Here is a 48,550-nt window from a genome sequence, read left to right on the forward strand (position 1 = left end):
ATCCGCAGACAGGGGTCCAAAGCCCGTTAATGGGACAATATTTATATACGCTTGCTTTGTTTTTCCTTTTGGCCGTCAATGGACATCACTTATTGTTAGATGGTGTTTTTTATAGTTATCGTCTCGTTCCGATTGATCAACTTTGGTTGCCTTTTGGCCATGAAAACGTTGTTGAATATATAATCAAAACATTTCAAGCTATGTTTGTTGTCGCTTTTCAAATGTCGATCCCCATTGTCGGTTGTTTATTTCTAGTTGATGTTGCGCTAGGAATTGTGGCGCGAACAGTTCCTCAACTCAACATTTTTGTTGTTGGGTTGCCAATAAAAATTCTCGTTAGTTTCATCATTTTCCTCGTTGTTTTTTCCAGTTTATTCGCAGTGACAAAACAGTTATTTGAATTGGTGCTTCTTTCGATGCGCGGAATGATGGAACTTTTAGGGGGAACGTAAATGACTTGGCTCTCATTAGATTTACAGTTTTTCTCAGGGGAAAAGACAGAAAAAGCGACGCCAAGAAAGCGACAAGAAGTTCGGAAAAAAGGGCAAGTGGCCAAAAGCGCCGATCTTAATGCTGCCTTTTTAATGCTCGTTGTGTTTTTAGTATTACTTTTTTCGGGACAAGTTTGGCAAACTACTTTTTCTAATATTTTTCGCCAATCCTTTCAACATTATTTCTTTGTTGATTTAACCGTTGACTCTGTGCAAGCGATATTTGTCGGGATTATTCGACAACTGTTGGCGATTGTTGGTCCCGTTTTTTTAGCAGCCATCGCCGCGGCTATTTTCGCTAATTTTTTGCAGATTGGCTTTCTCTTTACGACTGAGCCGTTACAAATGAAATTAAGTAAACTCGATCCAATTCAAGGATTTAAACGTATTTTTTCATTGCGCTCGGTCGTTGAATTGCTAAAGTCCATTTTAAAAATTTTATTCGTCGGTCTTGTGACATTCTCTGTTTTATGGTTTCGTTTAGATGAAATTTTATTGTTATCTCATAAATCGGTTCAATCGATTTTTCTTACTCTTGGTGATTTGACGATCAAGATGGGATTATATGCCTCCGTCTCTCTTTTATTTCTTGCATTACTAGATTATTTGTATCAACGCTTTGATTTTGAAAAAAATATTCGCATGTCCAAACAAGATATTAAAGATGAGTATAAAAAAACCGAAGGAGATCCGCTCATTAAATCGCGCATTAAACAAAAGCAACGAGAAATGGCGATGCGGCGAATGATGCAAGAAGTACCAAAAGCCGATGTGGTCATTACCAATCCGACCCATTTTGCCGTTGCGTTAAAATATGATGAGCAGCAAATGGATGCACCGATGGTCGTGGCAAAAGGTGTTGATTATATTGCCCAAAAAATAAAAGAAATTGCGAAAGAACACGATATTGTCGTTGTCGAAAATCGTCCTTTAGCTCGTGCGTTATATGAGCAAACAGAAATAGGCATGGTAATTCCAGAACAATTTTTTAAAGCGGTTGCTGAAATTTTGGCCTATGTGTATCGATTAAAGAAAAAAATTTAATTTGATTGTTTGAACAGGAGAGAAAGTTTATGTCTGCAAGAGATTTGTCTGTGTTAGTTAGCGTAGTATTCATCGTTGCGATGCTGATCATTCCACTGCCATCTTGGCTGCTTAGTGTCCTCATTATATTGAATATTTCTCTTGCGCTATTAGTTCTCCTTACATCGATGAATGTGCGTGAGCCGCTGCAATTTTCGATTTTCCCTTCGCTTCTTCTTTTGTTAACGTTATTCCGTCTCGGTTTGAACGTTTCCACGACTCGCTCGATTTTAAGTAAAGGAGAAGCGGGTGGAGTCGTCGAAACGTTTGGAACGTTTGTCGTTGGCGGAAATGTTGTCGTTGGTTTTGTTGTGTTTTTAATTTTAATCATTATCCAGTTTGTTGTGATTACAAAGGGTGCTGAACGTGTTTCGGAAGTAGCAGCCCGCTTTACGTTAGATGCGATGCCAGGGAAACAAATGAGCATCGATGCTGATTTGAATGCGGGAATCATTTCTGAACAGCAGGCTCGTGAACGCCGCGAAAAAGTGGCGAGAGAGGCCGATTTTTACGGCGCGATGGATGGAGCGAGCAAATTTGTGAAAGGGGATGCGATTGCAGGAATTATCATTGTCGTCATTAATATGCTTTTTGGAATGGTGATCGGAGTCGTTCAGCATGGATTAGATGTGGGTGAAGCGGCACAACGATATACGCTTCTTACGGTCGGAGACGGCATTGTAAGCCAAATTCCAGCTTTATTAATCTCGACAGCGACAGGGATTGTGGTCACTCGTGCTGCTTCGGATGAAAATTTAGGCGCCGACATTATGCAGCAATTGTTTGCGTACCCAAAAATGTTATATGTAACAGCAGGAACGATTTTTTTACTTGGCCTATTTACGCCGATCAATGACTTGCTAACGATTCCAGTTGCATCCCTATTGGCTCTTGGAGGATACAATTTAAGTAAGCTATCGAAAAAAGAAGAAATGAGTCAAGAGGTAGCGGAAGAAGAAGTTGAAATGGATCAAATGAAAAGTCCAGAAAGCGTCGTTAGTTTACTGAGCGTTGATCCAATTGAATTTGAATTTGGATATGGTCTCATTCCGCTTGCGGATGCCAATCAAGGCGGGGATTTATTAGATCGAATCGTTATGATTCGTCGTCAGCTTGCTCTTGAACTAGGGATCGTTATTCCGGTTGTGCGCATTCGTGACAACATTCAGCTTCAGCCAAACGAGTATCGTTTAAAAATAAAAGGAAACGAAGTCGCAAGAGGTGAATTGCTGCTTGATCATTATTTAGCGATGAGCCCAGGCATGGATGACGATTCGATTGAAGGAATTGACACGATTGAGCCAGCATTTGGTCTTCCAGCAAAATGGATTACAGAGGAAATGAAAGAAAAAGCCGAAATGCTTGGCTATACAGTTGTTGATCCGCCATCTGTTGTTTCAACGCATATTACAGAATTGTTGAAAGCTCATGCGCATGAATTATTAGGTCGTCAAGAGACAAAGCAGCTCATCGATCATTTAAAAGAGACTTATCCAATTTTAGTCGAAGAGGTCACACCGAATCCTTTATCCATTGGAGATGTTCAAAAAGTATTGGCGAAATTGTTAAAAGAAAAAGTATCGATTCGCAATTTACCTGTTATTTTTGAAACGCTTGCGGATTTTGGACGAATGACAACAGACACGGATTTATTAACGGAATATGTACGACAAGCGCTTGCAAGACAAATTACAAACCAGTATGTTGTCAATGGTGAAACGCTGAAAGTCATTACGTTATCAGGAAAGGTCGAAAAAGCGATTGCGGAAGGAGTGCAACAAACAGAGCACGGAAATTATTTAGCGCTCGATCCAACGATATCACAAGCGATTATTGAAGCCATTGCTTCTCAAATTGAACAATTTTCATTTCAAGATCAAGCGCCAATTTTACTTTGTTCCCCAGCTGTACGCATGTATGTAAGACAGTTGACAGAGCGCTATTTTCCAAATGTTCCGGTTTTATCCTATAATGAACTTGAGACGAATGTCGAAGTTCAAAGCGTTGGGGTGGTGGATATTGAATGAAAGTGAAGAAATTTGTCGCATCATCCATGCCTGAAGCAATGAAAATGATCCGCGCAGAACTTGGAAATGATGCCGTCATTTTAAACTCAAAAGTTGTTCATAAAAAAGGATTTCTTGGCTTATTCTCACGAAAAAATATTGAAGTGATTGCAGCCGTTGATTCAAAGCCGGAGTTAAATGTACGAAAAATCAAGGAAAAAAGAAAAGAAGAAAAGCCGCAGGTTGAGCGAGTACAAGATGATCGACTGTTAAAAGAAATTAACGAGTTAAAGACGATCATGCAAAAGTTATCCGTAGGTGTCGCAACAAATTTTGAGCATTATCCAGAACCTTTAAGAGAAATGAACGCATTGCTAATGGAACAAGAAATTTCTGATGAAATTCGCCAGCAATTGATGTCCGCTCTTTTAGAGCGTTGGTATCTCGAGCGGGCAACAGCATCGAAAGAAGAAGTGAAGCGATGGCTTCATGAGGAAATGGTTAACAAGCTAAGCCCTTTCTCGTTCGGGGGCATTTCGTTCCAAAAAAAATTTGTTAATGTGGTCGGCCCAACAGGGGTAGGAAAAACGACAACGTTGGCAAAGATGGCGGCTGAATGCGTGATTAAGCATCAGAAAAAAGTTGCTTTTATTACGACGGATACGTATCGAATTGCTGCGATTGATCAGTTAAAAACATATGCGAAAATTTTAGATGTACCGCTTGAAGTTTGCTATAACCTCGACGATTTTCGCAAAGCAAAAGAGAAGTTTGCAAGCTATGATATTGTCTTCATTGATACAGCTGGAAGAAATTTTCGCAATCCGAAATACGTAAAAGATTTGCAGGAACTGATCGATTTTAATCAAGAAATGGAAACGTTTCTCGTTCTTTCTTTAACAGCTAAACTATGCGATATGAAAGAGATTTATCAACAATTTTCATTGATTCACATCGATAAATTTATTTTTACAAAAGTAGATGAAACAAGCCGACATGGAGCGATGGTGAATTTAATGATGGATTGCCAAATCGGTGCAGCCTATTTAACACACGGACAAAATGTTCCAGATGATATTATCGAAGCGTCACCAACGATAATTGCAAATACAATTATTGGGGTCGAGCAACGATGAGGGATCAAGCTGAAAGCTTACGCTTACGTTTAAAAAAACTGCAAGAAAAAACAGAAACAAAAGCGATTGCTGTGATCAGCGGAAAAGGCGGGGTTGGTAAATCCAACTTTTCGCTCAATTTTGCTCTGACATTGTCTAAACAAGGACGAAACGTTCTATTATTTGACATGGATATCGGTATGGGAAATATTGATATTTTACTTGGGCAATCTTCATCGTACTCCATTATTGATATGTTTCGTACGAATGTAACGATCCACGATATTATTAAAAAAGGCCCGGAAAATTTATCGTTTATTGCAGGCGGTACAGGATTAACAGAAATTTTTAATATGGACAAAGAAAAAGTGCAGTATTTTATTGAACAGCTACAACTTGTTTCACAAAGTTATGATTATATTATTTTTGATATGGGAGCTGGAATTTCAGAAGATCGGTTGCAGCTGTTAATGGCTGTAGATGAAATTTTTATTATTACGACGCCAGAACCGACAGCGATCACGGATGCTTATGCGACGATGAAATATATTCATTTGTTAGAAAAAAACATTCCATTCTATCTCCTTGTGAATCGAACACATTCGGAGAAAGAAGGAAACGAAACGTTAAGCCGTTTAAAAAATGCTGCAAAGAAATTTTTGGGGAAAGATGTGAAAATTTTAGGGGTATTACCTGAAGATCGAGCCGTTTCGACAGCGGTCATCCGTCAAATTCCTTTTGTTTTATTTGATCCGACAGCAAAAGCGAGCAAAGCGATGCTTCAAGTGGTTGAACGTTACATAACGAATCAAGTTGATGCAGAATGGAAAGAGCGTTCGTTCAACTTTTTTACAAAACTGCGGCAATACTTTCTAGAAAGGTAGGTTGTCATCGGTGAATAAAGCCAAAGTGTTGGTTGTTGATGACTCTGCTTTCATGAGAAAGCTGATTAGCGATTTTCTGTCTGAAGATCCCCGTTTAGAAGTCATCGGCACAGCAAGAAACGGACAGGAAGCGCTTCGAAAAATTGAAGAATTGAAGCCCGATGTAGTGACATTGGATGTCGAAATGCCAATTATGGACGGACTTGAAACGCTCAAGCATATTATGCAACAACATCCTCTTCCTGTCGTTATGATTTCAAGTACAACGAGGGAAGGTGCAGAGAACACCATTCTGGCGCTTCAATATGGAGCGGTTGACTTTATTGCGAAACCTTCAGGAGCAATTTCGCTAGATTTGTATAAAATTAAGGATCAAATTGTCGAGAAAGTATTGCTCGCTAGTCACGCAAATTTACAATGCATGAAAAGAAAGTCAAAAATTCCTATACCGCCACAAAAGCAATATAGTAAAATAGAGTCAAATGAGCCGATAAAAACAAACACGACGAAGAAAAAAATTGTTTGTATTGGCACGTCAACGGGTGGTCCGCGGGCGTTACAACATGTGTTATCGAAATTACCAGAAACGATCAACGCTCCGATTTTAATTGTGCAACATATGCCGAAAGGTTTTACAAAATCGCTAGCCTCTCGTTTAGATTCAATTTGCCGTATTCGCGTCAAAGAAGCGGAAGATGGCGAGCTCATTCAAAAAGGAACAGCTTACATTGCTCCGGGTGGACAGCATTTGCAAGTGAAAAAAATCGGAATGTCCTTGGCCGTTCACCTTGATGAATCTCCTGCTCGCAACGGACATCGTCCATCTGTTGATGTCATGTTCGAATCGCTTTGCACGCTAGCGGACTACGAAAAAATCGCTGTCATTATGACGGGAATGGGCTCAGATGGTACAGAAGGACTAAAACAATTAAAAGCATCAGGAAATACAAAAGTAATTGCTGAATCAGCTGAGTCATCTGTTGTGTTTGGAATGCCGAAATCAGCGATCGCTGCCAATGTAACAGATGAGGTTGTTCATTTAGATAAAATTGCTGATGCGATTATGAAATATGTAGATGCTTAAGGGGGGTAGGAACGATGGATATGAGTCAATATCTCGAAGTATTCATTGATGAAAGTAAGGAACATTTGCAGACGATTAACGAGCAATTGCTTGAATTGGAAAAAAATCCGGAAGATTTGTCTATTGTGAATGAGATCTTTCGCTCTGCTCATACATTAAAAGGAATGTCTGCGACGATGGGATTTGAAGATTTAGCAAACTTGACCCATCAAATGGAAAATGTTTTAGATGGGATTCGGAACCAAAAAATTTCGGTTACGCCAGAGCTGTTAGATGTTGTTTTTCGTGCAGTTGATGATCTCGAAGCGATGGTTCATTCGATTGCGGAAGGCGGAGACGGAAAGCGCGATGTAACAGAAGTTGTTCAGCAGTTAAGACAAATCGAAAAAGGTGAACCTGTTACACCATCGTCCAAGAGCGATGACAAGAAACCAACTTTGTTGCAACAAACGTACGATGAATTTGAATATACCGTTTTACAACAATCAAAAGAGCAAGGATTTAACAGCTATGAAATTCGTGTCAAGCTCCGCGCAGACTGTTTGTTAAAAGCGGCACGTGTGTTTATGATTTTTGAAGTGCTTGAGCAGGTCGGAGAAATTATTAAATCTTCTCCAACGGTGGAAATGCTAGAAGCAGAGCAATTCGATCAAGAGTTTATCGTTACAGTTGTTTCAAAAGAAACAAAAGAAGATTTGTATAAACGGATTATGAAAGTTTCTGAAGTAGAAGAAGTAGTTATTGAACCTGTTCAATTTTCGAAAGCGGCTCCAGCTGCTGAAGAAAAAGAAAAATTGAAAACAGAAGAACTGAAAACAGAAAAACCAAAACAAACACAAGCGCAAACGCAACAAGCTGAGAAAAGCGGTTCTTCATCGTCGAAAGGAAATGTAAGCAATAAAACGATCCGCGTAAACATCGAACGTTTAGATATATTGATGAATTTATTTGAAGAGCTAGTGATTGACCGAGGAAGATTGGAACAAATTTCACGAGAACTAAACAATCCAGAGCTCCATGAAACGGTTGAACGAATGTCACGCATTTCGGGCGATTTGCAAAATATTATTTTAAATATGCGCATGGTTCCGATTGAAACGGTTTTTAACCGCTTTCCGCGCATGGTGCGGCAACTCGCACGTGATTTAGGCAAAAAAATCAACCTTGAAATCATCGGAGCAGAAACAGAGTTAGATCGTACGGTGATCGATGAAATTGGTGACCCGCTTGTTCATCTATTGCGCAACGCGATTGATCATGGCATTGAAACACCGGATGTACGCAGAGCAAAAGGAAAGCCTGAAGAAGGAACTGTTAAATTAAAAGCATACCATAGCGGCAACCATGTTTTTATTGAGATTGAAGATGATGGTGCAGGAATTAGCCGCGAGAAGGTTCTTAAAAAGGCCATTAGTAAAGGAATTATTTCTGAACAAAATGCAGCAAGCTTAACAGACAAACAAGTGTATGAACTAATATTTGCTTCCGGTTTTTCAACGGCTGAAAAAGTTTCTGATATATCCGGTCGAGGCGTAGGGTTAGATGTTGTAAAAAATACAATTGAATCGCTTGGAGGTTCTGTCACAGTTGATTCACAAGAAGGCGTTGGCTCGATTTTCTCTATTCAGCTGCCATTAACATTATCGATTATATCGGTTATGCTTGTTGAAATTCAAAAGGAAAAATATGCAATTCCACTTTCTTCTATTATTGAAACTGCGATTGTGAAAAAAGAAGATATCTTACATGCCCATAATCAAAAGGTAATTGATTTCCGCGGAAAAGTCGTTCCGTTGCTTTTCCTAAAGGATATTTTCGAAGTGCCTGTATCCAAAGAAGATGATGACTTTTTATCCGTTGTGATTGTGCGCAAAGGTGAAAAAATGGCGGGACTTGTCGTTGACTCGTTTATTGGTCAGCAGGAAGTCGTTTTAAAATCGCTTGGAAACTATTTAACATCCGTTTTTGCGATTTCAGGAGCAACGATTTTAGGAGACGGGCAAGTGGCGCTTATTATCGATTGCAACGCGCTAATCAAATAGCGGGAGCGAGAACTTTCAAGCAGTGAAATGGAGGGATCAATGTGGCAGAACTGAAAGTGATTGTCTTTCAATTAAAAGATAAGGAATACGCCATTCCTGTCCAGCAAGTTCGGTCGATCGAAAAAATTCAGCATATTACACGCGTTCCACGCGTTCCGAAGTTTGTAAAAGGGGTTATTAATTTACGAGGAGTCGTTACGCCCATTATTGATTTGCGGACGCGCTTTGGAATTGAGGAAACTGCGTTTTCTGACAACACTCGTGTGATTATTGTGGCGTTAGGTGAAATTGAGGTTGGATTGATTGTGGATGCAGCAAACGATGTCATTGATATTTCAACGGATGCAATTGAACCAACTCCAGAGGTTGTTGATTCGGTTGCGGTAGATTATATCAATGGAGTTGTGAAAATAGGGAAGCGGCTGTTGATTTTATTGAATTTAGAAAAAGTGTTAGAAACAACGAAAGTATAGGAAGGTCGTTCGCATATGTCATATTTCGATCGCATGAACGCTGTTCATATAGACATATTAAAGGAGATTGGAAATATCGGAGCGGGGCATGCCGCAACTGCGCTCTCAAAACTATTAAACAAAAAAATTGAAATGACCATCCCAGATGTGCGGATTATTTCTTTTGACGAAATGATGGATATTGTGGGCGGTGCTGATCATGTCGTTGCGGCTGTCTTTTTGCGCATTGAAGGAGACGCTCCAGGAAACATGTTTTTTGTTTTATCGCTTCCACAAGCGGAGCGGTTTATTCAACAAATGACGGGGGATGCACAATTTAAATTGACAAGCGAGTGCTCAGAGCTGTCATTATCAGCTCTTCAAGAACTAGGAAATATTCTTGCCGGATCCTATCTATCGTCTTTATCCGATTTTACAAAATTAAATTTGTATCCCTCTGTTCCTGAGCTAAGTATTGATATGATTGGAGCCATTTTAAGTTACGGGTTGATTGAAGTTTCACGTGTCGGCGATTGCGTGATTGTGATTGACACGGCTATCCATGAAGAACAGCAACCGGATGATCGTGTCAACGGGCACTTTTTCTTACTCCTTGATCCGGATTCATTCAATATTATTTTTCGAGCTTTAGGTGTGGAGTCAAATGAGTGAAGTGGCTCATGTTGTAAAAATCGGAATCGCTGACATGAATGTTGTCAAAGCACCGAATCTTATTCGTACGTGTGGATTAGGCTCGTGCGTCGGTGTCGTGGTTTATGATTTAGGTAGAGAAATTGCGGGTATGGCACATGTGATGCTGCCTGATTCATCCTTATCGAAAGTCGATGAAGTCAACGTAGCAAAATACGCTGATACCGCAGTTGGTGCACTCATTCAGCGCGTCATTAGGGCAGGGGGAAGAACGAATTTTTTAAAAGCAAAATTAGCAGGCGGTGCACAAATGTTTCAATTTCGCTCAGCGAGTACAGATATTATGCGAATTGGTCCGCGGAATGTCGAAGCGGTGCATGAGCAATTGCGTCGTTTCAATGTTCCGATTGTAGCTGAAGACGTTGGTGGTAACAGCGGGCGAACGATTGAATTTAATCCAAAAACAGGGATGTTACTCATTCGAACGGTTAATCAAGGAGTTCGTGAGATTTAATGGTAGGTACATGGAAATTTAACTTATTGTTTGCCTTTTTTGGATTTTTGATTACGTTTTCTTTTTCGCTTTTACAAAATGGTTTATGGACAACCATGATGCGCTCGATGATTGCTTTTTTTTCCTTCTTTCTCATTGCTTATCTTTTTCGATGGATGTTTTCATTTATTCAAAAAGATCACCAAAAAGAAAAAGTTCAAGAAAAAGTTCGAATAGAGGAATCCAATAATGTGGCTGAAATCGAACATTTATTTGAAGATCTTTCCGAAGAAGAACAACGAAAGGTTGTCGAATATGTTCGGCATCTGTTAAAAAGCGATGGGGAATGAAAGAATCAAAACTCAATTAACGAGCGTATTTTTCCTATCATTTCATTTTGTATAATAAAAAATGTAAAAGCCGTGTTTGCTGAGTGACGAGGAGGGATGGCATGGCTCATATTTTTGCAAATGAAGAACAGCAATGTTGGCAAAAGTGGTTATATTCCCGTGATTCAGAAGCAGGGAATGAGCTTATTCAAAAGTATATGCCACTTGTCGACTATCATGTTCAACGCATTGCAGCATCCCTTCCGAAAAGCGTGAAAAAAGATGATTTAAAAAGCTTTGGATTGCTTGGGCTGTATGATGCTTTAGAGAAATTCGATCCTTCCCGTGATTTAAAATTTGACACGTATGCTTCGTTTCGAATCCGCGGTGCTATTTTAGATGGGTTGCGTAAAGAAGACTGGTTGCCGCGCAGCACGCGTGAAAAAGCGAAAAAAATTGAAGCTGCGATCGAAAGACTGGAACAAAAATATATGCGCTTTGTTACGGCGAAAGAAGTAGCAGACGAGTTAAATATGACCGAAGAAGAAGTCTATACCATCATGAATGAAGAGTTTTTTGCTAATGTTTTGTCTCTTGATGAACGACCGTTAGATGATGAAGAACAGGAACAAACTGCATTTGCGATTCGAGATGAGAAGGCGTTTTTACCGGAAGAATATGTGCTAAAAGAAGAATTATCTTCACAATTAGCGGAAGTGATTCGCCAATTAAACGAAAAAGAACAATTGGTGATTAGTTTGTTTTACAAAGAAGAGTTGACGTTTACAGAAATTGCTCAAATTATGGGATTGTCGACGTCAAGGGTATCACAAATTCATGCAAAAGCGTTGTTTAAAATGAGAAAAATTCTTGAAAAAGCGTTGTAGTTTGCGTTGCAGTCCTTCAACCATTCGCGTGAAGGAAGTGATAAAATGAGTTTAAAGTTGATTGAACTACAGGTAGCTCTCCCAAAAACACATGATGTCGGCAAATTACAGGAACAGCTTCAATATCAAGGGCAAATTGCTCAGCAGCAATTAGCACTGGATATTCAAAAGAAAGATGAACGCATGCGACAACAAGTAACAAAAGCGGAACGAAGCGAGAAAGCGAACTGGCAAAAAGATCGGAACAGAAAAAAGACAGAAGAAAAACATCCATATAAAGGAACATTTATAGATTTTATAGGGTAGAGGGATGAGATGGCAACATTTCTATGGATTACGAGCTTCATTTTTCATATTGTTTCCTTTTTTCTAATCATCTTGTTGTTTTTAAAGTGGGCGAAAGTAAAGGAGATTGAAAAACGACAAGCTGAAATGATTCGTGAAATGGAAACGATGATGACTAGCTATTTAGTCGAGTTTAAAGAAGAGAATGACCGCTTTGTAAGACAACTCGCTTCAAAACAAAATCATTCAAGGCAAAATTCAAGACAAAATAAGAAGATCAAACAAGAAGAACCTTTTCTTCCTTTACCAAACATTGAGGCGATTGAAGACCGTCTAGAGATTTCCGTGCAGGATGAACACCAAGAGGAACCACCGGTACAAGAGTTAGTCGAACAGGCGGTTCGTCTCCAACAACAAGGCAAGAAATTAGATGAAATAGCGAAAATATTAAAAAAAGGTAAAACAGAGATTGAGCTTTTGCTTAAATTTCGCCAAAAGTAGTCAAATATAGCTTGAATGTGCTTTTTAATTGTGATATAGTTCTATTTGGTGTGAATACACACGCTCATTGATTTAAGCAACGGTGCTGCTAGGCAGTCTTGCTTAAAGATGAAGTGAGCGGAGGAATAAAAACCGAATTAGGAGGATGAAAGATGTCAGTTATTTCAATGAAGCAATTGCTTGAAGCAGGGGTTCACTTCGGACACCAAACTCGTCGCTGGAACCCAAAAATGAAAAAGTACATTTTCACTGAGCGCAATGGTATTTATATCATTGACCTTCAAAAAACAGTGAAAAAAGTAGAAGAAGCTTATAATTTTGTTAAAGAATTAGCAGCGAACGGCGGAAAAATTTTGTTCGTTGGTACAAAAAAACAAGCTCAAGATTCTGTTAAAGAAGAAGCAGAACGTTGCGGAATGTTTTATGTGAACCAACGCTGGTTAGGTGGAACATTAACAAACTTTGCAACGATTCAAAAACGCATTAAACGTTTAAAAGAAATTCAAAGAATGGCAGAAGACGGAACGTTTGATGTGTTGCCTAAGAAAGAAGTTGTAAAGTTAAAGAAAGAATTAGAGCGTTTAGAAAAGTTTTTAGGCGGAATTAAAGAAATGAAAGAATTGCCAGATGCGTTGTTCGTGATTGATCCTCGCAAAGAACGCATCGCCGTTGCAGAAGCTCGCAAACTAAACATTCCAATCATCGGAATCGTTGATACAAACTGCGATCCAGATGAAATTGATTACGTTATTCCTGCAAACGATGATGCGATTCGTGCTGTGAAGCTTCTTACATCTAAAATTGCTGATGCGGTTTTAGAAGCAAAACAAGGTGAAGAAGCGGTTGTAACAGCTGAGTAATGAGCGCAAAGGTGATAAGAGGGAAAGCCTTTTATCACCTTTTTTTAAGACAAACTTCGTTTTATGGGTATACTAAATGTAACAAGTTCACAAACAAAATTTGTAAAACGAATTTTGTTTGTATACATAATATTGGCGACAACAAAAGGAGGATATTAAAATGGCAATTACTGCTCAAATGGTAAAAGAACTGCGCGAAAAAACAGGCGCAGGTATGATGGATTGTAAAAAAGCATTAACAGAAACAAACGGTGACATGGAAAAAGCAATTGACTGGCTTCGTGAAAAAGGAATTGCGAAAGCTGCGAAAAAAGCAGACCGTATCGCTGCAGAAGGAACAACGCTCATCGAAATTGACGGAAATACAGCTGTTATTTTAGAGGTAAACTCTGAAACAGACTTCGTAGCGAAAAACGAAGAATTTAAAGCATTAGTAAAAGAGCTTGCTGCTCACTTATTAAAACATAAACCTGCAACTGTAGAAGAAGCATTACAACAAAAAATGGATAACGGTGCAACTGTAGAGGAACATATTAATGCAGCGATTGCAAAAATTGGTGAAAAAATTACATTGCGCCGTTTTGCGATTGTTGAAAAAGGTGAAAACGCTGCATTCGGTGCGTACTTGCACATGGGAGGCCGCATCGGCGTATTAACATTGTTAGAAGGCACTACAAACGAAGAAGTAGCAAAAGATGTAGCGATGCACATTGCAGCAATCAATCCAAAATACGTTTCTCGCGATCAAGTTTCAGAAGAAGAAATTGCTCGCGAACGCGAAGTATTAACGCAACAAGCATTAAATGAAGGAAAACCTGAAAATATTGTTGCGAAAATGGTTGAAGGTCGTCTAGGCAAATTTTTCGAAGAGATTTGCTTATTAGAGCAAAGCTTTGTTAAAAATCCTGATATGAAAGTACGTCAATTTGTTGAATCAAACGGTGCTACAGTGAAAAGCTTTGTTCGTTACGAAGTTGGCGAAGGAATCGAAAAACGCCAAGACAACTTTGCTGAAGAAGTTATGAACCAAGTTCGTAAGTAATGATTGATTTCGGTTTGATGAGTTTAAAAATAGGGAACACAATTGTGTTCCCTATTTTTAAAGAGATAGATGGAGGTTTACAATGAGTAGCCCAAAATATAAGCGCATTGTGTTGAAATTGAGTGGTGAAGCGTTAGCTGGTGATCAAGGTTTTGGTATTAACCCTTCTGTTATTCAATCCATTGCTCGTCAAATAAAAGAAGTAGCTGAATTAGGCGTCGAGGTAGCGGTTGTTGTTGGTGGAGGAAATATTTGGAGAGGTAAAACAGGAAGCGAAATGGGAATGGACCGTGCGACGGCTGACTATATGGGAATGTTAGCAACGGTGATGAATTCCCTCGCTCTCCAAGACAGTCTTGAAAATTTAGGAGTGCAAACGCGCGTGCAAACATCGATTGAAATGCGTCAAGTGGCCGAACCATACATAAGAAGAAAGGCCATTCGCCATCTTGAGAAAAAGCGCGTCGTTATTTTTGCAGCAGGTACAGGAAATCCATATTTTTCAACGGATACGACAGCCGCGCTACGAGCAGCGGAAATTGAAGCAGACGTTATTTTAATGGCAAAAAATAATGTCGACGGCGTGTATAGCGCCGATCCGAAAATTGATAAAAATGCGGTCAAGTATGATGAACTCTCTTATTTAGATGTCATTAAACAAGGTTTGGGAGTGATGGACTCCACTGCGTCCTCACTTTGTATGGATAACAATATTCCTTTAATTGTGTTCTCGATTATGGAAGAAGGAAATATTAAACGTGCGGTGTTAGGTGAAAACATCGGAACAATTGTAAGGGGGAAATAGTATGCCAAAACAAGTGTTAGCGACTGCAAAAGAAAAAATGGATAAAGCGGTTCAAGCATTTACGCGTGAACTTGCAACGATTCGTGCAGGTCGTGCGAATCCTGCATTGTTAGAAAAGCTTACGGTCGATTATTATGGAATGCCAACGCCAATTATCCAGCTAGCGAGCATTCAAGTTCCAGAAGCGCGTTTGCTTGTTATTCAACCTTACGACAAATCCATCATAAAAGAAATTGAAAAAGCTATTTTGTCTTCCGATCTAGGGTTAACGCCTTCTAACGACGGTTCTGTCATTCGCATTACCATTCCACCATTAACGGAAGAACGCCGTCGTGAACTTGTCAAACTTGTAAAAAAATATGCAGAAGAAGCGAAGGTAGCTGTTCGTAATATTCGTCGCGATGCGAACGATGAATTGAAAAAGATGGAGAAAAACGGCGAAATTACAGAGGATGAATTACGTGGATATACGGATGATATCCAAAAACTTACTGACGATCATATCGCAAAAATCGACGCGATTACGAAAGATAAAGAAAAAGAAGTAATGGAAGTATAATCATGATGAAAAACCCCTCTATTTTCATAGGGGGTTTTTTGCTATAATTACGAAATAGGACGATTGACGAGCGACCTACTTTTTCATTAAACTAGCCTCATCACATAAAATGGATAGTTAAAAGCGGAGGACTAGCTACATGTTAAATAAAATGAAAATGTGGAAGAATAAAGCACAGGTACATAGGAAAGAAGATCTTTTACAAGGACCGATGCCTGCACATGTCGCCATCATTATGGATGGAAACGGACGATGGGCAAAAAAACGAGCGTTGCCTCGCATGGCTGGGCATTATGAAGGGATGCAAGTTGTACGAAAAATTACTCGTTTTGCTAACGAACTTGGGATTAAAGTGTTAACCCTTTATGCTTTTTCAACAGAAAACTGGAAGAGACCAAAAGCGGAAGTAGATTATTTGATGAAACTGCCTGAAGAATTTTTAGGAACGTTTTTGCCTGAGCTTGTGCAAGAAAATGTACAAGTTCGCGTAATGGGAAACAAAGAGCAATTACCAGCTCATACATTGCGAGCGGTTGAAAAAGCGATCGAAGAAACGAAAAACAATACGGGGCTCATTTTAAACTTTGCTTTGAACTACGGCAGCCGCGCTGAAATTACAAATGCTGTGCGAAATATCATTCAAGATATTCAATCAGGAAAAGTGGATATCAATGAAATCAACGAACAATTTTTTGCTTCCTATTTGATGACGAATGACTTGCCTGATCCTGATTTACTCATTCGCACAAGCGGTGAAATTCGATTAAGTAATTTTATGCTCTGGCAGCTTGCGTATACAGAATTTTGGTTTACAGATGTGCTTTGGCCAGATTTTACAGAACAACATTTTTTACAGGCGATCTATGAATTTCAACAAAGAGGTCGTCGATTTGGAGGAGTTTAATTCAAGATGAAACAGCGAGTGATTACAGGCGTATTAGCAGCAGCTCTCTTTTTACCGATTGTCATCATCGGTGGATTGCCATTTTTGGTGCTTGCTTATTTATTGGCGACGATTGGTTTATTCGAGTTGATCAGAATGAAAAAAATCAATATTTTTTCTTTCCCGAGCATCGTTAGTTTTCTTCTGCTGTGGATCTTTTTATATCCAGGCAAGCATATACCTTTCATAAGCATGACAAAAATGGAAATTGGCTTACTTGGATTGTTTTTATTGCTCATGTACACCGTCATTTCAAAAAACCGCTTTACGTTTGATGATGTTGGCTTTATGGTCATTTCTGTCCTGTATGTTGGAGTCGGTTTTTATTTCTTCATCCAAACACGCCATGCAGGACTGGAATATATTTTTTATGCGTTATTTTTAATTTGGGCGACAGATACAGGCGCATATTTTGTTGGCCGTGCGTTTGGAAAACGAAAACTTTGGCCAGAAATTAGCCCGAACAAAACGGTCGAAGGAGCCATTGGCGGCATTGTTTGCGCGCTTGTCGTCGTGCTCATCTATCAATGGCTTTCCCCTTTTGCGGAATCAATCGTTTTGCTTTCCGCAGGGACGATTGCCTTATCGGCTTTTGGACAAATGGGAGATTTAGTTGAATCCGCGTTTAAACGACATTATGGCGTCAAAGATTCAGGCGCGATTTTGCCTGGTCATGGCGGCATTTTAGATCGTTTTGATAGTTTATTATTTATTTTGCCGCTGCTGCATCTTTTTCAGCTTATTTAAAGAGGAGTGAATTCATTGAAATTCATTAGCTTGTTAGGAGCGACAGGCTCGATTGGAATGCAAACGTTGGATGTTATTCGTTCGCATCCAGATGAATTTCGCCTTGTTGCCATGTCAGTAGGGCGAAATATTGATCGCGCTCGCGAGATTATTGAGGAATTTTCTCCGCGCATTGTTTCTGTTGCAGATGAGGAAAATTTCAAAAAGCTGAAAAGTGAATATAAAGGGAAAGTAGACGTATGTTTCGGGGAAGACGGATTGATTGAAGTGGCAACTTATGATCAAGCGCACATGGTCGTGAGTGCCGTTGTGGGAAGCGTTGGTTTAGTACCAACCTTAAAAGCAATTGAAGCAAAAAAAACGATTGCGTTAGCCAATAAAGAAACGTTAGTGACTGCTGGTCACCTTGTGATGAGAGAAGCGAAAAAACATGGTGTCGACATCTTGCCGGTTGACAGTGAGCATTCTGCTATTTTTCAATGTTTACAAGGAGAAAAGAAAAAAAACATTGAAAAAATTATTTTAACAGCTTCAGGTGGAAGTTTTCGCGATCGAACGAGAGAACAACTAAAAAACGTAACAGTAGCCGAGGCGTTACGCCATCCGAATTGGTCCATGGGAGCCAAAATTACAATCGATTCGGCAACCATGATGAATAAAGGATTGGAAATAATTGAAGCACATTGGCTTTTCCAATTACCTTATGAACAAATCGATGTTCTGTTACATAGAGAAAGTATTATTCATTCGCTTGTTCAATTTCATGATGGCAGCGTGATTGCCCAACTCGGCACCCCAGATATGCGTGTTCCGATTCAATATGCATTGACGTACCCAGATCGTTTGCCATTGCCAACAACCAAACGTTTGAATTTGGCAGAGGTTGCTACACTTCATTTTCAAACGGTGGACTTTGATCGCTATCGTTGTTTAAAATTTGCATATGAGGCAGGAAAAATTGGTGGAACGATGCCGACGGTTTTAAATGCTGCCAATGAAGAGGCGGTTGCAGCGTTTTTATCAGAAAAAATTTCTTTTCTGGCGATTGAAGAACTCATTGAACGAGCGATGGAGCGTCATGTTCCAATCATGGAACCAGACCTTCTCGCCATACGTGAAACGGATCAGGAAACGCGTGATTACGTGAAATCACTACTAACATAAAAGGTGGTTGGAAAATTGAATACGGTTATTGCTTTTGTTATTATTTTTGGCGCCCTTGTTTTCTTTCATGAACTTGGACATTTAATCTTCGCAAAACGAGCCGGAATTTTATGCCGAGAGTTTGCGATTGGTTTCGGTCCGAAAGTATTTTCATTTAAAAAAGGCGAAACGGTTTACACGATTCGTCTTTTACCGCTCGGCGGATTTGTGCGGATGGCGGGCGAAGACCCCGAAATGATTGATGTCAAACCGGGTCAGCTTGTCGGGTTGTTGTTTGACAAAAATGGAAAAGTGAATAAAATTATTGTCAATCATAAAGACGAATATCCTGAAGCGAAAGTAATTGAAGTAGAACGAGCAGACTTAGAGCATGAACTTTACATTGAGGGCTATGAAAGAGATCATGAACAATTGGAACGGTTTGAATTAAGTGAACCAGCTTATTTCGTCATGAATCGCGAAGAAATTCAAATTGCTCCGTATCATCGCCAATTTGCTTCAAAAACACTAGGGCAACGTACAATGGCCATTTTTGCAGGACCGTTAATGAACTTTATTTTGGCTTTTATCATTTTTGTGGCGATTGGGATGTTACAAGGCTATCCTGTTAATAAGCCGATCATTGGTGAATTGACGAATAATGGTTCGGCTATGAAAGCAGGATTACAACAACATGATGTGGTCCTTTCCATTAACGGTCAATCGGTATCTACATGGACGGATGTAGTGGAGATTATTCGCAATAACCCAGAAAAAGAATTGTTATTTAAAGTGAAACGAAATAATGAAATTCTCGATATTGCGGTAACACCAGAAGCCAAAGAAGTCCAAGGCGAAACGATTGGCTTGATCGGCGTCTATGGCCCGATGGAAAAATCGTTTTTTGGAGCATTTAAGCAAGGAGCGATCGAAACGTACTATTGGACGAAGGAAATTATTGTTGGGTTAGGGCATTTATTGACAGGACAATTTTCGTTTGATATGTTATCCGGACCTGTTGGCATTGCCGTATCTACACATAAAGTAGCTCAATCAGGAGTGTATTATTTAATGAAATGGGGCGCGATTTTAAGCATTAACCTAGGCATTATCAATTTGCTGCCAATTCCAGCTCTTGATGGAGGGCGGCTTACCTTTTTTGCCATTGAAGCATTGCGCGGAAAGCCAATTGATCGTCAAAAAGAAGGACTTGTTCATTTTATCGGCTTTGCGTTGTTAATGCTTTTAATGCTTGTTGTTACTTGGAATGATATTCAAAAGTTTTTCTTATAAAAATTTCAAAGAAGTAAGAGGTGCAAGAGATGAAACAGAGCATGTCGTTTATTCCAACGTTGCGTGAAGTGCCAGCTGATGCTGAAATTAAAAGCCATCAGTTGTTGCTTCGAGCGGGATTTATTCGTCAAAACGCAAGCGGGGTATATAGCTTTTTACCGCTTGGGAAGCGTGTTTTGCAAAAAATTGAAGCGATTATTCGCGAAGAGATGGAGCGGGCGGGAGCCGTTGAATTGCTCATGCCAGCCTTGCAACAAGCAGAGCTATGGCAAGAATCTGGACGCTGGTATTCTTACGGTCCAGAATTAATGAGACTGAAAGATCGCCATGATCGCGATTTTGCTCTTGGAGCAACACATGAGGAAGTCATTACGGCGCTTGTTCGTGATGAAATTAAATCGTATAAACGTCTTCCGCTCATTCTTTATCAAATTCAAACGAAGTTCCGCGATGAAAAACGTCCTCGTTTTGGATTGTTACGCGGTCGTGAATTTGTGATGAAAGATGCCTATTCTTTCCATACATCACAAGAAAGCTTAGATGAAGTGTACAATAAAATGTATGAAGCTTATGCAAACGTGTTTCGACGTTGCGGCTTAAACTTCCGAGCTGTTATTGCTGACTCTGGAGCGATGGGCGGAAAAGATACACATGAATTTATGGTTCTTTCCGATGTTGGCGAAGATACAATCGCCTATTCAGATGCTTCGGACTATGCGGCAAACATTGAAATGGCTCCTGTAATTGTAACGTATGAGCGCAGCGATGAACCGTATGAGCCATTAGTGAAAGTTCACACGCCAGAGCAAAAATCAATCGAAGAAGTAAGCAGCTTTTTAAATGTGCCGAAAGAAAAATGCATTAAGTCGTTACTCTTTAAAGTGGACGGACGTTTTGTTCTCGTTTTAGTGCGCGGCGATCATGAAGTAAACGAAGTAAAAGTGAAAAACTTATTGGAAGCAACGATCGTTGAACTGGCAACACCAGAGGAAACAAAAAAGCTTATGAAGTGTGAAGTCGGTTCACTAGGACCGATTGGTGTTCCAGAAGAAGTGACGGTCATTGCTGACCATGCCGTCAAAGCGATTGCGAACGGCGTATGCGGCGCAAACGAAGAACACTATCATTATACAGGTGTGAATGCCGATCGTGATTTTTCTGTTCAGCAATACGCTGATTTGCGTTTTATTCAAGAAGGAGACCCTTCTCCAGATGGAAAGGGAACGATTCGTTTTGCGAGAGGAATTGAAGTAGGTCACGTATTTAAATTGGGGACTCGCTATAGCGAAACAATGAATGCGATGTACTTAGACGAAAATGGACGAATGCAGCCAATGATTATGGGATGTTACGGAATCGGCGTTTCACGCACATTAGCGGCCATTGCTGAACAATATAACGATGAACACGGACTTGTTTGGCCTGTTGCGGTGGCTCCTTTCCATATTCATCTTATTTCGGTTAATCCGAAGATTGATGATCAACGTCAGTTAGCCGATGATTTATATGAAAAACTGCAAAAAGAAGGATTTGAAGTATTGTACGATGATCGTGCGGAACGTCCAGGGGTCAAATTCGCCGATAGCGATTTAATCGGCCTTCCAGTTCGCGTTACGGTAGGAAAGCGTGCAAGTGAAGGAATTGTTGAAATCAAAATTCGCCGAACAGGTGAAACGGAAGAAGTCCATGTTTCACAATTGACTGAAACGTTACGTCGGTATTTATCATAGTTGCACATAAGGGGCCATATCCCTTAAGTAGCTTTCACTACTTTTGGGACAGCCCCTTCTACTGTTATAAAGGAAGCGAGGGAAAAGCATGGCATTATCAGCGGAGCAAAAAGAACGATTTTCAGTTCTTTTACAGCAGTTAGAACTTGCTTCTTCGGATTTTGCTCACTACTTTACAGATGCAGGAATTCAAAAAGTGGTCATTGAAAAAGAAAAAAGACGTTGGCATTTTTACTTGCTATTGCCTTCTATTTTACCTGCCCATATTTATGCATTATTTATGCAACGGTTAAGCGAAAAGTTTCGTCATATTGCTGATGTCAAATGCACAATCGAAGCAAGGAACACTTCTTTTAACGAAAAGGAAATTCTTTCGTATTGGCCTGTTTTTGTCGAACAGTTAAATCAAATTTCGTCTCCGCTTGTCACGTTACTAGCTGAACAACAGCCTTCTGTACGTGGAACGAAATTGATTGTGTTCGTTCGCAACGATGCAGAGGCGATTGCGGTTAAAAAGCGATTTTCTCAGTTGCTTGCCGAAACGTACCGTTCGTTTGGGTTCCCTCCTTTGCAGCTAGAAACAGAAGTGCGTCATGATCAAGAAGAGTATGAACAATTTTTAGCACAAAAACAAAAAGAAGATGAAGAGCGAGCTCTAGCTGCGCTCACAGAAGCCGCTGCTAAACCTTCTAGCGATGAAGCAATCCAAGCAGAAGAAAGCGGTCCGCTTGTAATCGGGTATCACATTAAAGAGGAAGAAGAAATTCGTCCGCTTGATCAAATTGTTGATGAAGAGCGTCGCGTTGTTGTGCAAGGATATGTTTTTGATGCAGAGGCAAAAGAACTAAAAAGCGGGCGAACGCTTTTAACATTGAAAATAACCGATTATACAAACTCGATTCTCGTCAAAATGTTTTCTCGCGATAAAGAAGATGCACAATTGATGCATCAAATTAAAAAAGGAATGTGGGTTAAAGTAAGAGGAAGCGTACAAAATGACACATTTGTGCGCGATCTCGTTTTAATTGCGAACGATATTAACGAAATAAAGCCGCAAGAGCGTCAAGATACGGCTCCGGAAAATGAAAAAAGAGTTGAATTGCATTTGCATACACCGATGAGTCAGATGGATGCCGTTACGCCTGTGAGCAAGCTGATTGAACAAGCAAAAAAATGGGGACATCCAGCGATTGCGATCACGGATCATGCAGTTGTCCAATCTTTCCCGGAAGCATACAATGCTGGGAAAAAATACGGAATGAAAATATTATATGGACTAGAAGCCAATATTGTTGATGACGGTGTTCCAATTGCTTATAATGAAGCGCACCGTTTATTATCTGAGGATACATTTGTTGTTTTTGACGTGGAAACGACGGGGCTTTCCGCTGTGTATGATACGATTATCGAGTTAGCGGCGGTTAAGGTGAAAAATGGCGAAATTATTGACCGGTTTGAGTCGTTTGCCAACCCTCATCACCCGCTCTCTGCAACAACGATTGAGTTAACAAAAATTACAGACGATATGTTAAAAGACGCACCGGATGTTGAAGAAGTTCTTGAGAAATTTTACCATTGGATTGGCGATTGTGTACTCGTAGCTCATAACGCTAGCTTCGATATCGGATTTTTAAATGTAGGATTCAAAAAAATCGGCCGCGGAAAAGTAACAAATCCGGTCATTGATACACTTGAATTGGCACGCTTTTTATATCCAGAATTAAAAAATCATCGTTTAAACACGCTTTGTAAAAAATTTAATATTGAATTGGTACAGCATCACCGCGCGATTTATGATGCGGAGGCGACTGGCTACCTCCTCGTTCATTTATTAAAAGACGTTCAGGAAAAAGGAATTTTGTATCATGATGAACTAAACAAAGCGTCGAGTGAACAAGGTGGATATCAACGTTCAAGACCGTTTCATGCCACATTGCTTGTTCAAAATGATGTCGGGTTGAAAAACTTGTTCAAACTCGTTTCATTTTCTCATATTCATTATTTTTATCGTGTTCCACGTATTCCGCGCTCTGTATTGCAAAAATATCGTGAAGGAATTCTTGTCGGTTCCGGGTGTGACAAAGGCGAAGTTTTTGAAGCGATGATGCAAAAAGGAATCGAAGAAGCCGAAAAGTTAGCGACATTTTATGATTTTCTAGAAGTTCATCCGCCAGATGTCTATAAGCCGCTCATTGAAATGGAGTATGTACGCGACGAAGCGGCATTGCGTCAAATTATTACGAATATCGTGCAATTAGGTGAAAAGCTTCGCATTCCTGTTGTGGCAACAGGAAATGTTCACTATTTAAATCGTGAAGATAAAATTTATCGTAAAATCTTAATTCACTCACAATCAGGGGGAAACCCGCTTAACCGTCATGAACTGCCGGATGTTTATTTTCGCACAACGAATGAAATGCTCGAAGCGTTTGCGTTTCTTGGAGAAGAAAAAGCAAAAGAAATCGTTGTGACGAACACGCAAAAAATCGCAAACATGATTGAAGAAGTGAAGCCGATTAAAGACGAACTATATACACCAAAAATTGAAGGAGCAGACGAAGAAATTCGCCGAATGAGCTATGAGCGGGCGAAAAGCATTTATGGCGATCCGCTTCCTGAAATTGTAGAAAAGCGGCTTGAAAAAGAATTAAAAAGCATCATTGGACATGGCTTTGCGGTCATTTACTTAATTTCGCATAAGCTTGTGAAAAAATCGTTAGATGATGGATATCTTGTTGGTTCACGTGGTTCGGTTGGTTCTTCATTTGTAGCGACAATGACTGAAATTACAGAAGTGAATCCTCTTCCGCCGCATTATGTTTGTCCAAATTGTAAGCATTCGGAATTCTTCGATGACGGTTCGGTCGGTTCAGGTTTTGACTTGCCTGATAAAAACTGTCCAAAATGCGGTACGCGCTATAATAAAGATGGCCATGATATTCCGTTTGAAACGTTCCTTGGTTTCAAAGGAGATAAAGTACCGGATATTGATTTAAACTTCTCAGGAGAATATCAACCACGAGCACATAACTACACGAAAGTGCTGTTCGGCGAAGATAATGTTTATCGCGCAGGAACGATCGGTACTGTGGCGGATAAAACGGCCTATGGCTTTGTCAAAGCTTATGTCAATGATCACAATCTCCAGTTGCGCGGAGCCGAAATCGATCGCTTAGCAGCAGGATGTACAGGGGTGAAACGAACAACAGGACAGCACCCAGGAGGAATCATCGTTGTTCCTGATTATATGGATATTTATGATTTTTGCCCGATTCAATATCCTGCGGATGATACAAGCGCTGAATGGAGAACAACGCATTTTGATTTCCATTCCATTCATGACAACTTACTGAAATTAGATATTCTCGGCCACGATGATCCGACCGTTATTCGCATGCTGCAAGATTTAAGCGGAATTGACCCAAAAACGATTCCGACAGATGATCCGGAAGTCATGAAAATTTTCAGCAGTACAGAATCGCTCGGGGTTACGCCAGAACAAATTATGTGCAATACGGGGACATTAGGTATTCCGGAGTTTGGTACGCGATTTGTGCGCCAAATGTTAGAAGAAACAAAACCGAAAACATTTTCTGAACTTGTGCAAATTTCTGGTCTTTCCCATGGCACAGACGTATGGCTCGGCAATGCGCAAGAACTCATTCAAAACGGAACATGCACATTGTCTGAAGTCATCGGTTGCCGCGATGATATTATGGTTTATTTAATTTATCGCGGCTTAGAACCATCTTTAGCGTTTAAAATTATGGAATCTGTCCGCAAAGGAAAAGGACTAACACCAGAATTTGAAGAGGAAATGCGGAAACATAACGTCCCTGAATGGTACATTGAATCATGTAAAAAAATTAAATACATGTTCCCGAAAGCCCACGCCGCTGCGTATGTGTTAATGGCGGTACGAATTGCTTATTTCAAAGTCCATCATCCGCTTCTTTATTACGCTTCTTATTTCACTGTACGCGCGGAAGATTTTGATTTAGATGCCATGATTCAAGGTTCTGCGGCCATTCGGAAGCGAATTGAAGAAATTAATGCCAAAGGGCTCGATGCATCACCAAAAGAAAAAAGTTTACTAACCGTGCTAGAAGTTGCATTAGAAATGTGCGAACGCGGTTTTTCGTTCAAAAATATTGACCTGTATCGTTCGCAGGCGACGGAATTTGTCATCGATGGCAACTCGCTCATTCCGCCGTTTAATGCGATCCCAGGCCTTGGTACAAACGTAGCCTTAAACATCGTTCGCGCAAGAGAAGAAGGGGAATTTTTATCGAAAGAAGATTTGCAACAGCGCGGGAAAGTATCGAAAACGATTTTAGAATATCTCGAAAGCCGCGGTTGTTTGGATTCTTTACCAGATCACAACCAGCTTTCGCTTTTCTAAGCGAGTTGCAATTTTTCTGCCAATATGTTATAGTTTTAGTGGAAATGGTAAAGATAATCTACGGAAAGAGTGGGGAAACCCACTCTTTCGCATTGATTTGGCTTTTATCGATCAATGATTCCCTGCGTTTACAGCAAGGGATTTTCTTCATTATGGAGACATGCGGTTAGGAGGAAACAAATGAAAAAAGTCACAGAAATCGTTGAGGAGCTTGTGACACCGATTCTTGATGAAATGAACTTAGAACTAGTCGACATTGAATATGTGAAAGAAGGTAAAAATTGGTTCCTTCGCGTTTTTATTGATTCAGAAACAGGTGTAGATATCGAACAGTGTGGAATGGTTAGCGAACAATTAAGTGAAAAATTGGATGAAGTCGATCCAATTCCGTACAACTATTTTCTAGAGGTATCGTCACCGGGGGCAGAGCGCCCGCTGAAAAAAGCAGCTGATTTTGAACGTGCTGTCGGTAAAAATATTTACGTAAAAACATATGAACCGATTGAAGGAGAAAAAGAATTTGAAGGATTGCTTGTCGGTTTTGATGGAGATACGGTGACAATGGAAGTCAAACATAAAACAAAGAAAAAGACGATCGCCATTCCATATAAGAAAATTGCAAGCGCAAGACTTGCTATTATCTTTTTCTAATCATTTTTAAAGGGGGACTACCGTTTCATGAACACGGAATTGTTAGATGCCTTAGCTGCGCTGGAGAGAGATAAGGGCATTAGTAAAGATGTGTTGATTGAGGCCATTGAGGCGGCGATTGTATCCGCTTATAAACGCAACTTCAATCAAGCGCAAAACGTGCGCGTTGATTTTAACCAAGAAACAGGGACGATCCGCGTTTTTGCACGCAAAGAAGTTGTTGAAGAAGTATACGATACCCGCTTAGAAATTGCTTTAGAAGAGGCACGGCGCATCAATCCGAATTATCAAGTTGGCGATATTGTCGAAATCGAAGTGACACCAAGAGATTTTGGACGCATTGCGGCTCAAACAGCGAAACAGGTTGTTACGCAGCGCGTTCGCGAAGCAGAACGCGGCGTTATTTATGCAGAATTTGTTGATCGCGAAGAAGATATTATGACTGGAATCGTGCAGCGTACCGACTCAAAATTTATTTATGTCAGCCTTGGCAAGATTGAGGCGCTTTTGCCTGTAAGTGAACAAATGCCAAACGAAACTTACAAACCGCATGATCGCATTAAAGTGTATATTACAAAAGTAGAAAAGACGACAAAGGGTCCGCAAATTTATGTATCGCGAACACATCCAGGATTGCTTAAACGCCTTTTTGAACTTGAAGTTCCGGAAATTTATGATGGAACAGTTGAAATTAAATCCATTGCTCGTGAAGCTGGAGATCGCTCAAAAATTTCGGTTCACTCTGACAATCCAGAAGTGGATCCGGTTGGTGCGTGTGTCGGTCCAAAAGGGCAGCGCGTTCAAGCGATTGTGAATGAGTTGAAAGGTGAAAAAATCGACATTGTTCGCTGGTCTGCTGATCCGGTTGAATTTGTAGCGAACGCATTGAGTCCATCGAAAGTGCTCGATGTCATTGTCCACGAAGAAGAAAAAGCGACAACGGTCATCGTTCCTGATTATCAATTGTCACTGGCGATCGGAAAACGAGGACAAAATGCTCGTTTAGCGGCGAAATTAACCAATTGGAAAATCGATATTAAAAGTCAATCGGAGGCAGAAAAATTAGGGATTTATCCTCGTTCTTCATCACTTGTGGTCGATCGTCATGAAGATGAGTCGCTTGATTTGGAAAACAATGAAGCCGAGTGAGGGGTGAGAAAAAGATGGCAACTCACAAAAAAGTTCCGTTGCGCAAATGTGTCGTAACGGGAGAAATGAAGCCGAAGAAAGAACTCATCCGCATCGTTCGTTCAAAAGAAGGAATCGTATCGATTGATCCAACAGGAAAAAAACCGGGTCGCGGCGCTTATTTAACATTAGATAAAGAATGTATTTTATTAGCAAAAAAGAAAAACATTTTAGCACATCACTTAAAAGCAGAAGTCGATGATTCGATTTATGAAGAGTTGTTGCAGTTAGCCGAGAAGGAGACCGGTACAGAAGATGAACAATAAAAAATGGGCTTCCTTACTCGGATTGGCTAATCGAGCACGGAAAGTCATTTCTGGCGAAGAACTTGTTGTGAAAGAAATTCAACGCGGACGTGCAAAGCTCGTCATCCTTTCTGAAGATGCGTCTGACAATACAAAGAAAAAAATTACGGATAAATGTACGTTCTATCGCGTTCCGCTTTGTAAAGTAGCGGATCGTTATGAGCTTGGATGGGCGATCGGAAAGGGAGCGAGAGTGGTTGTCGCCGTTATTGACGAAGGGTTTGCAAAAAAATTGCAAACAATGCTCTAACATTTTGGGGGTGAATCTATGTCAAAGATGCGTGTGTATGAGTACGCAAAAAAGCATAATCTTTCTAGTAAAGATGTCATTCATAAATTAAAAGAGATGGATATTGAAGTTTCCAATCATATGGCAATGATCGAATCGGATGTTGTTGAAAAATTAGATCGTTCATTTAATCAAAAAGAAGAACCAAAAGTACAAGAAAAACCAAAAGTACAAGAAAAACAACCAGTAAAGAAAACTGTCGTTGAAGAGTTCGATGATGATGATGCCGTAATTCAAAAGAAAGTTCCGATTAAAAAAGGCGGAGCGAAAAATCGCGAAGGGAAAAAACACGACTTGCAAATTCAACAACAAGAAAAGAAAATTTTCAATAACAAAAAAAATAAGAATAAAAATAAAAAACAAAAACCGCAGCAAGCTCAAGCTCCGCAACAAGAAATGCAAAAGAAAAAAGAAAAAGAGCTTCCGAAAAAGATTACATTTGAAGGTTCTTTAACCGTTGCCGAATTAGCGAAAAAACTTGGAAAAGAGCCATCAGAAATTATTAAAAAATTATTTATGCTCGGCGTTATGGCAACGATCAACCAAGAATTAGATAAAGATGCGATTGAACTTATTTGTTCTGATTATGGAGTCGAAGTGGAAGAAAAGGTTACAATTGATGAAACCGATTTTGAATCGATCGAAATTGTCGACGATCCTGAAGATTTAGTAGAACGACCACCAGTTGTCACCATCATGGGACACGTTGACCACGGAAAAACAACGCTTCTTGACTCCATTCGTCATACAAAAGTGACCGAGCAAGAAGCGGGAGGAATTACGCAACATATTGGTGCTTATCAAGTCGTTGTAAACGGCAAAAAAATTACGTTCTTAGACACTCCAGGACACGAAGCGTTTACAACGATGCGGGCAAGAGGTGCACAAGTAACAGATATTGTTGTTCTTGTTGTCGCAGCGGATGATGGTGTCATGCCGCAAACGGTGGAAGCGATTAATCACGCGAAAGCGGCGAACGTTCCAATTATTGTTGCGGTCAACAAAATCGATAAACCAACAGCGAATCCAGAACGCGTCATGCAAGAGTTGATGGAATATAACCTCATTCCGGAAGAATGGGGCGGCGATACAATTTATTGCAAACTCTCTGCTTTAACAGGCGAAGGAATTGACCATTTATTAGAAATGATTCTTCTTGTTAGTGAAATGGAGGAGCTTAAGGCGAATCCAAATCGTCGTGCGACAGGAACAGTCATCGAAGCAAAACTAGATAAAGGTCGCGGACCAGTGGCCACATTGCTCGTTCAATCTGGAACATTGCGCGTCGGTGATCCGATTGTCGTTGGATGCACATATGGTCGTGTGCGGGCAATGACAAACGATGTTGGTCGTCGCGTGAAAGAAGCAGGTCCTTCCATGCCAGTCGAAATTACAGGATTAAACGAAGTGCCACAAGCAGGCGACCGTTTTATGGTATTTGAAGATGAGAAAAAAGCGCGTCAAATTGGTGAAGCGCGTGCACAAAAACAATTGATGCAGCAGCGAACAATGAAAACGCGCGTAAGCCTTGACGACTTGTTTGAACAAATTAAACAAGGAGAAATGAAAGAACTAAACCTTATTGTGAAAGCGGATGTTCAAGGTTCCGTTGAAGCGTTAGTAGCGGCGCTGCAAAAAATTGATGTCGAAGGAGTTCGAGTGAAAATTATCCATACGGGTGTCGGTGCGATTACAGAGTCTGATATTATTTTAGCTTCGGCATCAAATGCGATTGTCATCGGCTTTAATGTTCGTCCAGACGCCAATGCGAAACGTGTTGCTGAATCCGAAAAGGTTGACATTCGTCTACACCGCATTATTTATAAAGTGATTGAAGAGATTGAAGCAGCGATGAAAGGAATGCTTGACCCTGAATACGAAGAAAAAGTAATCGGTCAGGCAGAAGTTCGTCAAACATTTAAAGTATCAAAAGTCGGAACGATTGCAGGTTGCTATGTGACAGAGGGTAAAATTACGCGCGATAGCAGCGTTCGCCTCATTCGCCAAGGTGTTGTCATTTATGAAGGGCAAGTTGACACGCTCAAACGTTTCAAAGACGATGTCAAAGAAGTCATGCAAGGTTACGAATGTGGCTTGACAATTAAAAACTTCAATGACATTAAAGAAGGCGACATTATTGAGGCGTACATTATGCAGGAAGTCGAACGGAAATGATTGGCTACGTTCAATGCGAATGTATCATTTATGATGTACAATCGTTAAAAGAAAAGCGAGCCGTGTTACAGCGCATTGTCACACGGCTCAAACAAAAATATAATGTATCAGTAGCAGAAATTGATTTTCAAGATACTTGGCAGCGCACAAAGCTCGGTATTGTCTCTATTACAGCCAATCGCACGGCAACCGAGCAGGAACTGCATCGTGCATTGCAAATGATTGATTCGTTTCCGGAGATTGAACGTACCATTACTACGTTCGAATGGTTTTAATTGTTGCGAGGTGATCAAGATGAGCAATTTGCGCGCAACTCGTGTTGGTGAGCAAATGAAAAAAGAGTTAAGTGACATTATCGGTCGCAAAATTAAAGACCCGCGCATCGGTTTTGTCACGGTAACGGATGTTCGCGTAACGGGGGATTTGCAGCAAGCAAAAGTATATATTTCTGTTCTTGGTGATGAAGAACAAAAGAAAAATACGCTAAAAGGCTTAGCGAAAGCGACAGGATTTATTCGATCTGAAATTGGCCAACGAATCCGCTTGCGCAAAACACCAGAAATTTATTTTGAAATTGATGAATCGATTGACTATGGTATGCGCATCGAAAGTTTAATCAAACAAATTTCGCAAGAAAAAGAAAATAAAGAAGATAAAGAGAATAAAGAAGAGTAATGGATAGACATTCGTCTATCCATTTCCATTATCGAGGAGTGGCTATAAATGGACGGTGTATTGTTGCTGAATAAACCGATCGGGATGACTTCTCATGATTGTGTGATGAAAATTAGAAAAATGTTTAAAACAAAAAAAGTAGGTCACACCGGAACATTAGATCCAGACGTTTCAGGGGTTTTGCCCATTTGCATCGGCAAAGCAACAAAAATTGTAGAATTTTTAACGGCCGAGCGTAAAACGTATGAAGGAGAAGTCACATTAGGCGTGGCGACAACGACAGAAGATGCTTCTGGAGAGGTTGTTGCTGAAAGAAAAATCGAGCGTCCGTTGACGCGAAAGGAAATTTTAAGCGCATTGGAAAAGTTAACGGGAGAAATTGAACAAATTCCACCCATGTATTCAGCTATTAAAGTAAATGGAAAAAAGTTATATGAATATGCGCGAGCGGGAATTGAAATCGAACGACCGAAACGCAAAGTGACTGTTTACGAACTCGAATTGTTAGATAACCGTGAACAGTTTATGGGCGAAACGATTTCATTTCGTTTTCGTGTGACATGTAGTAAAGGTACATACGTTCGAACTTTAGCGGTGATGATTGGTGAACAATTAGGCTATCCAGCTCACATGTCTGATCTCATTCGTACGGCTTCTGGCTCATTTACGCTTGAGCAATGCGTCACCTTTGAACAAATTGAACAAAAAATGAACGAAAATGCACATCAAGATCTGTTATTATCCATTGAACAAGCGCTTTCTCATTTGCCGAAATACGAAATAAGTGATAAAGTAGCAGAGAAAGTAAAAAATGGTGCTGTTTTACCTGCGCCGAGCACGTTTCAAGAAAAAATGCTTGTTGTGAATGCGCACCATGAAGCGTTGGCGTTATACATTCCTCATCCGACGAAACCGAATTACATCAAACCATTAAAAGTGTTTTAAAAGTGGAATTATAGAAGGTGAAGATATGAAAACAGTATGGATTTCCCATCCGCCGTCCGTCAAAAAAAGTGAGCTTCCGCCGACCGTTATGGCGCTCGGTTTTTTCGACGGCGTTCATCTTGGTCATCAAAAAGTAATTCAAACAGCAAAAGAAATTGCTGAAGAAAAGGGATATGCAAGCGCAGTCATGACGTTTCATCCGCACCCATCGGTTGTATTGGGCAAATCAGAACAACATATTCGCTTCATTACGCCCCTAAAAGAAAAAGAAAAATGGATCGAAAAGCTAGGCATAGACTATTTATACATTGTTGAATTTACACCATCGTTTGCAGAGTTATTGCCGCAACAATTTGTCGACCAATACATTATTGATTTCCATGTCAAACATGTTGTAGCAGGTTTTGATTTTACATACGGTCGACTTGGAAAAGGAACGATGGAAACGATGCCTTTCCATTCGCGTGAGCAATTTACACAAACGGTCGTCCCTAAACAGACGTTTGGGGATCAAAAAGTAAGCTCAACCTATATACGGCATTTGTTAAAAGAAGGAGAAGTTGAGAAATTGCCGTTTTTACTTGGCCGTTTTTATACGTTGACAGGAATGGTTGTTCATGGAGATAAGCGCGGTCGAACGATTGGATTCCCGACGGCCAATATTGCTTTAACGGACGATTATATCATTCCGCGCACAGGTGTATACGCTGTTAGAGTGCACATGGATCAACAAACATGGGAAGGCGTATGCAATGTCGGTTATAAACCGACGTTTTATCGCGAAAAAGCGACGGAACCAACGATTGAAGTTCATATTTTTGATTTTTCAGATGATATTTATGGAAAAACAGTTGAAATTGAATGGCATAAACGTTTACGGAGCGAGCAGACTTTTGCTTCCGTTGATCATTTAGTGTCACAGATTAAACAAGATCAGCAAGAGGCGTTGAATTATTTTAAAAATAACCCTTGCATTTTCTCGAAAAAACAGGTATTCTAGATAATGTATGTAAAGCAACCATTGCTGGGCAAGACGATTCACCGACGTTTGCTCGGTAATTGGTGGTTTAAAAATGAGGAGGTGAATAAGGATGGCACTTACACAAGAACGTAAAAACGAGATCATCAACCAATTCAAAATTCACGAGACAGACACTGGTTCTCCAGAAGTGCAAATTGCTATCCTTACGGAAAAAATTAACAATTTGAATGAGCATTTGCGCGTTCATCGAAAAGACCATCATTCACGTCGCGGTCTTTTGAAAATGGTTGGTAAACGTCGTAACTTACTAACTTATTTGCGCAAAAAAGACATCACTCGTTATCGTGAATTGATTAACAAACTCGGATTACGTCGATAAGTAAAAAGCGGGAGCATTCCCGCTTTTTATTAGTATTTAAGCCGATATTTGATTATACTAACAATGGACTATACTGATAAAACAATCATTTTTCCTATTTGTACATAGAGAGGAGTACTTGTTTGTATGGAACAAGAAAAGCACGTGTTTTCTATAGACTGGGCTGGACGTCCATTAACCGTTGAAATCGGTCAACTAGCCAAACAAGCCAACGGTGCCGTGTTAGTTCGCTACGGCGACACGGTCGTGTTAAGTACGGCCACAGCGTCGAAAGAACCAAAAAATGTTGACTTTTTCCCGCTCACTGTGAATTACGAGGAGCGCTTATATGCGGTTGGGAAAATTCCAGGTGGTTTCATTAAAAGGGAAGGTCGTCCGAGCGAAAAAGCGATTTTAGCAAGCCGTTTAATTGACCGTCCAATTCGTCCGCTGTTTGCTGAAGGATTCCGAAATGAAGTGCAAATCGTTAGCATGGTGATGAGCGTTGATCAAGATTGTTCACCAGAAATGGCAGCGATGTTTGGTTCTTCACTTGCTTTAACGATTTCAGATATTCCATTTGAAGGGCCAATTGCAGGCGTAACGGTTGGACGAGTCGACGGTGAATTTGTCATCAACCCTTCTGTTGCCCAAATGGAAAAAAGTGACATGCACCTTGTTGTCGCTGGTACGAAAGATGCGATCAACATGGTAGAAGCTGGAGCGGATGAAGTACCAGAGGAAATTATGTTAGAAGCTATCATGTTCGGGCACGAAGAAATTAAACGTTTAGTCGCCTTTCAAGAAGAGATTGCTGCTAAAGTCGGAAAAGAAAAAATGGAAGTCGTTCTATATGAGCTTGATCCTCAACTTGAGGCGGAGATTCGCGAACTTGCAGAAGCTGATATTAAGCGTGCCGTTCAAGTGCCGGAGAAATTGGCTCGCGAGGCAGCGATTGATGAGGTAAAAGCAAACGTTCTCGCTAAATACGAGGAACAGGAAGCAGATGAAGAAACGTTAAAACAAGTGAACGAAATTTTACATAAACTTGTCAAAGAGGAAGTGCGCCGTCTCATTACGGAAGAAAAAATTCGTCCGGACGGCCGCAGAGTTGATGAAATTCGTCCGCTTTCGTCTGCTGTTGGGTTACTCCCACGCACACATGGTTCAGGGTTGTTTACGCGTGGACAAACACAAGCGCTTAGTGTTTGTACGCTAGGAGCGCTCGGAGACGTACAAATTTTGGATGGGCTTGGAATTGAAGAAACGAAACGGTTTATGCATCATTATAACTTCCCGCCATTTTCAGTCGGAGAAACAGGAGCGATGCGCGGGCCTGGTCGTCGTGAAATCGGTCATGGTGCGCTAGGTGAGCGAGCATTAGAACCTGTGATTCCATCGGAAAAAGAATTTCCATATACGATTCGTCTCGTTTCTGAAGTATTAGAATCGAACGGTTCGACATCACAAGCGAGCATTTGTGCAAGTACGTTAGCTATGATGGATGCAGGTGTTCCGATTAAAGCACCGGTTGCAGGAATTGCGATGGGACTCGTCAAAAATGGAGATCATTACACCATTTTAACAGATATCCAAGGCATAGAAGACCATCTTGGTGATATGGACTTTAAAGTAGCTGGAACAGAAAAAGGCGTGACAGCCCTGCAAATGGACATTAAAATTAAAGGATTGTCGCGCGAAATATTGGAAGAGGCGCTTCAACAAGCGAGAAAAGGACGCCTGGAAATTTTAAAACATATGATGCAAACCATTAGTGAGCCTCGCAAAGAGCTTTCAAAATATGCTCCGAAAATTTTAACGATGCAAATCAATCCAGAAAAGATTCGTGATGTTATTGGCCCAAGCGGAAAACAAATCAACAAGATTATTGAAGAAACGGGAGTCAAAATCGATATTGAGCAAGACGGAACGATTTTCATTTCATCTGTGAATGAGGAAATGAATCAAAAAGCGAAAAAAATGATCGAAGATGTTGTACGTGAAGTTGAAGTTGGAAAAGTGTATTTAGGAAAAGTAAAACGAATTGAAAAGTTTGGCGCATTTGTTGAGTTATTTAGTGGTAAAGATGGGCTTGTTCATATTTCTGAACTTGCCGAGGATCGTGTCGGCAGAGTGGAAGATGTTGTTGCAATCGGAGACGAAATTTTAGTAAAAGTAATGGAAATCGATAAACAAGGCCGTGTGAACTTATCACGAAAAGCGGCGTTACGCGATCAAAAAGATCAAAAAGAAGGGAAAAAACAATAATGAAGGAGCCTTGGGATAGAACCCCTTGGCTTCTTTGCTGTGCATGAAATTTTTGTTTCCACGTTCTACCCTGTCCAGCGTGTACATACGTTCTAATAGAAGGGGAGGGGAGAACGTGCGCCGAATTTTTTTGCTCAGTTTCATTTTTTTAGCTGCTATCGCAATTGTCCAAAATCCTTGGACGGAAATGTATATTCATCATTTACGTTTCGATTCAGAGGCGACAAAACAAACGGATCCACTTTATGTAGAAATGATGGAAAAATCCAAACAATACGAAATTCCGCCACAAGATGCTAAAATTGATCGAGTTTGGAAGGCGATTCCTGGCTATAACGGATTAAAGGTAGATATTAAAGCTTCTTATAAAAATATGAAAACGCTCGGAAAGTTTGACGCGAAGCAGCTTGTGTATCAACAAGTCTCACCGAATATTCATCTTTCTGATTTACCACCATCGCCTATTTATCGCGGTCATCCTGATAAGCCCATGGTTGCTTTTTTAATTAACGTTGCATGGGGAAATGAATACATTCCTGATATGCTTCATACTTTACAAAAGCATCGAATTCATGCCACGTTTTTTTTAGAAGGGAGATGGGCGAAAGAGCATCCAGAAATGGCGAAAATGATTGCGGATGCTGGGCATGAAATTGGGAATCATTCGTATAATCATCCCGATTTAAAAGTGATGAGCAATGATGAGATTCGTGAACAACTGGTAAAAACAAACGAAATGATCGAAGCGACGACAGGAGTGAAGTGTCGCTGGTTTGCTCCGCCAAGCGGGAGCTATCGCGATGATGTCGTCAAAATTGCTCATGAACTTGGAATGAGAACCATTATGTGGAGCGTCGATACAATTGATTGGCAAAAACCAGCACCTTCTGTTATAGTGGAACGAGTAGTATCTAAAGTTCATAACGGTGCGCTTATTTTAATGCACCCAACGTTATCAACGTCCAAAGCTTTAGATTCGTTGATCGTTTCGATTAAGCAAAAAGAATATGAAATTGGCAATGTGTCTACATTATTAAACGAGGAAAGAATTGTAAAAAATAGGAGGAGCGAACTTGATTAGAACATATACGTGTCAAAATGGGGTAAGAGTTGTACTAGAGCATATTCCAACTGTTCGATCTGTTGCCATTGGCATTTGGATCGGCACTGGTTCTCGAAATGAAAACGAGCAAAATAACGGCATTTCTCATTTTCTTGAACATATGTTCTTTAAAGGAACGACCACGCGTACTGCGCGTGAAATTGCTGAATCGTTTGACCGAATCGGCGGTCAAGTCAATGCGTTTACATCGAAAGAATATACGTGTTACTATGCAAAAGTATTGGATAACCATGCGAACTTTGCTTTAGAAATGTTAGCGGATATGTTTTTCCATTCTACATTCGTGGATGAAGAACTGCAAAAAGAAAAAAATGTCGTGCTCGAAGAAATTAAAATGTATGAAGATACACCAGATGATCTTGTGCATGATTTATTGAGCAAGGCGAGCTATCAAAATCATCCGCTTGGTTATCCGATTTTAGGAACAGAACAAACGTTAGCAACATTTACAGGGGATACGTTGCGTCAATACATGCAAGAGACGTACACTCCTGATCGCGTTGTCATTTCTGTTGCAGGAAATGTAGATGACACGTTTATTAAAGAAATTGAAAAATATTTTGGTTCATTTACAACGAAACAAACAAACCAACCACTCACACCACCTACTTTTTATCCGAATAAAATCGCTCGTCAAAAGGACACTGAACAAGTACATTTATGCATTGGGTTCAACGGTTTGCCGGTTGGTCATGATGACATTTACAGCCTCATTATTTTAAACAATATTTTAGGCGGAAGCATGAGCAGTCGTTTATTCCAAGAAGTGCGTGAACAACGTGGGCTTGCTTATTCAGTGTTCTCATACCACTCCGCTTATCAAGACAGCGGGATGTTAACGATTTATGGAGGAACAGCAAGCCATCAATTAGATGTTTTATTTGAAACAATCAAAGAAACGGTGCAAAAATTGAAGGAAGATGGAATTACACAAAAAGAGCTCGAAAACAGTAAAGAGCAAATGAAAGGGAACTTAATGTTAAGCCTAGAAAGCACAAACAGCCGCATGAGCCGAAATGGAAAGAATGAGTTGCTTTTAGGACGTCAACGTTCTCTAGATGAAATCATTGAAAGTATTGATCAAGTCACAAAAGAAAGCGTCGATCGTATAGCAAAAACGATCTTTTCTGAAGATTTTTCGCTTGCGCTCATTAGTCCTGAAGGAGAATTGCCAAAAAGCCTGTAAGTTTCAACACTTACAGGCATTTTTTTACGTATTCCCTCTTACAATAATAGAGAGGGGGGCTCGTGTATGCGGTTAAGTGAACTGAGCGGCAAAGAAATTGTTGATATGAAGCGTGCGGAACGATTAGGAGTGTTAGGGCAAACAGATTTAGAGATTAATGAAAAAACAGGACAAATTCAAGCGCTTATTATTCCGACAACCAAATGGTTTGGATTTCGGAAAGAAGGAAATGAAATACGCGTTCCGTGGGGTTATGTGAAAAAAATAGGGGCAGATATGATTCTGATCGACTTTCCAGATGAATAACGCGACACCGACAAGTTCGGTGTCTTTTTTTATTTATTTTTTATTTACTCACCGTTTTACCGTTTTTTTCATAAGATGTGAGAGTAGCAAGGATAGGCCAAAAACTAGTTTTAAGAGGGTGAATCGATTCATGTTGACAGGAATGCATGTCGCTGTCATTGGTGGAGACGCCCGACAGCTTGAAGTTATTCGCAAATTGACAGAACTTGATGTGAAACTATCGCTCATTGGTTTTGATCAATTGGATCACGGTTTTACAGGGGCATCGAAAGTGAAAATAGATGAGGTTGATTTCTCGGATGTTGATGCGATCGTTTTACCTGTTCATGGCACAAATATGGAGGGTGAAATCAACACGATTTTTTCAAATGAAAAAGTCGTTTTAACTGAACCATTGCTTCGCCAAACGCCGAATCATTGCACCGTTTATTCAGGAATTAGCAATGATTACTTAGATGGGTTAATTACAATAACGGGTCGCAAACACGTTCAATTATTCGAACGAGACGATGTAGCGATTTATAACTCCATTCCAACAGTTGAAGGAACGATTATGATGGTGATTCAACATACAGATTTTACGATTCATGGTTCGCGCGTCGCTGTGTTAGGTTTAGGTCGAGTGGGGATGAGCGTCGCTCGGACTTTTGCTTCCTTAGGTGCTCGCGTCAAAGTAGGAGCACGGCGGTCGGAACATATTGCTCGAATTACAGAAATGGGACTTGAGCCTTTTCATTTAAATGATTTAGAAAATAATGTAAAAGATATCGATGTTTGCATCAACACCATTCCTCACATGATTGTGACCGCTAGCGTCATTTCCAAAATGCCTGCCCATACATTGATTGTTGATTTAGCATCTAAGCCTGGTGGCACCGACTTTCGGTACGCTGAAAAACGCGGAATTAAAGCTTTGCTTGCACCGGGGCTTCCAGGAATTGTGGCGCCGAAAACAGCTGGACAAATTGTTGCAAACGTCCTTTCTCAACTTCTTTCTGATGACTTAAAAAAACGAAAGGAGAATAAAAAATGACTTTAAAAGGAAAACGAATTGGATTCGGTTTAACAGGTTCACACTGCACATATGATGCGGTGATGCCTGAAATTGAAAAGCTAATTGTTGCGGGAGCAGAGGTATTGCCGATTGTTTCCTATACTGTGCAAACAACAAATACACGCTTTGGCAAAGGGGAAGATTGGATCAAAAGGTTAGAAGAGATGACAGGAAATAAAGTCATTGATACAATTGTAAAAGCAGAGCCGCTCGGACCGAAAATTCCGCTTGACTGCATGGTAGTTGCTCCATTGACAGGGAATTCAATGAGCAAACTTGCCAATGCGATGACGGATTCACCTGTATTAATGGCCGCGAAGGCGACGATGCGCAATCATCGTCCAGTTGTAGTCGGCATTTCCACAAATGATGCACTGGGTTTAAACGGTGTAAACTTAATGCGACTCATGTCTGCGAAAAATATTTACTTCATTCCGTTCGGTCAAGATGCACCGTTTACCAAACCGAATTCGATGGTGGCAAAAATGTCGTTGTTAAAAGAGACGGTGGAAGCCGCGTTAGAAGGGCGACAATTACAACCTGTCATCATCGAAACATTTCGTGAAGATGGTTAATAAATAAACATGGAAAAGAAATTTTATGCATGATTAAAAATTTTTTCTCTCCTTTACAAATGAATATGCTAAAATAAATGTTATTAAAATTGTGCTATATGAGTTGGAAGGGGAATGAAAGATGGAACAAAAAGGATTGCATGTTGCTGTTGTTGGTGCTACAGGGGCAGTCGGTCAACAAATGTTGCAAACATTAGAAAAAAGAAATTTTCCACTCGCCAAATTATCGCTTCTTTCTTCTGAACGTTCAGCTGGAAAAAAAGTCATGTTCAAAGGCACCGAAATTGAAGTGCAGGTGGCAAAACCAGAAAGCTTTGAAGGGGTCCATATCGCCTTGTTTAGCGCTGGAGGCTCCGTATCGAAACAATTAGCCCCAGAAGCTGTTAAGCGTGGAGCGGTTGTCATTGATAATACAAGCGCGTTTCGAATGGAAGAAAATGTTCCGCTCGTTGTACCAGAGGTGAACGAGGAAGACTTAAAATGGCATAACGGCATTATTGCGAATCCAAACTGCTCAACGATTCAAATGGTTGTAGCTCTTGAGCCGATTCGAAAAGCGTTTGGATTGAAAAGAGTGATTGTTTCTACTTATCAAGCGGTATCTGGAGCAGGTGCCCAAGCACTTGAAGAATTGAAAACACAGGCGGAAAAAATGTTAAAAGGGGAAGAAGTAACGCCGGAAATTTTGCCGGTAAAATCAGAATCAAAGCATTATCCAATCGCATTTAATGCGATTCCGCAAATTGATAAATTCCAAGAAAATGGTTTTACATTTGAAGAGATGAAAATGATCAATGAAACGAAGAAAATTATGCATATGCCTGACTTAGAAGTAGCGGCTACATGCGTTCGCATTCCAGTTATGACTGGGCATTCTGAATCCGTTTATATCGAAGTGGAAAAAGAAGGCGTTTCTGTTGAAGAAATGAAAGCTGTTTTAAAAGATGCACCAGGTGTTGTTTTACAAGATGATCCAAGTGAACAACTTTATCCAATGCCTCTTTATGCAGCAGGAAAAAATGATGTATTTGTCGGCCGCATTCGCAAAGATTTAAATCGCGAAACAGGCTTCCATTTATGGATTGTTTCCGATAATCTTTTAAAAGGAGCGGCATGGAACTCTGTTCAAATTGCAGAAAGCCTATTAAAATTAGGACTCATTCAAGCGTAAAATTCGCATCGAGGTGTTTACATTGAAGATCATTGTTCAAAAATTTGGAGGAACCTCTGTTCGAGATGAACATGGACGGAATCTGGCACGAAAACATATCGAGAAAGCTTTAAATGATGGGTATAAAGTGGTTGTGGTTGTTTCCGCGATGGGGCGAAAAGGAGATCCGTATGCGACCGATACGTTGCTTAGCCTCGTCGACGGAAGCAACGCATGCATTACAAAGCGTGAACAAGATATGTTAATGGCTTGCGGCGAAATTATTTCAAGCGTTGTATTTACGAATATGCTAAACAAACACGGAATCAAGGCAACGGCTTTAACAGGAGCCCAAGCGGGGTTCCGGACGAATGACGATCATACGAATGCCAAAATTATCGAAATGCGTTGTGAACGACTATTAAACGAGTTAAAAGAGCACGATGTTGTTGTCGTTGCTGGATTTCAAGGCGCCGCAAAAAATGGCGATGTGACAACCATTGGACGCGGTGGAAGCGATACATCTGCCGCTGCGTTAGGTGCTGCATTAAATGCGGAATGGATTGACATTTTTACCGATGTTGAAGGGGTCATGACAGCGGATCCGCGTATCGTGAAAAACGCTCGTCCGCTTGATGTTGTCACTTATACGGAAATTTGCAACATGGCTTATCAAGGAGCAAAAGTCATTCATCCGCGTGCGGTTGAAATTGCGATGCAGGCAAAGGTGCCGATTCGTATTCGTTCCACTTACTCCGATTCTCCAGGAACGCTTGTTACATCATTAGGGAAAAAGGGAAGCGACATAAAAGAACGGCTCGTGACAGGAATTGCCCATGTTGCAAACATTACGCAAATTAAAGTGTTTGCAAAAGAGGGACGCTATGATTTGCAAGCGGAAGTATTTAAAGCGATGGCAAATGAAGGAATTAGTGTAGATTTTATTAATATTTCGCCAAATGGAGTCGTTTATACGGTTTCGAGCGATTTAGCGGATCGGGCGATTCAAGCTTTGAAAAAACTTGGATATGATCCTGTCGTCACGCGGGGATGTGCAAAAGTATCGACCGTTGGCGCAGGAATTGCCGGCGTACCAGGAGTTACAGCGAAAATTGTGACAGCATTGTCAGAGAAAGGAATTCAAATTTTGCAATCAGCCGATAGCCATACAACGATTTGGGTGCTGGTCAAAGAAGAGGACTTAGAAAAAGCTGTAAATGCGTTACATGATGCATTTCATCTATCTGAAGAACCACTCAAAACTGAACAATATGATTTTAGTTAGGAGTGAAAGCAAGTGGTTAATTTCGGGAAAATTGTTACAGCGATGGTAACTCCTTTTGATCATAAAGGAAATATCGATTTTGCTAAAACAACACAATTGGTAAACTATTTAATTGAAAACGGAACGGATTCTCTTGTTGTAGCCGGAACAACGGGAGAATCGCCAACGTTGACAACGGAAGAGAAAGTAGCTTTATTTCGCCATGTTGTGAAAGTAGTCGATGGAAGAGTTCCCGTTATTGCTGGAACGGGCAGCAATAATACCCGCGCTTCGATTGAATTAACGAAAAAAGCCGAAGAAATTGGCGTTGACGGCGTGATGATTGTTGCTCCTTACTATAACAAGCCAAATCAAGAAGGAATTTATCAACATTACAAGGCGATCGCAGAAAGCACAACGCTTCCAATCATGGTTTATAACATTCCAGGAAGAGCGGTTGTAAACATTTCTGTAGAGACAATCGTCCGTTTGTCTGAAATTCCGAACATCGTTGCGGTGAAAGATGCAAGTGGAAACTTGGATGCCATGACGGAAATCATTGCAAAGACGCGCGAAGATTTTCTGCTTTATAGCGGAGATGACGGATTGACCTTGCCGGTGCTTGCGATTGGCGGCAGCGGAGTCGTGTCTGTCGCTTCGCATGTGATCGGTAATGAGATGAAGGAAATGATTGCTGCTTTTGAGAGCGGAGATCATCAAACAGCGGCAAAGCTCCATCAAAAACTATTGCCGATTATGAAAGGACTGTTTGCAGCGCCAAGTCCAGTTCCTGTCAAAACAGCTCTTCAAATAAAGGGATTGGATGTCGGATCGGTTCGCTTGCCGCTCGTTCCGCTTACAGAGCAGGAGCGAGTTCAATTAATGAACTTGTTAAATACACTATGAGGAAAGGGGAATCTCCCCTTTCTTTTTTTCTTGTGTTCCAATTCTTGCATCAGTTATAATGAACTTAAGTGACTTTGAGCGGGTGAGTTTGTTATTGGTTTTAGGAGGAAATTTTATGAAGCAAGCAGAAAAAGTGAGAGTATTTGCACTCGGTGGTGTCGGAGAAGTCGGAAAAAACATGTATGTTGTTGAAGTGGATGAGCAAATATTTGTCATTGATGCCGGATTGATGTTTCCTGAAGATGAGATGCTCGGAATTGATATAGTCATTCCTGATATTTCCTATTTGGTAGAAAATGAAGCACGGATTCAAGGGATTTTTTTGACGCACGGACATGAAGATCATATTGGTGCGATCGCTTACGTGTTAAGAAAAATTACAGCTCCTGTATATGCGACAAAATTGACGCTTGCCCTTGTTGAAGAAAAATTGAAAGAGCACGGTGTCACTACAAAAGCGGAACGGGTGGAAGTACGATCTGATACACAACTTTCATTTAAAAAAGCAAAGATCTCATTTTTCCAGACCAATCACAGCATTCCGGATTCGATCGGAATTAGCATTGAAACTTCACAAGGGGCAATCGTCTACACTGGCGATTTTAAATTTGATCAAACACCTGTTGGAATGGCTCGTGTTGACTTTGGAAAAATGGCTCAAATCGGTGAAAAAGGCGTTTTGTGTTTACTATCCGATAGTACAAATGCGGAGAAGCCGGGGTATACAGGATCGGAAGCGGTCGTTGGCCAAGAGATCTCTGATGTGATTTATAATGCACCTGGACGTGTCATTGTAGCATGTTTTGCTTCAAATATTACGCGCATTCAACAAGTATTAAATGCGGCGAAGGATCATAAGCGTAAAGTGGCCATCGTTAGCCGGAATATGCATAAAATTATTGATATTGCTGCTCGATTGGGTTATTTGCATATCGATGAAAAAATGATGGTTCCGGTGTATGAAGTGGATCGCTATCCAGACCGCGACCTTGTCATTTTAACGACAGGAAATCAAGGCGAACCGATGGCAGCGCTGGCGCGAATGGCTAAACAAACTCATAAGTACGTCAACATTAAAGAAGGAGATACTGTCATCGTCGCATCGTCGCCGATGCCTGGTCATGAACTATTTGTTTCGAAAACAATCGATGCCCTATATCGAGCAGGTGCTAATGTTGTATATGGCCAAAGAAAAGTTCATGTATCTGGACACGGCTATCAAGAAGAGTTAAAACTGATGTTAAATTTAATGAGGCCAAAGTATTTCATTCCTGTTCATGGCGAATATCGCATGCAAAAAGCTCATGCGAAGTTAGCGCAAGCCGTCGGCATTAGCGAAGATCGCATCTTTTTAATCGATAAAGGAGATGTGATTGAATTTCGAGGCGGTCATGCTCGCCATGGCGGGAAAGTTCCATATGGAAATATTTTAATTGACGGTTTAGGGATCGGAGATGTCGGCAACATTGTATTGCGTGACCGTCGTCTCCTTTCTCAAGATGGAATTATGATCGTTGTCGTGACATTAAGCAAAGAAGAAAAAAGAATCATTGCCGGTCCAGAAATTATTTCGCGCGGTTTCGTCTATGTCCGTGAGTCAGAAATTTTATTAGAAGAATCTGTAAAAATCGTTAAAGATATTGTAACGAAATGTATGCAAGATTACGTCATTGAATGGTCTTCATTGAAAACGAATATTCGTGATGCATTAAATCAATACTTATTTGAAAAAACGAAACGAAAACCAATGATTTTACCAATTATTATGGAAATTTAACATAAGAAGCTCAAAGTCAGAAAAACGCCTGCTGAAATGAATGTTTCAGCAGGCGTTTTTTTTGTATGAACAGCAAACAAATAAACCATACTAACGATACAACGTGTGAGAAAGGAGTTTTTGAATGGATGCACAACGATCTACCTCCAATGAAGAAACTACCGAAACAACGACAGAAAATATTGAGCAGTTAGGACAAACGAACATCCCGCAACTATCGCAAGATTCAACGATTCATTGTTTAACGATTGTTGGTCAAATCGAAGGGCATATTCAACTGCCGCCGCAAAATAAAACGACAAAATATGAACATGTGATTCCACAAATTGTCGCTATTGAACAAAATCCAAACATTGAAGGATTACTCGTTGTTTTGAATACAGTGGGCGGAGATGTAGAAGCAGGGTTAGCGATTGCGGAAATGCTTGCCTCCTTGTCAAAGCCAACCGTCTCAATCGTTTTAGGAGGAGGGCATTCCATCGGCGTTCCGATTGCAGTTTCATGCGATTATTCTTTTATTGCTGAAACAGCAACGATGACGATCCATCCGATTCGTCTGACTGGGTTGGTCATTGGCGTGCCGCAAACCTTTGAATATTTGGATAAAATGCAGGAGAGAGTCGTTAATTTTGTTGTCAAACATTCAAAAATTAACGAAGAGAAATTTAAAGAATTAATGTTCTCTAAAGGAAATTTGACGCGTGATATTGGAACGAACGTCGTTGGCACGGATGCGGTCAAATACGGATTAATCGACGAAGTTGGCGGGTTGTCGCAAGCGATGAAAAAATTGCGAGAACTGATTGAATTTAGATCATCCACTAAAGGAAAGATGCTACAATGATTTTACATACCATTGTTCCAGAATCATTAATTTTTCAATCTTCCGATGAAGAATATAAAAAACAACATGTCGTTCAATGCAATGGGGTTTCGTTGCTTGTGCAAAAAACGGAGACGAATGAATATGAAATTGTTCGCTTGTTGAGCAGCGACCCGCAGCATTTTTTACAAGCACAATATGCGCCAGGGAAAAAACTTCATTCTACTGTGCTAACGTTTTTATGATTTATGTTATAATAAGGTTAGAACGAAAAAGCAGCCAATCTTTGGCTGCTTTTTCGCCTTCCATTTTTTATGTTTTGGAGTGGACGATATGGCAAAACAAAAAAAGCGTCGAACAAAAAGGAACGAACAATGGAAAACGACGTTGCGCTTTGAATTGATTGGCTTAACCATTTTTGCTTTATCTGTGATCGCTATGGCCAATCTCGGTTTTGTTGGTCGCTCGTTCGTCTTTCTTGCCCGTTTTTTTATGGGAGAATGGTATATATTATTGTTCATTGGTTCAATGATTTTATCGCTCTATGTCATTTGGAAAAGAAAATGGCCATTTTTTTTTCATCGCGCCGTTGTCGGAGTATATTTGATTGTGATGGCGTTATTGCTTTTTAGTCACGAAACGTTGTTTCAGTTATTATCAAGACAAGGGAAATTTGCGCAACCGAGCATTATTCGAGCTACATGGGAGCTTTTCTGGATGGAAGTGCGCGGAGAAGCGACCGCTTTTTCGGATTTAGGCGGTGGAATGATCGGTGCCGTTTTATTTGCTGCAAGTTATTATTTATTTGATCAGCTTGGAACAAAGTGGATTGCTTCTTTATTGATGATCATCGGTATTGTATTGTTGACAGGAAAATCACTGCAAGAAACGCTCGGAAAATTAATCGGATGGTTGGTTTCTTTTATTCGATCACAATGGAGGGCATTCATTCAAGATACAAAATCATTGATTCATCGAAAAAAGCGGAAGAAGCCGAAAACAGATGTGGAGAAAGAGCAACCTGTTGAAGTCATGATGGATATGACAGAAGAAAGCGAAACATCTGTTCCAGACGATCCGCCGATTATTTCCAATTTTCATGATGCGTTGGTTGAGGAAGAAACAAATGAGCAAGAACAACCTGATGAAACCATTTCGTTTTCTCAAGTGGAAAATGTCGATTATGTTCTTCCGCCATTAGACTTGCTTCACTCTCCTAAACCGGCTGATCAGTCAAAAGAAAAAGAAAGCATTTATGCGAATGCCCGTAAGCTTGAAAAAACGTTCCAAAGCTTTGGCGTCAAAGCAAAAGTGACAAAAGTACATATTGGACCAGCTGTCACAAGATATGAAGTGTATCCAGACGTCGGCGTGAAGGTGAGCAAAATTGTTAGTTTAAGCGATGATTTAGCTCTTGCCTTAGCCGCAAAAGATATTCGCATCGAGGCACCGATTCCAGGAAAATCGGCAATCGGCATCGAAGTTCCAAACGAAGAAATTGCGATGGTTTCATTGCGAGAAGTTCTTGAAGCGAAAGAAGCAGATAAGCCAGACGCCAAATTGCTAATCGGTTTGGGACGAGATATATCCGGACAAGCGGTGTTAGCAGAGCTCAATAAAATGCCTCATCTTTTAGTAGCAGGAGCAACAGGAAGCGGCAAAAGCGTTTGCATTAATGCCATTATTACAAGTTTGCTCATGCGCACAAAACCGCATGAGGTCAAAATGATGATGATTGACCCGAAGATGGTTGAGTTGAGTGTATATAATGGAATTCCTCATCTTTTGACACCGGTTGTTACCGATCCAAAAAAGGCTTCACAAGCATTGAAAAAAGTGGTTAGCGAAATGGAGCGGCGCTATGAGTTATTTTCTCATACGGGCACGAGAAATATTGAAGGGTACAATGAATATATTCAAAAGCACAATCAAACTGCGGAAACTCCGCAACCAACCCTTCCTTATATTGTTGTTATTGTCGATGAATTAGCGGACTTAATGATGGTTGCTTCATCAGATGTTGAAGATTCGATTACGCGACTTGCACAAATGGCGCGTGCAGCAGGAATTCATTTAATTATTGCGACCCAACGGCCATCTGTAGACGTCATTACAGGGGTTATTAAAGCCAACATTCCTTCACGCATCGCGTTTAGCGTTTCATCTCAAACCGATTCACGCACCATTTTAGATATGGGCGGTGCAGAAAAGCTGTTAGGTCGTGGAGATATGCTCTTTTTCCCAGTAGGAGCAACAAAACCGATACGAGTACAAGGAGCGTTCGTTTCTGATCAAGAAGTTGAAGCGGTGGTTAATTTTGTCATTTCGCAACAAAAAGCTCAATATCAAGAAGAAATGATGTTGAATGATACAAACGATGCAGTTGAAGCATTTGAAGATGAGCTTTACGATGAAGCGGTTAAGTTGGTCATCGAGATGCAAAGCGCATCTGTGTCCATGTTGCAACGCCGTTTTCGCATTGGTTACACACGAGCAGCACGCTTAATCGATGCAATGGAAGCAAGGGGCATTGTCGGACCGTACGAAGGAAGCAAACCGCGTGCTGTGCTCGTATCCTCTCCGAAAGACCATGCCCAAACATCATAAAAGAGGCTGTTTTAAGCCTCTTTTTTTCTGTGAAAATCAATTAACCATGGCTGAAGCGGTATACCCCACAATCAAATTGGATACCCTATTAATGACCAAAAAAAGGCAATAGGAAA

47 protein-coding genes (1 of these 47 running past the window's edge) are annotated in these 48,550 nt (G+C 40.5%); all 47 read left to right on the forward strand.

What is annotated here, in order from left to right:
• Positions 1-452 carry the 3' portion of a flagellar biosynthetic protein FliR gene (fliR, locus tag EDD69_RS06525; protein WP_132948154.1) on the forward strand. Its footprint begins 325 nt before the window's first position, so the window shows 452 of its 777 coding nt (coding positions 326-777); the start codon falls outside the window, past its left edge; its stop codon occupies positions 450-452.
• The gene (gene flhB / locus EDD69_RS06530; protein WP_132948155.1) at positions 453-1,535 is read left to right on the forward strand and encodes a flagellar biosynthesis protein FlhB; all 1,083 of its coding nucleotides are present in this window, start codon (positions 453-455) and stop codon (positions 1,533-1,535) included. It abuts the gene before it with no gap.
• Positions 1,536-1,564: 29 nt separating this feature from the next.
• Positions 1,565-3,601: a flagellar biosynthesis protein FlhA gene (gene flhA, locus EDD69_RS06535; RefSeq protein WP_132948156.1), complete on the forward strand. Its 2,037-nt coding sequence runs from the start codon at positions 1,565-1,567 to the stop codon at positions 3,599-3,601.
• Positions 3,598-4,716: a flagellar biosynthesis GTPase FlhF gene (gene flhF / locus EDD69_RS06540; protein ID WP_132948157.1), complete on the forward strand. Its 1,119-nt coding sequence runs from the start codon at positions 3,598-3,600 to the stop codon at positions 4,714-4,716. Before flhA ends, flhF begins: the two co-directional genes overlap by 4 nt.
• On the forward strand, positions 4,713-5,579 hold the full coding sequence (locus EDD69_RS06545) for a MinD/ParA family protein (RefSeq protein ID WP_132948158.1): 867 nt from the start codon (positions 4,713-4,715) through the stop codon (positions 5,577-5,579). The genes flhF and EDD69_RS06545 overlap by 4 nt, the downstream gene beginning before the upstream one ends.
• A 10-nt stretch (positions 5,580-5,589) precedes the next feature.
• Positions 5,590-6,663, forward strand: a complete 1,074-nt coding sequence (locus tag EDD69_RS06550) for a protein-glutamate methylesterase/protein-glutamine glutaminase (protein ID WP_132948159.1) — start codon at positions 5,590-5,592, stop codon at positions 6,661-6,663.
• Positions 6,664-6,677: 14 nt separating this feature from the next.
• Positions 6,678-8,705, forward strand: coding sequence for a chemotaxis protein CheA (locus EDD69_RS06555; protein WP_132948160.1), 2,028 nt, complete (start codon positions 6,678-6,680; stop codon positions 8,703-8,705).
• A 41-nt stretch (positions 8,706-8,746) separates the two neighbouring features.
• On the forward strand, positions 8,747-9,178 hold the full coding sequence (locus EDD69_RS06560; protein ID WP_132948161.1) for a chemotaxis protein CheW: 432 nt from the start codon (positions 8,747-8,749) through the stop codon (positions 9,176-9,178).
• Between the two features lie 15 nt (positions 9,179-9,193).
• A complete protein-coding gene (locus EDD69_RS06565; protein WP_132948162.1) occupies positions 9,194-9,829 on the forward strand; it encodes a chemotaxis protein CheC in 636 nt (211 codons plus the stop codon).
• Complete coding sequence (locus tag EDD69_RS06570) at positions 9,822-10,322, forward strand: chemotaxis protein CheD (protein ID WP_132948163.1); 501 nt, start codon at positions 9,822-9,824, stop codon at positions 10,320-10,322. Before EDD69_RS06565 ends, EDD69_RS06570 begins: the two co-directional genes overlap by 8 nt.
• Positions 10,322-10,651 carry a hypothetical protein gene (locus EDD69_RS06575; protein WP_132948164.1) on the forward strand — a complete coding sequence of 110 codons (330 nt, stop codon included), beginning with the start codon at positions 10,322-10,324 and terminating at the stop codon, positions 10,649-10,651. The genes EDD69_RS06570 and EDD69_RS06575 overlap by 1 nt, the downstream gene beginning before the upstream one ends.
• A 101-nt stretch (positions 10,652-10,752) precedes the next feature.
• On the forward strand, positions 10,753-11,517 hold the full coding sequence (locus EDD69_RS06580) for a FliA/WhiG family RNA polymerase sigma factor (protein ID WP_132948165.1): 765 nt from the start codon (positions 10,753-10,755) through the stop codon (positions 11,515-11,517).
• Positions 11,518-11,562: 45 nt separating this feature from the next.
• The gene (locus EDD69_RS06585) at positions 11,563-11,823 is read left to right on the forward strand and encodes a hypothetical protein (RefSeq protein ID WP_132948166.1); all 261 of its coding nucleotides are present in this window, start codon (positions 11,563-11,565) and stop codon (positions 11,821-11,823) included.
• Positions 11,824-11,832: 9 nt separating this feature from the next.
• On the forward strand, positions 11,833-12,303 hold the full coding sequence (locus tag EDD69_RS06590; protein WP_132948167.1) for a hypothetical protein: 471 nt from the start codon (positions 11,833-11,835) through the stop codon (positions 12,301-12,303).
• 152 nt (positions 12,304-12,455) lie between these two features.
• Positions 12,456-13,163: a 30S ribosomal protein S2 gene (rpsB, locus tag EDD69_RS06595; RefSeq protein WP_132948168.1), complete on the forward strand. Its 708-nt coding sequence runs from the start codon at positions 12,456-12,458 to the stop codon at positions 13,161-13,163.
• A gap of 160 nt (positions 13,164-13,323) precedes the next feature.
• Complete coding sequence (tsf, locus tag EDD69_RS06600) at positions 13,324-14,205, forward strand: translation elongation factor Ts (RefSeq protein WP_132948169.1); 882 nt, start codon at positions 13,324-13,326, stop codon at positions 14,203-14,205.
• An 82-nt stretch (positions 14,206-14,287) separates the two neighbouring features.
• A complete protein-coding gene (gene pyrH, locus EDD69_RS06605; protein ID WP_132948170.1) occupies positions 14,288-15,010 on the forward strand; it encodes a UMP kinase in 723 nt (240 codons plus the stop codon).
• Between the two features lies 1 nt (position 15,011).
• On the forward strand, positions 15,012-15,569 hold the full coding sequence (gene frr, locus EDD69_RS06610) for a ribosome recycling factor (RefSeq protein ID WP_132948171.1): 558 nt from the start codon (positions 15,012-15,014) through the stop codon (positions 15,567-15,569).
• A gap of 139 nt (positions 15,570-15,708) precedes the next feature.
• Entirely contained in the window at positions 15,709-16,473 is a 765-nt protein-coding gene (locus tag EDD69_RS06615) for an isoprenyl transferase (RefSeq protein ID WP_132948172.1), read from the forward strand.
• 6 nt (positions 16,474-16,479) lie between these two features.
• The gene (locus EDD69_RS06620) at positions 16,480-17,259 is read left to right on the forward strand and encodes a phosphatidate cytidylyltransferase (RefSeq protein WP_132948173.1); all 780 of its coding nucleotides are present in this window, start codon (positions 16,480-16,482) and stop codon (positions 17,257-17,259) included.
• Positions 17,260-17,265: 6 nt separating this feature from the next.
• Positions 17,266-18,423 carry a 1-deoxy-D-xylulose-5-phosphate reductoisomerase gene (gene dxr, locus EDD69_RS06625; protein ID WP_132948174.1) on the forward strand — a complete coding sequence of 386 codons (1,158 nt, stop codon included), beginning with the start codon at positions 17,266-17,268 and terminating at the stop codon, positions 18,421-18,423.
• A 15-nt stretch (positions 18,424-18,438) separates the two neighbouring features.
• Positions 18,439-19,695 carry an RIP metalloprotease RseP gene (gene rseP, locus EDD69_RS06630; protein ID WP_132948175.1) on the forward strand — a complete coding sequence of 419 codons (1,257 nt, stop codon included), beginning with the start codon at positions 18,439-18,441 and terminating at the stop codon, positions 19,693-19,695.
• Positions 19,696-19,724: 29 nt separating this feature from the next.
• Entirely contained in the window at positions 19,725-21,425 is a 1,701-nt protein-coding gene (locus EDD69_RS06635; protein ID WP_132948176.1) for a proline--tRNA ligase, read from the forward strand.
• An 88-nt stretch (positions 21,426-21,513) separates the two neighbouring features.
• A complete protein-coding gene (locus tag EDD69_RS06640) occupies positions 21,514-25,827 on the forward strand; it encodes a PolC-type DNA polymerase III (protein WP_132948177.1) in 4,314 nt (1,437 codons plus the stop codon).
• A gap of 180 nt (positions 25,828-26,007) precedes the next feature.
• Entirely contained in the window at positions 26,008-26,478 is a 471-nt protein-coding gene (rimP, locus tag EDD69_RS06645; RefSeq protein WP_132948178.1) for a ribosome maturation factor RimP, read from the forward strand.
• Positions 26,479-26,505: 27 nt separating this feature from the next.
• Complete coding sequence (gene nusA / locus EDD69_RS06650) at positions 26,506-27,627, forward strand: transcription termination factor NusA (protein ID WP_132948179.1); 1,122 nt, start codon at positions 26,506-26,508, stop codon at positions 27,625-27,627.
• 14 nt (positions 27,628-27,641) lie between these two features.
• A complete protein-coding gene (gene rnpM, locus EDD69_RS06655; RefSeq protein ID WP_132948180.1) occupies positions 27,642-27,932 on the forward strand; it encodes an RNase P modulator RnpM in 291 nt (96 codons plus the stop codon).
• Positions 27,922-28,221, forward strand: a complete 300-nt coding sequence (locus EDD69_RS06660; protein ID WP_132948181.1) for a YlxQ family RNA-binding protein — start codon at positions 27,922-27,924, stop codon at positions 28,219-28,221. Before rnpM ends, EDD69_RS06660 begins: the two co-directional genes overlap by 11 nt.
• Positions 28,222-28,239: 18 nt before the next feature.
• Positions 28,240-30,435, forward strand: a complete 2,196-nt coding sequence (gene infB / locus EDD69_RS06665) for a translation initiation factor IF-2 (RefSeq protein ID WP_132948182.1) — start codon at positions 28,240-28,242, stop codon at positions 30,433-30,435.
• Positions 30,432-30,710: a DUF503 domain-containing protein gene (locus tag EDD69_RS06670; RefSeq protein ID WP_132948183.1), complete on the forward strand. Its 279-nt coding sequence runs from the start codon at positions 30,432-30,434 to the stop codon at positions 30,708-30,710. The genes infB and EDD69_RS06670 overlap by 4 nt, the downstream gene beginning before the upstream one ends.
• A gap of 19 nt (positions 30,711-30,729) precedes the next feature.
• Entirely contained in the window at positions 30,730-31,110 is a 381-nt protein-coding gene (gene rbfA, locus EDD69_RS06675; RefSeq protein ID WP_132948184.1) for a 30S ribosome-binding factor RbfA, read from the forward strand.
• 48 nt (positions 31,111-31,158) lie between these two features.
• Positions 31,159-32,055 (forward strand): tRNA pseudouridine(55) synthase TruB, encoded by an 897-nt coding sequence (gene truB / locus EDD69_RS06680; protein ID WP_132948185.1) that lies wholly within the window; start codon positions 31,159-31,161, stop codon positions 32,053-32,055.
• Between the two features lie 25 nt (positions 32,056-32,080).
• The gene (gene ribF / locus EDD69_RS06685) at positions 32,081-33,055 is read left to right on the forward strand and encodes a bifunctional riboflavin kinase/FAD synthetase (protein WP_132948186.1); all 975 of its coding nucleotides are present in this window, start codon (positions 32,081-32,083) and stop codon (positions 33,053-33,055) included.
• A gap of 91 nt (positions 33,056-33,146) precedes the next feature.
• Positions 33,147-33,416, forward strand: a complete 270-nt coding sequence (gene rpsO / locus EDD69_RS06690) for a 30S ribosomal protein S15 (RefSeq protein ID WP_132948187.1) — start codon at positions 33,147-33,149, stop codon at positions 33,414-33,416.
• Positions 33,417-33,542: 126 nt separating this feature from the next.
• On the forward strand, positions 33,543-35,663 hold the full coding sequence (gene pnp, locus EDD69_RS06695; protein ID WP_132948188.1) for a polyribonucleotide nucleotidyltransferase: 2,121 nt from the start codon (positions 33,543-33,545) through the stop codon (positions 35,661-35,663).
• A gap of 115 nt (positions 35,664-35,778) precedes the next feature.
• Complete coding sequence (locus tag EDD69_RS06700) at positions 35,779-36,744, forward strand: polysaccharide deacetylase family protein (RefSeq protein ID WP_424565338.1); 966 nt, start codon at positions 35,779-35,781, stop codon at positions 36,742-36,744.
• Entirely contained in the window at positions 36,737-37,972 is a 1,236-nt protein-coding gene (locus EDD69_RS06705) for a M16 family metallopeptidase (RefSeq protein ID WP_132948189.1), read from the forward strand. The genes EDD69_RS06700 and EDD69_RS06705 overlap by 8 nt, the downstream gene beginning before the upstream one ends.
• A 66-nt stretch (positions 37,973-38,038) precedes the next feature.
• A complete protein-coding gene (locus EDD69_RS06710; RefSeq protein ID WP_132948190.1) occupies positions 38,039-38,278 on the forward strand; it encodes a YlmC/YmxH family sporulation protein in 240 nt (79 codons plus the stop codon).
• A gap of 130 nt (positions 38,279-38,408) precedes the next feature.
• The gene (gene dpaA / locus EDD69_RS06715) at positions 38,409-39,311 is read left to right on the forward strand and encodes a dipicolinic acid synthetase subunit A (RefSeq protein WP_132948191.1); all 903 of its coding nucleotides are present in this window, start codon (positions 38,409-38,411) and stop codon (positions 39,309-39,311) included.
• Positions 39,308-39,907, forward strand: coding sequence for a dipicolinate synthase subunit B (locus tag EDD69_RS06720; protein WP_132948192.1), 600 nt, complete (start codon positions 39,308-39,310; stop codon positions 39,905-39,907). The genes dpaA and EDD69_RS06720 overlap by 4 nt, the downstream gene beginning before the upstream one ends.
• A gap of 121 nt (positions 39,908-40,028) precedes the next feature.
• A complete protein-coding gene (asd, locus tag EDD69_RS06725) occupies positions 40,029-41,078 on the forward strand; it encodes an aspartate-semialdehyde dehydrogenase (RefSeq protein WP_132948193.1) in 1,050 nt (349 codons plus the stop codon).
• A 22-nt stretch (positions 41,079-41,100) separates the two neighbouring features.
• Positions 41,101-42,342: an aspartate kinase gene (gene dapG / locus EDD69_RS06730; RefSeq protein ID WP_132948194.1), complete on the forward strand. Its 1,242-nt coding sequence runs from the start codon at positions 41,101-41,103 to the stop codon at positions 42,340-42,342.
• A gap of 12 nt (positions 42,343-42,354) precedes the next feature.
• Positions 42,355-43,227: a 4-hydroxy-tetrahydrodipicolinate synthase gene (dapA, locus tag EDD69_RS06735; protein ID WP_132948195.1), complete on the forward strand. Its 873-nt coding sequence runs from the start codon at positions 42,355-42,357 to the stop codon at positions 43,225-43,227.
• A 115-nt stretch (positions 43,228-43,342) separates the two neighbouring features.
• Positions 43,343-45,004 (forward strand): ribonuclease J, encoded by a 1,662-nt coding sequence (locus EDD69_RS06740; RefSeq protein WP_132948196.1) that lies wholly within the window; start codon positions 43,343-43,345, stop codon positions 45,002-45,004.
• A 124-nt stretch (positions 45,005-45,128) separates the two neighbouring features.
• Positions 45,129-45,848 (forward strand): ClpP family protease, encoded by a 720-nt coding sequence (locus tag EDD69_RS06745; RefSeq protein WP_132948197.1) that lies wholly within the window; start codon positions 45,129-45,131, stop codon positions 45,846-45,848.
• On the forward strand, positions 45,845-46,072 hold the full coding sequence (locus EDD69_RS06750) for a YlzJ-like family protein (RefSeq protein ID WP_132948198.1): 228 nt from the start codon (positions 45,845-45,847) through the stop codon (positions 46,070-46,072). The genes EDD69_RS06745 and EDD69_RS06750 overlap by 4 nt, the downstream gene beginning before the upstream one ends.
• An 88-nt stretch (positions 46,073-46,160) precedes the next feature.
• Positions 46,161-48,434, forward strand: coding sequence for a DNA translocase FtsK (locus EDD69_RS06755; RefSeq protein ID WP_132948199.1), 2,274 nt, complete (start codon positions 46,161-46,163; stop codon positions 48,432-48,434).
• Positions 48,435-48,550 lie beyond the last annotated feature (116 nt).

Source organism: Thermolongibacillus altinsuensis, from assembly GCF_004341205.1.
GTDB lineage: Bacteria > Bacillota > Bacilli > Bacillales > Anoxybacillaceae > Thermolongibacillus > Thermolongibacillus altinsuensis.

Coding starts and splice junctions, on each gene's coding strand:
- nusA (WP_132948179.1), top strand. CDS start 26,506: ATGAACACGGAATTGTTAGATGCCTTAGCTGCGCTGGAGAGAGATAAG.
- rbfA (WP_132948184.1), top strand. CDS start 30,730: ATGAGCAATTTGCGCGCAACTCGTGTTGGTGAGCAAATGAAAAAAGAG.
- ribF (WP_132948186.1), top strand. CDS start 32,081: ATGAAAACAGTATGGATTTCCCATCCGCCGTCCGTCAAAAAAAGTGAG.
- EDD69_RS06660 (WP_132948181.1), top strand. CDS start 27,922: ATGAACAATAAAAAATGGGCTTCCTTACTCGGATTGGCTAATCGAGCA.
- EDD69_RS06640 (WP_132948177.1), top strand. CDS start 21,514: ATGGCATTATCAGCGGAGCAAAAAGAACGATTTTCAGTTCTTTTACAG.
- EDD69_RS06555 (WP_132948160.1), top strand. CDS start 6,678: ATGGATATGAGTCAATATCTCGAAGTATTCATTGATGAAAGTAAGGAA.
- tsf (WP_132948169.1), top strand. CDS start 13,324: ATGGCAATTACTGCTCAAATGGTAAAAGAACTGCGCGAAAAAACAGGC.
- EDD69_RS06580 (WP_132948165.1), top strand. CDS start 10,753: ATGGCTCATATTTTTGCAAATGAAGAACAGCAATGTTGGCAAAAGTGG.
- EDD69_RS06565 (WP_132948162.1), top strand. CDS start 9,194: ATGTCATATTTCGATCGCATGAACGCTGTTCATATAGACATATTAAAG.
- pyrH (WP_132948170.1), top strand. CDS start 14,288: ATGAGTAGCCCAAAATATAAGCGCATTGTGTTGAAATTGAGTGGTGAA.
- frr (WP_132948171.1), top strand. CDS start 15,012: ATGCCAAAACAAGTGTTAGCGACTGCAAAAGAAAAAATGGATAAAGCG.
- flhA (WP_132948156.1), top strand. CDS start 1,565: ATGTCTGCAAGAGATTTGTCTGTGTTAGTTAGCGTAGTATTCATCGTT.
- pnp (WP_132948188.1), top strand. CDS start 33,543: ATGGAACAAGAAAAGCACGTGTTTTCTATAGACTGGGCTGGACGTCCA.
- EDD69_RS06635 (WP_132948176.1), top strand. CDS start 19,725: ATGAAACAGAGCATGTCGTTTATTCCAACGTTGCGTGAAGTGCCAGCT.
- EDD69_RS06745 (WP_132948197.1), top strand. CDS start 45,129: ATGGATGCACAACGATCTACCTCCAATGAAGAAACTACCGAAACAACG.
- dpaA (WP_132948191.1), top strand. CDS start 38,409: ATGTTGACAGGAATGCATGTCGCTGTCATTGGTGGAGACGCCCGACAG.
- flhF (WP_132948157.1), top strand. CDS start 3,598: ATGAAAGTGAAGAAATTTGTCGCATCATCCATGCCTGAAGCAATGAAA.
- EDD69_RS06710 (WP_132948190.1), top strand. CDS start 38,039: ATGCGGTTAAGTGAACTGAGCGGCAAAGAAATTGTTGATATGAAGCGT.
- EDD69_RS06750 (WP_132948198.1), top strand. CDS start 45,845: ATGATTTTACATACCATTGTTCCAGAATCATTAATTTTTCAATCTTCC.
- rnpM (WP_132948180.1), top strand. CDS start 27,642: ATGGCAACTCACAAAAAAGTTCCGTTGCGCAAATGTGTCGTAACGGGA.
- EDD69_RS06620 (WP_132948173.1), top strand. CDS start 16,480: ATGAAACAGCGAGTGATTACAGGCGTATTAGCAGCAGCTCTCTTTTTA.
- EDD69_RS06570 (WP_132948163.1), top strand. CDS start 9,822: ATGAGTGAAGTGGCTCATGTTGTAAAAATCGGAATCGCTGACATGAAT.
- EDD69_RS06755 (WP_132948199.1), top strand. CDS start 46,161: ATGGCAAAACAAAAAAAGCGTCGAACAAAAAGGAACGAACAATGGAAA.
- rimP (WP_132948178.1), top strand. CDS start 26,008: ATGAAAAAAGTCACAGAAATCGTTGAGGAGCTTGTGACACCGATTCTT.
- EDD69_RS06670 (WP_132948183.1), top strand. CDS start 30,432: ATGATTGGCTACGTTCAATGCGAATGTATCATTTATGATGTACAATCG.
- truB (WP_132948185.1), top strand. CDS start 31,159: ATGGACGGTGTATTGTTGCTGAATAAACCGATCGGGATGACTTCTCAT.
- EDD69_RS06545 (WP_132948158.1), top strand. CDS start 4,713: ATGAGGGATCAAGCTGAAAGCTTACGCTTACGTTTAAAAAAACTGCAA.
- asd (WP_132948193.1), top strand. CDS start 40,029: ATGGAACAAAAAGGATTGCATGTTGCTGTTGTTGGTGCTACAGGGGCA.
- EDD69_RS06575 (WP_132948164.1), top strand. CDS start 10,322: ATGGTAGGTACATGGAAATTTAACTTATTGTTTGCCTTTTTTGGATTT.
- flhB (WP_132948155.1), top strand. CDS start 453: ATGACTTGGCTCTCATTAGATTTACAGTTTTTCTCAGGGGAAAAGACA.
- rpsB (WP_132948168.1), top strand. CDS start 12,456: ATGTCAGTTATTTCAATGAAGCAATTGCTTGAAGCAGGGGTTCACTTC.
- rpsO (WP_132948187.1), top strand. CDS start 33,147: ATGGCACTTACACAAGAACGTAAAAACGAGATCATCAACCAATTCAAA.
- infB (WP_132948182.1), top strand. CDS start 28,240: ATGTCAAAGATGCGTGTGTATGAGTACGCAAAAAAGCATAATCTTTCT.
- EDD69_RS06740 (WP_132948196.1), top strand. CDS start 43,343: ATGAAGCAAGCAGAAAAAGTGAGAGTATTTGCACTCGGTGGTGTCGGA.
- EDD69_RS06590 (WP_132948167.1), top strand. CDS start 11,833: ATGGCAACATTTCTATGGATTACGAGCTTCATTTTTCATATTGTTTCC.
- EDD69_RS06585 (WP_132948166.1), top strand. CDS start 11,563: ATGAGTTTAAAGTTGATTGAACTACAGGTAGCTCTCCCAAAAACACAT.
- EDD69_RS06615 (WP_132948172.1), top strand. CDS start 15,709: ATGTTAAATAAAATGAAAATGTGGAAGAATAAAGCACAGGTACATAGG.
- EDD69_RS06720 (WP_132948192.1), top strand. CDS start 39,308: ATGACTTTAAAAGGAAAACGAATTGGATTCGGTTTAACAGGTTCACAC.